The 57,671-nt window shown below is 57.9% G+C and carries 53 protein-coding genes (2 of these 53 cut by a window edge); 37 read left to right on the forward strand and 16 right to left on the reverse strand.

Going from position 1 to position 57,671, the window contains the following annotated elements; genetic code table 11:
• The 4 genes from ACQE3D_RS22780 to ACQE3D_RS22795 form a co-directional block, all read right to left on the reverse strand.
• Positions 1-483, reverse strand: partial view of a DNA-3-methyladenine glycosylase I gene (locus ACQE3D_RS22780; protein ID WP_313730345.1) — the 5' portion only. Its footprint begins 93 nt before the window's first position; the window shows 483 of its 576 coding nt (coding positions 1-483); it begins with the start codon at positions 481-483; the stop codon falls past the left edge of the window.
• Positions 483-842 (reverse strand): YajD family HNH nuclease, encoded by a 360-nt coding sequence (locus ACQE3D_RS22785; protein ID WP_064029196.1) that lies wholly within the window; start codon positions 840-842, stop codon positions 483-485. The genes ACQE3D_RS22780 and ACQE3D_RS22785 overlap by 1 nt, the downstream gene beginning before the upstream one ends.
• Before the next feature lie 15 nt (positions 843-857).
• Positions 858-1,871 (reverse strand): GTP 3',8-cyclase MoaA, encoded by a 1,014-nt coding sequence (gene moaA, locus ACQE3D_RS22790; protein WP_313730344.1) that lies wholly within the window; start codon positions 1,869-1,871, stop codon positions 858-860.
• Between the two features lie 118 nt (positions 1,872-1,989).
• Complete coding sequence (locus tag ACQE3D_RS22795) at positions 1,990-3,000, reverse strand: hydrolase (RefSeq protein ID WP_313730343.1); 1,011 nt, start codon at positions 2,998-3,000, stop codon at positions 1,990-1,992.
• A gap of 280 nt (positions 3,001-3,280) precedes the next feature.
• Between ACQE3D_RS22795 and ACQE3D_RS22800 the strand changes: the two genes are divergently transcribed.
• Entirely contained in the window at positions 3,281-4,348 is a 1,068-nt protein-coding gene (locus ACQE3D_RS22800; protein ID WP_313730342.1) for a lytic transglycosylase domain-containing protein, read from the forward strand.
• A 176-nt stretch (positions 4,349-4,524) separates the two neighbouring features.
• Here ACQE3D_RS22800 and ACQE3D_RS22805 read toward each other — a convergent pair whose 3' ends face one another.
• Together ACQE3D_RS22805 and nhaD are read right to left on the reverse strand one after the other, a co-directional pair.
• The gene (locus tag ACQE3D_RS22805) at positions 4,525-5,868 is read right to left on the reverse strand and encodes an AmpG family muropeptide MFS transporter (RefSeq protein WP_313730341.1); all 1,344 of its coding nucleotides are present in this window, start codon (positions 5,866-5,868) and stop codon (positions 4,525-4,527) included.
• Between the two features lie 42 nt (positions 5,869-5,910).
• Positions 5,911-7,218: a sodium:proton antiporter NhaD gene (gene nhaD, locus ACQE3D_RS22810; RefSeq protein ID WP_313730340.1), complete on the reverse strand. Its 1,308-nt coding sequence runs from the start codon at positions 7,216-7,218 to the stop codon at positions 5,911-5,913.
• Positions 7,219-7,431: 213 nt separating this feature from the next.
• Between nhaD and ACQE3D_RS22815 the strand changes: the two genes are divergently transcribed.
• The gene (locus tag ACQE3D_RS22815) at positions 7,432-9,084 is read left to right on the forward strand and encodes a nitrite/sulfite reductase (RefSeq protein ID WP_313730339.1); all 1,653 of its coding nucleotides are present in this window, start codon (positions 7,432-7,434) and stop codon (positions 9,082-9,084) included.
• Entirely contained in the window at positions 9,071-9,526 is a 456-nt protein-coding gene (locus tag ACQE3D_RS22820; RefSeq protein ID WP_071159049.1) for a DUF934 domain-containing protein, read from the forward strand. Before ACQE3D_RS22815 ends, ACQE3D_RS22820 begins: the two co-directional genes overlap by 14 nt.
• Positions 9,527-9,635: 109 nt before the next feature.
• On the opposite strand, the gene ACQE3D_RS22825 is transcribed toward ACQE3D_RS22820, so the two are convergent.
• Both ACQE3D_RS22825 and ACQE3D_RS22830 read right to left on the reverse strand, forming a co-directional pair.
• On the reverse strand, positions 9,636-10,991 hold the full coding sequence (locus tag ACQE3D_RS22825; RefSeq protein WP_071159051.1) for a S41 family peptidase: 1,356 nt from the start codon (positions 10,989-10,991) through the stop codon (positions 9,636-9,638).
• 39 nt (positions 10,992-11,030) lie between these two features.
• Positions 11,031-12,266, reverse strand: coding sequence for a murein hydrolase activator EnvC family protein (locus ACQE3D_RS22830; RefSeq protein WP_313730338.1), 1,236 nt, complete (start codon positions 12,264-12,266; stop codon positions 11,031-11,033).
• Positions 12,267-12,659: 393 nt separating this feature from the next.
• On the opposite strand from ACQE3D_RS22830, the gene ACQE3D_RS22835 reads away from it, so the two are divergent.
• From ACQE3D_RS22835 to lpxC, 21 genes are all read left to right on the forward strand, one after another.
• A complete protein-coding gene (locus ACQE3D_RS22835) occupies positions 12,660-12,971 on the forward strand; it encodes an ArsR/SmtB family transcription factor (protein WP_064028508.1) in 312 nt (103 codons plus the stop codon).
• Positions 12,972-13,005: 34 nt separating this feature from the next.
• Positions 13,006-13,443 carry a rhodanese-like domain-containing protein gene (locus ACQE3D_RS22840; protein WP_064028506.1) on the forward strand — a complete coding sequence of 146 codons (438 nt, stop codon included), beginning with the start codon at positions 13,006-13,008 and terminating at the stop codon, positions 13,441-13,443.
• 23 nt (positions 13,444-13,466) lie between these two features.
• Positions 13,467-13,934, forward strand: a complete 468-nt coding sequence (gene secB, locus ACQE3D_RS22845) for a protein-export chaperone SecB (RefSeq protein ID WP_313730337.1) — start codon at positions 13,467-13,469, stop codon at positions 13,932-13,934.
• 9 nt (positions 13,935-13,943) lie between these two features.
• Positions 13,944-14,942 (forward strand): NAD(P)H-dependent glycerol-3-phosphate dehydrogenase, encoded by a 999-nt coding sequence (locus ACQE3D_RS22850; protein WP_313730336.1) that lies wholly within the window; start codon positions 13,944-13,946, stop codon positions 14,940-14,942.
• Positions 14,943-15,238: 296 nt separating this feature from the next.
• Positions 15,239-15,706: a division/cell wall cluster transcriptional repressor MraZ gene (gene mraZ, locus ACQE3D_RS22855; RefSeq protein ID WP_064028500.1), complete on the forward strand. Its 468-nt coding sequence runs from the start codon at positions 15,239-15,241 to the stop codon at positions 15,704-15,706.
• A 5-nt stretch (positions 15,707-15,711) separates the two neighbouring features.
• Positions 15,712-16,641: a 16S rRNA (cytosine(1402)-N(4))-methyltransferase RsmH gene (gene rsmH, locus ACQE3D_RS22860; RefSeq protein ID WP_064028498.1), complete on the forward strand. Its 930-nt coding sequence runs from the start codon at positions 15,712-15,714 to the stop codon at positions 16,639-16,641.
• Positions 16,641-16,913, forward strand: coding sequence for a cell division protein FtsL (gene ftsL, locus ACQE3D_RS22865; protein ID WP_064028496.1), 273 nt, complete (start codon positions 16,641-16,643; stop codon positions 16,911-16,913). Before rsmH ends, ftsL begins: the two co-directional genes overlap by 1 nt.
• Positions 16,914-18,638, forward strand: coding sequence for a peptidoglycan D,D-transpeptidase FtsI family protein (locus tag ACQE3D_RS22870; protein ID WP_064028494.1), 1,725 nt, complete (start codon positions 16,914-16,916; stop codon positions 18,636-18,638). It abuts the gene before it with no gap.
• On the forward strand, positions 18,635-20,095 hold the full coding sequence (locus ACQE3D_RS22875; protein WP_168028364.1) for a UDP-N-acetylmuramoyl-L-alanyl-D-glutamate--2,6-diaminopimelate ligase: 1,461 nt from the start codon (positions 18,635-18,637) through the stop codon (positions 20,093-20,095). The genes ACQE3D_RS22870 and ACQE3D_RS22875 overlap by 4 nt, the downstream gene beginning before the upstream one ends.
• Positions 20,092-21,456, forward strand: coding sequence for a UDP-N-acetylmuramoyl-tripeptide--D-alanyl-D-alanine ligase (locus ACQE3D_RS22880; protein WP_313730335.1), 1,365 nt, complete (start codon positions 20,092-20,094; stop codon positions 21,454-21,456). The genes ACQE3D_RS22875 and ACQE3D_RS22880 overlap by 4 nt, the downstream gene beginning before the upstream one ends.
• Positions 21,456-22,538 (forward strand): phospho-N-acetylmuramoyl-pentapeptide-transferase, encoded by a 1,083-nt coding sequence (gene mraY / locus ACQE3D_RS22885; protein WP_064028490.1) that lies wholly within the window; start codon positions 21,456-21,458, stop codon positions 22,536-22,538. The genes ACQE3D_RS22880 and mraY overlap by 1 nt, the downstream gene beginning before the upstream one ends.
• 2 nt (positions 22,539-22,540) lie before the next feature.
• Positions 22,541-23,911, forward strand: a complete 1,371-nt coding sequence (gene murD / locus ACQE3D_RS22890; protein ID WP_313730334.1) for a UDP-N-acetylmuramoyl-L-alanine--D-glutamate ligase — start codon at positions 22,541-22,543, stop codon at positions 23,909-23,911.
• The gene (gene ftsW / locus ACQE3D_RS22895; RefSeq protein ID WP_064028486.1) at positions 23,905-25,071 is read left to right on the forward strand and encodes a putative lipid II flippase FtsW; all 1,167 of its coding nucleotides are present in this window, start codon (positions 23,905-23,907) and stop codon (positions 25,069-25,071) included. The genes murD and ftsW overlap by 7 nt, the downstream gene beginning before the upstream one ends.
• Positions 25,068-26,144: an undecaprenyldiphospho-muramoylpentapeptide beta-N-acetylglucosaminyltransferase gene (gene murG / locus ACQE3D_RS22900; protein ID WP_313730333.1), complete on the forward strand. Its 1,077-nt coding sequence runs from the start codon at positions 25,068-25,070 to the stop codon at positions 26,142-26,144. The genes ftsW and murG overlap by 4 nt, the downstream gene beginning before the upstream one ends.
• Positions 26,141-27,592, forward strand: coding sequence for a UDP-N-acetylmuramate--L-alanine ligase (murC, locus tag ACQE3D_RS22905; RefSeq protein ID WP_313730332.1), 1,452 nt, complete (start codon positions 26,141-26,143; stop codon positions 27,590-27,592). Before murG ends, murC begins: the two co-directional genes overlap by 4 nt.
• Complete coding sequence (murB, locus tag ACQE3D_RS22910) at positions 27,589-28,479, forward strand: UDP-N-acetylmuramate dehydrogenase (protein WP_313730331.1); 891 nt, start codon at positions 27,589-27,591, stop codon at positions 28,477-28,479. The genes murC and murB overlap by 4 nt, the downstream gene beginning before the upstream one ends.
• Positions 28,476-29,426, forward strand: coding sequence for a D-alanine--D-alanine ligase (locus ACQE3D_RS22915; protein WP_313730330.1), 951 nt, complete (start codon positions 28,476-28,478; stop codon positions 29,424-29,426). The genes murB and ACQE3D_RS22915 overlap by 4 nt, the downstream gene beginning before the upstream one ends.
• On the forward strand, positions 29,413-30,156 hold the full coding sequence (locus tag ACQE3D_RS22920; protein ID WP_064028476.1) for a cell division protein FtsQ/DivIB: 744 nt from the start codon (positions 29,413-29,415) through the stop codon (positions 30,154-30,156). The genes ACQE3D_RS22915 and ACQE3D_RS22920 overlap by 14 nt, the downstream gene beginning before the upstream one ends.
• Positions 30,157-30,177: 21 nt before the next feature.
• Complete coding sequence (gene ftsA / locus ACQE3D_RS22925) at positions 30,178-31,404, forward strand: cell division protein FtsA (RefSeq protein ID WP_064028474.1); 1,227 nt, start codon at positions 30,178-30,180, stop codon at positions 31,402-31,404.
• Between the two features lie 23 nt (positions 31,405-31,427).
• Positions 31,428-32,585, forward strand: a complete 1,158-nt coding sequence (ftsZ, locus tag ACQE3D_RS22930) for a cell division protein FtsZ (RefSeq protein WP_064028472.1) — start codon at positions 31,428-31,430, stop codon at positions 32,583-32,585.
• 105 nt (positions 32,586-32,690) lie between these two features.
• Positions 32,691-33,617 (forward strand): UDP-3-O-acyl-N-acetylglucosamine deacetylase, encoded by a 927-nt coding sequence (gene lpxC / locus ACQE3D_RS22935; protein WP_064028470.1) that lies wholly within the window; start codon positions 32,691-32,693, stop codon positions 33,615-33,617.
• A 21-nt stretch (positions 33,618-33,638) separates the two neighbouring features.
• On the opposite strand, the gene ACQE3D_RS22940 is transcribed toward lpxC, so the two are convergent.
• Positions 33,639-34,088 (reverse strand): DciA family protein, encoded by a 450-nt coding sequence (locus ACQE3D_RS22940; RefSeq protein WP_313730329.1) that lies wholly within the window; start codon positions 34,086-34,088, stop codon positions 33,639-33,641.
• A 182-nt stretch (positions 34,089-34,270) separates the two neighbouring features.
• Between ACQE3D_RS22940 and ACQE3D_RS22945 the strand changes: the two genes are divergently transcribed.
• The 4 genes from ACQE3D_RS22945 to ACQE3D_RS22960 all read left to right on the forward strand — a co-directional run bounded on the left by ACQE3D_RS22945 (position 34,271) and on the right by ACQE3D_RS22960 (position 41,692).
• Entirely contained in the window at positions 34,271-35,011 is a 741-nt protein-coding gene (locus tag ACQE3D_RS22945; protein WP_313730328.1) for a pentapeptide repeat-containing protein, read from the forward strand.
• A gap of 15 nt (positions 35,012-35,026) precedes the next feature.
• Entirely contained in the window at positions 35,027-36,418 is a 1,392-nt protein-coding gene (locus ACQE3D_RS22950) for an amino acid permease (RefSeq protein WP_071159073.1), read from the forward strand.
• Between the two features lie 167 nt (positions 36,419-36,585).
• On the forward strand, positions 36,586-37,638 hold the full coding sequence (locus ACQE3D_RS22955) for an NAD(P)-dependent alcohol dehydrogenase (protein ID WP_313730327.1): 1,053 nt from the start codon (positions 36,586-36,588) through the stop codon (positions 37,636-37,638).
• 94 nt (positions 37,639-37,732) lie between these two features.
• On the forward strand, positions 37,733-41,692 hold the full coding sequence (locus ACQE3D_RS22960) for a CHASE domain-containing protein (RefSeq protein WP_313730326.1): 3,960 nt from the start codon (positions 37,733-37,735) through the stop codon (positions 41,690-41,692).
• 35 nt (positions 41,693-41,727) lie between these two features.
• On the opposite strand, the gene ACQE3D_RS22965 is transcribed toward ACQE3D_RS22960, so the two are convergent.
• Complete coding sequence (locus ACQE3D_RS22965; protein WP_302848351.1) at positions 41,728-42,147, reverse strand: FKBP-type peptidyl-prolyl cis-trans isomerase; 420 nt, start codon at positions 42,145-42,147, stop codon at positions 41,728-41,730.
• 96 nt (positions 42,148-42,243) lie between these two features.
• Entirely contained in the window at positions 42,244-42,834 is a 591-nt protein-coding gene (locus ACQE3D_RS22970) for a hypothetical protein (protein ID WP_168028379.1), read from the reverse strand.
• A gap of 66 nt (positions 42,835-42,900) precedes the next feature.
• Here ACQE3D_RS22970 and ACQE3D_RS22975 point away from each other — a divergent pair, with 66 nt between their 5' ends.
• On the forward strand, positions 42,901-43,536 hold the full coding sequence (locus ACQE3D_RS22975) for a PilZ domain-containing protein (protein ID WP_064028454.1): 636 nt from the start codon (positions 42,901-42,903) through the stop codon (positions 43,534-43,536).
• On the opposite strand, the gene ACQE3D_RS22980 is transcribed toward ACQE3D_RS22975, so the two are convergent.
• Together ACQE3D_RS22980 and cyoE are read right to left on the reverse strand one after the other, a co-directional pair.
• Entirely contained in the window at positions 43,519-44,520 is a 1,002-nt protein-coding gene (locus ACQE3D_RS22980) for a glycosyl transferase family protein (RefSeq protein WP_313730325.1), read from the reverse strand. The genes ACQE3D_RS22975 and ACQE3D_RS22980 overlap by 18 nt on opposite strands.
• Positions 44,517-45,416 (reverse strand): heme o synthase, encoded by a 900-nt coding sequence (cyoE, locus tag ACQE3D_RS22985; protein WP_064028512.1) that lies wholly within the window; start codon positions 45,414-45,416, stop codon positions 44,517-44,519. Before cyoE ends, ACQE3D_RS22980 begins: the two co-directional genes overlap by 4 nt.
• 93 nt (positions 45,417-45,509) lie before the next feature.
• Here cyoE and ACQE3D_RS22990 point away from each other — a divergent pair, with 93 nt between their 5' ends.
• The 6 genes from ACQE3D_RS22990 to ACQE3D_RS23015 all read left to right on the forward strand — a co-directional run bounded on the left by ACQE3D_RS22990 (position 45,510) and on the right by ACQE3D_RS23015 (position 49,907).
• Positions 45,510-46,880: a M16 family metallopeptidase gene (locus ACQE3D_RS22990; RefSeq protein WP_313730324.1), complete on the forward strand. Its 1,371-nt coding sequence runs from the start codon at positions 45,510-45,512 to the stop codon at positions 46,878-46,880.
• Positions 46,870-48,222 carry a M16 family metallopeptidase gene (locus ACQE3D_RS22995; protein WP_313730323.1) on the forward strand — a complete coding sequence of 451 codons (1,353 nt, stop codon included), beginning with the start codon at positions 46,870-46,872 and terminating at the stop codon, positions 48,220-48,222. Before ACQE3D_RS22990 ends, ACQE3D_RS22995 begins: the two co-directional genes overlap by 11 nt.
• Positions 48,223-48,224: 2 nt before the next feature.
• Positions 48,225-48,776 (forward strand): 16S rRNA (guanine(966)-N(2))-methyltransferase RsmD, encoded by a 552-nt coding sequence (gene rsmD, locus ACQE3D_RS23000; protein ID WP_313730322.1) that lies wholly within the window; start codon positions 48,225-48,227, stop codon positions 48,774-48,776.
• A 57-nt stretch (positions 48,777-48,833) separates the two neighbouring features.
• Positions 48,834-49,319, forward strand: coding sequence for a pantetheine-phosphate adenylyltransferase (gene coaD, locus ACQE3D_RS23005; RefSeq protein ID WP_071159082.1), 486 nt, complete (start codon positions 48,834-48,836; stop codon positions 49,317-49,319).
• Positions 49,320-49,321: 2 nt separating this feature from the next.
• Complete coding sequence (locus tag ACQE3D_RS23010; protein ID WP_064028440.1) at positions 49,322-49,567, forward strand: YfhL family 4Fe-4S dicluster ferredoxin; 246 nt, start codon at positions 49,322-49,324, stop codon at positions 49,565-49,567.
• Between the two features lie 64 nt (positions 49,568-49,631).
• The gene (locus tag ACQE3D_RS23015) at positions 49,632-49,907 is read left to right on the forward strand and encodes a Rho-binding antiterminator (RefSeq protein ID WP_313730321.1); all 276 of its coding nucleotides are present in this window, start codon (positions 49,632-49,634) and stop codon (positions 49,905-49,907) included.
• Between the two features lie 148 nt (positions 49,908-50,055).
• On the opposite strand, the gene ACQE3D_RS23020 is transcribed toward ACQE3D_RS23015, so the two are convergent.
• Genes ACQE3D_RS23020 through speA form a run of 3 tightly spaced genes read right to left on the reverse strand, consistent with a single transcriptional unit; the run spans position 50,056 to position 54,115 of the window.
• A complete protein-coding gene (locus ACQE3D_RS23020) occupies positions 50,056-51,375 on the reverse strand; it encodes a UDP-glucose dehydrogenase family protein (protein ID WP_313730320.1) in 1,320 nt (439 codons plus the stop codon).
• A 16-nt stretch (positions 51,376-51,391) separates the two neighbouring features.
• Complete coding sequence (locus ACQE3D_RS23025) at positions 51,392-52,258, reverse strand: NAD(P)-dependent oxidoreductase (RefSeq protein WP_281021681.1); 867 nt, start codon at positions 52,256-52,258, stop codon at positions 51,392-51,394.
• A gap of 33 nt (positions 52,259-52,291) precedes the next feature.
• On the reverse strand, positions 52,292-54,115 hold the full coding sequence (speA, locus tag ACQE3D_RS23030) for a biosynthetic arginine decarboxylase (RefSeq protein WP_168028393.1): 1,824 nt from the start codon (positions 54,113-54,115) through the stop codon (positions 52,292-52,294).
• A gap of 81 nt (positions 54,116-54,196) precedes the next feature.
• On the opposite strand from speA, the gene speE reads away from it, so the two are divergent.
• Both speE and ACQE3D_RS23040 read left to right on the forward strand, forming a co-directional pair.
• Positions 54,197-55,042, forward strand: coding sequence for a polyamine aminopropyltransferase (speE, locus tag ACQE3D_RS23035; RefSeq protein ID WP_064026724.1), 846 nt, complete (start codon positions 54,197-54,199; stop codon positions 55,040-55,042).
• A 377-nt stretch (positions 55,043-55,419) separates the two neighbouring features.
• Positions 55,420-57,671, forward strand: partial view of a chemotaxis protein CheB gene (locus ACQE3D_RS23040; protein WP_313730319.1) — the 5' portion only. The gene runs 367 nt beyond the window's last position; the window shows 2,252 of its 2,619 coding nt (coding positions 1-2,252); its start codon is at positions 55,420-55,422; its stop codon lies beyond the right edge, outside the window.

The following is a 57,671-nucleotide window of genomic DNA, read 5'->3' on the forward strand; positions in this document are numbered from 1 at the left end:
GGTTTTGCCGACGAATTTAAAGCCGCGCTTTTGCAGATCCTTGCTCATTCGCGCCGATGCTTCAGTGTAGGCCGGAATCTCGGCGTGAGCGCGCCACCGATTTTGCACGGTCCGGCCATCGACAAAACCCCATATATAGCGGTCGAAACTGCCATAGGCTTGCTTAACCTCCAAGAAGGCGTTGGCGTTGGCGACGGCGGCCTGGATTTTCAGGCGGTTGCGGACGATGCCGGGATTTTGCAACAGGCTGTCGATTTTGCCCTGATCGTAGGCGGCGATTTTCAGCGGATCGAAGTCGTCGAAGGCGATACGATAAGCCGGCCGCTTGTCCAGTATCGTTCGCCAGCTCAAGCCGGCCTGGGCGCCTTCCAGAATCAAAAACTCGAACAGCCGCCGGTCGTCGTGTAGCGGCACGCCCCATTCGTGGTCGTGGTAATGCTCTTCGTTGGCGCTGGCCAGCGCCCAGACGCACTTGCCGGCCATCAGTCTTTGTTCATCAGCTTTTTCAGATCCGCGAAGGGGTTGAAGGTAGCGGTCGGCGACTTGCCGTCCGAGCTGCCCTTGCTACCGTAGCGCACTTGCTCCTCATAGCGTTGATGCTCGTTGTCGTGGCAATACAAGCACAGCAATTCCCAGTTGCTGCCGTCCGGCGGATTATGGTCGTGATCGTGGTTGACGTGGTGCACCGTCAATTCGCGCAAGTTCTTGTGGTCGAATTCGCGGGCGCAGCGGCCGCAAATCCACGGAAACAATTTCAGCGCTTGCTCGCGGTAGCCTTTTTCGCGCTCTTCCTTGTAACGCCGGGCCTCGGCGATGATGTGATAAGCTTTGTTGTCCGACATGTCGATACTCCTGGGTCAGCCGCCGGTCGCGCTCATGTGCCGCAGAATGACCGGCTGTTCATGGATGTTGAATTCGTGCTTTTCCGGCTTGATGCGCATCGCCGCGACGATAGCCTGTTGCAAGACCGCCAAATCGCCCGGATGCTCGCGGACCACCGCCTTCAAATCGACCGAATGTTCGTTGCCCAGACACAGTAATAGCCTGCCTTCGGCGGTCAGGCGCACCCGATTGCAAGCGGCGCAGAAATTGGCGCTAAGCGGTGAGATAAAACCCACCCGACTGGCACTGCCGGCCACCCGAAAATACGCCGACGGGCCGCCGGTCGAGTCGGCGATGGCTTCGAGTTTGAAGCGCGGCCGTAAGTCGGCGCGGATCGCCTCGCTCGGATAATAACTGTCGCCGCGCCGGTGTTGATCGACTTTGCCCAACGGCATTTCCTCGATAAAACTGATGTCCAGACCGCGATCGACCGCGAATTGCACCAGATCGCCGACTTCCGCGTGGTTGCGATCCTTCATGACGACCGCATTCAGCTTGATGCGCTCGAAACCCGCCGAGCGGGCGGCCTCGATGCCGGCCAGCACTTGGCCGAGTTCGCCGGTACGAGTCAAGGCTTTGAATTTGACCGGGTCCAGGGTGTCCAGGCTGATGTTGATGCGTTTGACGCCGGCGGCACGCAAGTCGCCGGCCATATCGGCCAGATGCGAGCCATTGCTGGTCAAGACCAATTCGTTGAGGCCAGGTATGGCGCCGATGTTGCGTAATAAATCCAACGCGCCGTTACGCACCAGCGGCTCGCCGCCGGTGACCCTAATCTTGTTCACGCCAAGGCCGACGAAGGCTTCGCAAATGAACTGGATTTCTTCCAGACTGAGAATTTGCTTGCGCGGCAGAAACGTCATGTCTTCAGCCATGCAATACACGCAACGAAAGTCGCAACGGTCGGTAATCGATACCCGAAGGTAATTGACGACCCGCCCGAAGCGGTCTGTCAGTTGGAAGGGTCTAATCGCTTGTACGGAGCCCATCGAAATCGTCCGGGAAAAGAGGCGAAAATTCTACCACAGACTCGCTCGGCGGCTATTTGCGGCGACCAAGCTCCTCTGAGAGTCCGGCGATAGACCGAGGTGGACGGGATGGGTTCAGTTATCCGCCGGTTTCGCGGCTACTTTCCGGTAAGTGCGCGAGCAGAAAATCGCCGATTCGTTGCTCCAGCCAAAATGTCGGCCGCCACGGCAGATGGCCGCCAACAAAGCCGACATGGCCGCCGCCGCCACAAACTTGCAACGTCACGCCGGACGCCAACTCGGCGGCGGCCGGTAGCACCGCCGGCGTCATGAACGGGTCGTCCTCGGCCTGCAGAATCAGGGTTGGAACCTCGATTCGTCCCAGAAATTGGCGAGAACTGGAGCGTCGGTAGTAATCGTGCGCGTCGCTGAAACCGTGCAGCCGCGCCACCACCCGGTCGTCGTATTCCCAAAACGAACGGATCGGCGCCAGGTCGCCCAAGTCGTCGAGCAAGCCGGCTTGCTGGATACGGCCCAGGCGGTGCAGATGGCGGCGCTTGGCGACGATGTATTGTTTTAGCTCGCGCAATAGATAATCGCGATAGATTTTGGATAGGCCGCGATCCAAGCGGTCGGCGCACAGATTCAACATCAACGGCACGGACACCGCGACGGCGCCGAACAGCTCAATCGAATCGCGTCGTTCTCCCAGCCATTTCAACAATACGTTGCCGCCCAGCGAAAACCCGACGGCCGCCAACGCGGTGTCCGGCAGGCGCCGACGCAACGTGCGGTAGAGAAAATCCACATCCTCGGTGTCGCCGGAATGATAGCAGCGCGCCAGCCGATTCATCTCGCCGCCGCAACCGCGAAAATTCAGGGCTACGCTGCCGATGCCGAGTTGATGGAGTCGCCGCTGCACGCCGACGATATAACCCGAACGGCTACTGCCGGCTAGGCCGTGCAGCAAGATCGCCAGTGTGGGTTGCCGGTCGTAGAGCCAATCCAAATCGACGAAATCGCCGTCCGGCGACTCCAATCGCTCGCGCCGCAAGTCGATCGGTGCCACGACGCGGCGCAGCAAGGCTGGATAGATAGTTTGCAAATGGCGGTTGTTCAGCCACCAAGCTGGGCGGAATTCGTTGGACATTGACTACCGCGGCATTTCAGGCGAACCGCGAAACGGTTCGGAGGCGTCCCGAGAATCGCCAACCGAGCGGCCAAGAACCCAATCGGGACCAAGCCGCTCAACCGAGGCCGTCAGTTTGGAATGTAAGAACATCATTGAAACAGTCTTGCGGCAATCGGCCGATTCGCCGCCCGGTCGGCCTGGTGTTACCATGATCTCGTCTCAAGCTGGTTGCGTTGACCGACGAGCATAGACGATTTACCGGCCACAATGCCAGAACCCGCCACCCGATTCGCTCACGATGTCCAGACCCGTTGCCGTTAAGCCCAAGAAACTCGCCGCGCCGGCCCGCAAACCGAAGCCTGCGGGGCCATCCGCTCGCAAGTCCCGACGTAAGCCGCCGCCGGCCCCGCCATCCGACTGGCGTTTGCTGGCGGCCGAGGCCGTCGGCTTGGGCTTGGCCGCCGTGTTGGCGACAATGGTGGCGCTGGGCTATTCAGCGAGTTGGTTATCCGGCTCGGGATTTTTTAGCAGCTTGCTACCGTTTGCCGGCGGCGTCGTGGCGTTGATCGTGACAGCGGCCTTGTTGTTGGTCGGCTGGTACCAATTGCGCGTGCCATTGGCGCGGCGGTTGGCGCAGCTGCCGGCCGGCCTGGCGCTGATCCTGGCGCTGGGGATGCTGTGGTTTGTGTTTCACGACGGCTATACCCCGGTATTCGGCCACTTTCGCGCGTTGGTTGGCGGCAAGTCCGAGGCTGAGCGGGTGACGTTGGCTCACCAGGTTTACGCCGCTTACCGTCGCCACGAAATCGGCGGCCTGCAAAAACTGCTGCAACGCGCCGACGCCTACCGTTCGGCGATCCGCGAAGCCGCCGACGCCATCGGCGTCGACGAGCATCTGTTGCTAGGGGTGGCCGCCACCGAATCGTCGTTTTTACCGCGCGACAGTCATGACGGCGGTAAAGGCTTGTTTCAGATTACCGCCGTCCCCCAGTTCATCACCCGTCGAGCCGCCGATTTACTCGATGTGACGGAGCCGCAAGTGAACGATCCACGCCATAACGCTTATTTGGCGGCGGCCACGTTAAAGCACTATCTGGAGGAAATGCGAGGCGATTTGTTTCTGGGTTTGCTGGCTTACAACATCGGGCCGCGCAACGGTGGTTTGCGCTTCATCATGCAGCAATACGGCGCGACCGATTTCGTGACGATGCAGCCCTATTTGCAAACCTTGCCCCGCGATTATCCGATCCGGGTTTTATCCTACGCGCTGGCTTTCAAGCTGTGGCAACGGGACGGAAAATTGTTGGCCTACGAAGAAGGCGATAATGCGGTCAAAATCCAGCAGCTTGGCATACCGGGGTTTTGACCGCGAGGGGCTAAAACACGAGCCGCGCGAAGTCGGCGGGAATGGGGCGGCGGAAACTCCGCGGATTTGAAGATCTACGATATTCGAATTTCTCGGGTTGCCAATAACCGCTCATTGGCCGACCTTGGACATGGGTGCGGCAGGTTAGCTTGTATCACCTGTCGCCATATCCGCTGTTATTTGTCCGGGCTGGCCGTCGGCAAGCGCATCAGCACGAGCACCAACACTACCCCAGGCAGGCCGATCACGGCTGAATACACGAAAAAAGCATGGTAACCGAACTGCGCGACCACTTCGCCGGAAATACTGCCGATCAATTTGGCCGGCAAGGTCATCAACGAGCTGAACAAAGCGTATTGGGTGGCGGTGTAAGCCGTATTGGTCAGACTGGACAGATAGGCGATGAAAGCCGCCGAGGCAATGCCGCCGCTAAGGTTGTCGGCACTGATTACGCCGGCCAATAAGCGGGTATCCGGCTCGACGACCGCCAATGCGGCGAACAGCAAATTGGTGGCGGCTACAATCACGGCCCCGAGCAACAGAGGTCGCATGATGCCGAACTTCATCACCAGAACCCCGCCCAGCGAAGTACCGAGGATGGTCATGAAAAAGCCAAAAATTTTGCTGACGTCGGCAATATCCTTTTTACTGAAACCCAGTTCCAGATAAAAAGGGTTTGCCATCACGCCCATCGCGATGTCGCTCATCTTGTAAACCGCGATCAGCAGCAATATCAGCAACCCTGTTCTGCCGTTTCGATGGAAAAACTCGACAAACGGACTAAGCACCGCGTCCGACAACCAACACGCCAATCGCTTGAGCGGCGAAGACAAATCGGCGACACCCAGCGCCGATTCAAGCGATGCTTCCAACAGCCGCTCTTCAGCCGCTTGCGTGTGAGACGGCTCTTTAACCAGCAGCGTCGTGATAATGCCCAACAACATCGACGCGGCCATGACTTGGTAAGCCAATCGCCAACTGGCGAATTCGGCGATATAAAAAACACCGGCTCCGGCGGCCAATAACGACAAGCGATATCCAAATACATACATGGCGGCCATCGCGCCTTGAAAGCGGACAGCGGCCGCCTCGATTCGATAGGCATCGATGGCGATATCCTGGGTCGCCGAGCAAAAAGCCACACAGACGGCCAGCAATGCGACATCCGCCAAGTGACCTACCACATCCGCGCCGCTGATCGCCCATAGGCCGGCCGCGATGCCGAGTTGCGCGCTCAGTATCCAACTACGCCGCCGCCCTAGCCAGGAATCCAAAAGTGGTAGCGGCAAACGATCGACCACCGGCGCCCACAACACTTTGACGGAATAAGCGACGCCGACCAAGCTGAAGTAGCCGATGACCGACAAATCGACGTGTTCGTCGGCCAGCCAAGCGGAAAGTGTCGTGGAAATCAACGAAAAAGGCAGGCCGGCCGAAAATCCCAAAAAGATCATCGCCGCGACCTGGGGGCGGGTATAAACAAAAAAAGCGCTGTGCCAACTACCAGAGGTGTTTGACACGCGCTTTCCTTAGGTTTACTACGACAATCCGACCGACGGCGCTTAGCCGTTGATCAGATAATGGGTCAAAATACTAGCCGCATAGCCGGCGGCGATAACCGGCGTCCATTTCAAGTGACTGAAGAAGGTGTACTTATGATTGGACTGCCCCATCAGCGCCACACCCGCGGCCGATCCGACCGAAAACAGCGAACCGCCGACGCCAGCCGTCAATGTCACCAACAACCATTGGTACAAGTCCATGTCCAGATTCATGTTCAGCACCGCGAACATCACCGGAATGTTATCGACGACGGCGGATATCACACCGACCAGGATGTTGGCGGTGGTTTGGCCCAAGCCGTCGTACATCGCGCCGGACAGCAACTCCAGATAACCGATGTAACCCAGACCGCCGACAGCGAAAACCACGCCGAAGAAAAACAGCAACGTATCCCACTCGGCTTCTTTTACCCGATCAAAGACATCGAGACGCACTTCATCAGCCGCGGAGAAACGAACCTTCACGTAATAAATGAATAGCATCAGGATGGACAAACCCGCCATCATGCCCATGAACGGCGGCAAATGCAGAAACTGTTTGAAGCTAACCGCCAAACCGATGGTAACGCCAAACAAACCGCACACCACCCAACCACCGGGCTTCAATTCAACAGCGGCCTCGTTGGTTGCTTCAGGCTGTCCGCTTGGAACCGCTTGCGCCATGAAAAACGCCGGCACCACGAAATTCACGACCGAAGGAATGAACAACTTGAAGAAGTCGAAAAATTCGGCATAACCGGCTTGCCAAACCATCAGGGTCGTAATGTCGCCGAATGGGCAAAACGCGCCGCCGGCATTCGCGGCAATCACCAAATTGACGAAACCGACAGAGACGAATTTTTCGTTATCCGCGCCGACCGCCATGACCACGGCGCCGACCAGCAAGGCAGACGTCAGGTTGTCGGCTACCGAGGACAGGAAAAAGGTGATGATGCCGGTGATCCAGAACAGCTGTTTGTAGCCGAACTGCTTTCTGATCAACCAGGATCGTAACGCTTCGAAGACGTTGCGCTCGGCCATGGTATTGATATACGTCATCGCCACCAGCAGGAACAGCATCAATTCGGCATATTCCTTGAGGTCGTGCTCGAATGCGCTGTGCAGCTCTTCGCCGGATACGCCGGCGTCGTGAGCCAAAATCGCCACGTGCGCCCAAATGACCGCCGCCGCGAATATGACCGGTTTCGATTTGCGCAAGTGAGTAAATTCCTCGGCCATCACGAAACCGTATGCAACCAGGAAAATCAGAACGGTATAGACGCCCCGCTCGGTTCCGGTCAGCCCCAGATTCTTAAATTCTTCGGCCATGGCGAGTTCCGGTAGGAACAACAAACCGGCCAAAATCAACAATGCGCGCAACAAGATAGCCCCCTTATCCTCTATATGTTCTAGTCGTTATCAAAAGCGGAAAAATCTAACCGGGCATGGTACCACCATACAATATTCTTTGTCATTTAATCCCAGCGAGTATAATATTCAATTACCTATCAAATTAGTCAGTAAAGCGATCCGCCCACCTAAATGTATCAATACAATCAAAGAGATCAAACACTTATCGAAGAGCGAGTCCGGCAGTTCCGCGGGCAGACCGAGCGATTTTTGAACGGAGAATTGGACCCCGATCAGTTCCGCGCGCTACGCCTAATGAACGGCCTTTATATCCAAACGCACGCGCCAATGTTGCGCGTCGCGGTGCCTTACGGATTACTGTCGTCTCGACAATTACGCAAACTTGCGTCGGTGGCGCGCGACTATGATCGCGGCTATTGCCATTTTACGACACGCCAAAACGTTCAATACAACTGGCCGGAACTTTCCCGAGTACCCGATTTACTCGCAGAGCTCGCGACCGTGCAAATGCATGCGATTCAAACCAGCGGCAACTGCCTGCGCAACACCACCTCGGATCATTTGGCAGGCATATGCCGGGACGAGATAGAAGATCCGCGCCCTTATTGCGAACTTATTCGGCAATGGACAACCTTGCACCCCGAGTTCGCGTATTTACCGCGTAAATTCAAGATCGCGGTCAGCGGCGCCGGTCATGATCGCGCCGCCGTTCAATTCCACGATATCGGGGTCTACCTGATAAAAAATGAGCAGGGTGAAACCGGCTTTAGAATTTTGGCGGGTGGCGGCTTGGGCAGAACGCCGATTATCGGTCAAACCGTCAAAGGCTTTCTGGAGAAAAAGCATTTGCTGTCCTACCTGGAAGCGATTGTGCGGATTTACAACTTGTTTGGTCGGCGCGACAACAAATACAAGGCCCGCATCAAGATCCTGGTCAAGGAAACCGGATTGGAAAAATTTACGGCGATGGTCGAGGAGGAATGGCTCAGAATCCGCGATTCCTTGGTGCTCGGCGACGAGCGTATCGAGGAAATCAAGACCCAATTCGCGCCGCCACCCTACCGCGACTTTACCGGGGACGACACCGGCTTTTCGACGAAACAATCCGAGGACGGCCGTTTTGCGAAGTGGGTGAAGCACAATACCGTCGAGCACAAAATCCCTGGCTATCGCGGGGTTTACGTGTCGTTGAAAGCGCCGGATTCGCCACCCGGCGACATTACCTCGGAACAACTGGACGCACTGGCCGAGCTTGCCGATCGCTACAGCTTCGGCGAAATCAGAAGCACGCACCGGCAAAATCTGGTGCTGGCCGATGTCGAGCAAGCCAGTCTGTACCAGCTCTGGCGGCAATTGGACGCGCTTAAGCTAGCCACGCCGAATATCGGCACCGTCACAGATATGATCTGCTGCCCAGGACTGGACTTTTGCTCGCTGGCCAACGCCGGATCGATCGGCGTGGCCAAGGAAATCAACGAAGCCCTGGATGATATCGATTACATCCACGACATCGGCGACCTGAAGATCAATATGTCCGGCTGCATGAACGGCTGCGCCCATCAAAGCGTCGGCCACATCGGCATTCTAGGCGTCGACAAGCATGGCGAAGAGTGGTACCAAATCACGCTCGGCGGCTCGTCGGAAAATGACGCGGCGATCGGCGAACGCCTGGGTCCGGCAATCGCCAAAGCCCAAATCACGGCCGCGATCACAACGATACTCGATGTCTACTTGCAACTGCGTCAGGAAAACGAAGCTTTTCTGCAAACCGTCTACCGCGTTGGCCTGGAACCATTCAAAGCAAAAGTTTATGCAAATCATTAAAGACCGTACATTAACCACGGACGCCTGGCGGTTTCTCGCTGACGATGCCGAGATCCCCGGCGATAGCGACGTCACCGTGACTCTTCAACGCTGGCTGAACGACAAAGCCGTCCTTTCCGGCCGGACAGGTCAAACCGGCGTGCGCATCGAGCCTGATGACAATATCGGCGACCTCGCCGGCGACCTACCCAATTTTTCGCTGATCGAGGTGGATTTCCCAACCTTCACGGACGGCCGAGGCTTTTCCCTGGTCCGGTTGTTGCGCGATAAATACGGGTACAGGAGCGAAATCAGGGCTGTCGGCCAATTTTCGGCGGATCAGGTTTTTTACCTTTCCCGCGTGGGCGTTGACACTTTCGCGCTAGCGGATGAAGCGCAAGCCCAAGTCGCCTTGGCAGCGTTTAACGATTTTAGCGTTACCTATCAACCCTCGGCTCGTTGAAGCCACCCACACTACTACTCGGGGCGGACGTTTAAACGCCGCGCCGTAAACAAACAAAAACCCGGCGACCTCTCGGCCAGCCGGGTTTTTTATGCGACTACGCAGCCGCCTACTTCTTGATGATGGCGATGCCTTTCAGCAAATTCAGCGCCTCATGCAACGGATAGTCACGCACTTCGGTTTCAGTGTCGCTACCGTCTTTTTGCAATACGTCCTTGGCGTCTTCCTTATCGTCCTCGTCCGCTTTTTTATCCGGTTTCGCATTCCCGTTGGTCAAATGGTGGGTCAAATCAGCCTCCTTGATCGACTCCAATTTGGCCTTATCCAACGCCTCCAGCTTGAAGCGGGCCAGCGTGACGTCGGGTTCGATACCTTCCGCCTGGATGGATCGACCCGAAGGCGTGAAGTAACGGGCCGTTGTCAGCTTCACCGCCGCGCCATTGCTGGTAGGCAATATGGTTTGCACGGAACCCTTGCCGAACGATTTTTCACCCATGATGATCGCGCGCTTATGGTCTTGCAGCGCTCCTGCGACAATTTCGGATGCCGAAGCCGAGCCGCCGTTAATTAGCACGACGATGGGCGCGCCGTTAATAACGTCATCCGGCGTCGCATTAAAACGCATTTCAGAATTCTTGATTCGGCCTTCGGTATAGACGATCAGACCGGATTCTATAAAGGCATCGCTGACATCGACCGCGGCGTTCAACACGCCGCCGGGGTTATTGCGCAAATCCAACACCAAGCCTTTCAGCGGGCCTTCGTTTTCTTTCTTCAATTCGTCCAGTGCGTCCAGCAGGCCTTGGCCGGTGCCCGATTGAAAACTGCTGATCCGCAAGTAGCCGTAGTTTTTCTCCAGCAAACGGTTTTTGACGCTTTTAACCTTAATGATGTCGCGGGTCAGCGTAAATTTCAACGGTGCTTCCTCTCCTTCGCGGATGACCGTTAGCACGATGTCGGTGCCCGGTTCGCCGCGCATCACTTTCACGGCATCCGCCAACGTCATTCCCTTGACCGGCTTGTCATCCAAGCGAACGATCAAATCGCCCGCCTTGATGCCGGCCTTTTGAGCCGGCGTATCGTCGATCGGCGAAACCACTTTGACAAATCCGTTCTCCATCCCGACCTCGATGCCCAGCCCACCGAATTGACCGGTCGTGCCCTCTTGCAGCTCTTTATATTCCTCGCTGGCCAGATAAGCCGAATGCGGATCGAGGCCGGACAACATGCCGCGAATCGCATCCTCCAGTAACTTTTTATCGGATACCGGTTCGACGTAATCCTGTTTAATCCGCCCGAAAATCTCGGTAAAGGTTCTCAACTCGTCGAACGGCAACGATTGCAGGTCGTCGGCCTTGGCCGCCGCCGGCGCGGGCTTTTCCGCCCAAACGCTGCTGCACAGGCTAATCGCCGAACCTAAGATAAAGCCGACCAGTAAAATTAAAAGATTTCTGTTATTTAACATTTGTATTAAAGCTCCAACGACCTGATTCCTGTAAATAGATTAACCCTTGGCTGGCTTCCGGCACCACTGTGCTGGGTCGACTGGCCGGCCTTGCTTCCTGATCCCAAAATACAACGCCGCCTGAGAACGTCCGCCACTGCGCCCAACCGAAGCCAAGACTTCGCCGGATTTGACATGATCGCCAACACTCTTGTGCAAACTTTGGTTGAACGCGTACAAGCTTAAATAGCCGTGCCCGTGATCGATGATGATCATCAATCCGTAACCGCGCAGCCAATCGGCATAAACAACCCGGCCGGCGGTAATTGCCCGAATTTCGGCGCCTTCGGGCGCACTGATTACCACGCCATCCCAGGTGGTTTCGTACCGACGTGACCCGAAATGCTCGACGACCGCGCCTTGCACCGGCCAAGGCAACCGACCTTGCAACTCCGGGAAGGGTTGGCGCCCCGCCTCCGGTTCCTTGACGGAGCGAATCTGCTCCGGAGGTTTTCCAGGCTGTTTGAGTGGGCTTGGTGCCGGAGGTTCCGGCGCTGGCGGGGCAACTCTCTCGGCATTATCATCAGTTTTTTGCAACGATGCCACCAACGCCTGTAATTTTTTCTCGTCGCCGATTAAACGATCCAATAAATGCCGCTTTTCGGCGTGTTCTTTTTCCAGGCTCGCCAATAATTGCTCGCGCTGGACTTTCAGCGTCCGCATGGACTCGGCCTCCTCCTGTTTCTTCTCGAGCGAGACTCGCAGCAGTTGGGATTCGGTGTCGTTTCGCGCTTCTAACTGCCCGAGAATCCGGCTATCCTCCGCGATCGCGTGCAGTTTCTGTAAGCGCGCCTTGCCAATATAGTCCGAATACACCCGCATCCGCCCAGACAGAGCCGGGTCACGCTGGTTCAGCACGACTTGTAAGCCTTTACTGTCTCCGCCCATCGCGTAGACCGCACGGATCAATCCCGCCAATCCTTTTTCCTGACTACGCAGATCTCTTTGAGTGTCGGCGAGTTTGGTTCGTATCTCTTGCAGCGATTGCTCATGCGCCTTGATCTCAACGCGAATCGTGCGTAACGCATTGGCAGCCTCGCCATATTGCCGTTCCAGTTTTTGCAGTTGATCTAGCAATCGACTTTTTTCCGCTTCCAGCTCGCGTACGTCGCCGCCGACGTGTTGAATCTTGTCATGAATCTCGGCCAAATCTCGGCTATCGGTATTCTCGGCACGAACCGGAATTGCCAGGCCCAATCCTGCCAGAAGAATCGACAAACGCAGGCAAACACGCATGGTTCAGGCCATAACCCGAAAAAGATAGGACGCTCGCATCAAAACAGGCGCGCTCGGCATATGTTCCCGAATATTAGGCGCCATCCTTGCCCCTTGCCGTCCAACCGGAAGCCAAAATCCCCGCGGTTTTACACTTCACCATTCATGGACCATTTATCTGTAAGGAAAAATCGCGCCGCCATTTACCGGATTTGCACGAAGACTATATTTTGGCAGCCATGAGCCAAGGTATTGAATTCGAAGGCTCACTCTGTTAGATTTGCACGCCTTTGACTGCTGCGGTTTCTGGCGATAGGCCAAAGGCTTGTGCTTCGGCATTATACAGCACAGAGATGGTGTCATCGCTTGAAAGCACCTGACTCGCCGCCCAATTCTTAGCTCATTTCGGGATCAATGGAAGAAATAGACCACAGCAATTCCTACGACGACCAGGACATCAGTCGCGCCGCCTGCTGCTTGAAAGCGATGTCTCACCCGTTACGCCTCAAAATTCTTTGCGTGTTGGGCAGCAACTCAATTAGCGTCCAGGATATTGTGGAGCAGGTCGGCACCAGCCAGAGCAACATTTCCCAGCATTTGGCCATTTTGCGGGATAAAGGCATCCTTGATTACAAAAAGGAAGCAAACCGCGTTTACTATTTTATCGACGACGAACGCGTAATACACCTGATCCAAATGATGCGCAGCGTGTTTTGCAGCACTTGAATTTTAGTTTCCGAAACCTCAATAGAATTTAACGATGGACCAATATATCGAATTTGCCACCAACCACTATTTGCTTGCCTTTTCGCTGGTCTGCGTCATTTTTTTGCTGATCCAGGATTTGATTTCCAACTCGTTCAATAAATTCGAAAGCATCTCCCCGCTGATTGCGGTGACCAAGATGGACAATACCAACAGCGTGGTGGTGGATGTCCGGGAGTTGAACGAATTCGGCAAAAGCCACATCGAGAACGCCATTAACATCCCATTAGGCAAACTGGAGGAGAAGCTGGCCTCGCTGGAAAAACACAAACAACACCCGGTAATCGTCACCTGCCAAACCGGCGCGCGTTCGGCGGCGGCATGCAAGACGCTGACCAAGGCGGGTTTCGAACAAGTATTTAACATGACCGGCGGAATGCAATCCTGGGAAGACTATAAACTGCCGGTCAAAATCAGCAAAACTCAATCCTAACCCACAACACCGAAGGGAAACTCATGGCCGAAATCAACGCCCAGACCGACAAGCAGTTCGTCATTCAAAAGATTTATACCAAGGACATTTCTTTTGAAACCCCCAACGCGCCGAAAATCTTTACCCAAAAATGGGAACCCACGCTGGACTTGAACCTGGGCACCCATGTCAACGCGATAGACACCTCGGTTTACGAAGTGTCGCTGACCTTGACGGTTACCGTCAAAGTGGGCGAGGCCACCGCATTTTTAGTTGAAGTCAATCAGTCGGGCATTTTCATGATCGCCGGATTCACCGATCAGGAAATGGGGCCGATGCTAGGCAGCTTCTGTCCCAACATTTTGTTCCCTTACGCTCGAGAAGTCATTTCCGACTTGGTCAGCAAGGGCGGCTTCCCACAATTGATTCTGGCTCCAGTCAATTTCGACGCGCTGTATATGCAGCAATTACAACAAGCTCAGCAAGCTCCTGAAGATAAAACCTTAAACTAAGCTGTTTTAATGCCGCCCGCGATCAGCATATTCGGTGCCGGTTCATGGGGAACGGCTCTGGCGATTCAAGCCGCCAGAAACGGCAGCGCCACCATGCTGTGGGCTCACAATCCACGGCATGTGGCCGACCTAAATACCGATCGGCAAAACCGGCGCTATCTGCCGGACAAACCGTTTCCGGCCAACCTGGCCGTCACCAGTAATCTGAAACAGGCGGTTGAATTCAGCGACATTTTGCTGATATCGGTTCCCAGTCACGCGTTCCGGGACACTTTGACCGCAATCAAGCCGATGCTAGACGAGTCGCCGAAAATTGCCTGGGCGACTAAAGGCTTTGACGGCGCGGAAGGTGCGTTACTCAGCGATGTTGCCGCCGACGTTCTGGGGCATGGCGCGGCGACGGCGGTACTATCGGGCCCAACCTTCGCTCGGGAAGTCGCCGACGACCTACCCACCGCACTCACCGTTGCATCGATTTCCGAACCTTTCGCGGCGGAACTGGCCAGAATTCTCCACAATCAACGCTTTAGAGTTTATACCAGTACCGACATCGTCGGCGTGCAAGTCGGCGGCGCGTGTAAAAATGTCCTGGCGATAGCGGCCGGCATTGCCGACGGCTTGGGGTTTGGAGCGAACACGCGCTCCGCGTTAATTACCCGCGGCCTTAGCGAAATTATCCGCCTTGGCATTCGCTTGGGCGGCCAGCCGGATACCTTCATGGGTTTGGCCGGTCTGGGCGATTTAATTCTAACTTGCACCGACGACCAGTCGCGCAATCGCCGCTTCGGATTAGCCTTGGGACAGGGTAAGAGCCAAAGTCAGGCGCTGGCCGACATTAATCAGGCCGTGGAAGGTATCTCCGCCGCGCGCCTGACCCAAACTCTCGCACAAAAACATCTCGTCGAAATGCCCATCACCGAGCAGGTTTACAACGTATTATTCAATCAGCTCGCTCCGCTACAAGCCGTTCAAAATCTGCTGGGTCGTAATCCGAAGTCGGAATATTGACCTGTCGCACCGACCTCCCGGTCATCAATACGCAATTCATTTTAAAAACAGGGGCATTACGCCCCACGGATTGTGCGTTGCCTAACAAATTCCCGTTAAGGTTTTGATAAAAATCGAGTTTCACTCGTTTCCCTGGATTTCGGGGTTTTTCCCAGCCAATCCTGTCTAAGTCATTGTAGAAAAAGAAAGAATTTAATCTAAATGCCTCTTGACTAACCCACCGTTGAAAACTATAGTGGTACAAAAGTGCTATAAAGTGGTTTAAAAGGGAATTTTTTGGAAATTTGAGGCGTATCTTGTTTCGAGGCATTAGTTCAATCAGTTTGGATGCGAAAGGGCGCGTTGCGATTCCTACCCGGTACCGGGAGGAGTTACAAGAGTGCTGTGACCGCCAAATGGTTGTGACTGTCGCCGTCGACGACAAATGCATAGGCGAGCCGGGCTGCCTGTGGCTGTACCCGCTTCCCGAGTGGGAAAAACTCGAACAAACCATCAGCAAGCTGCCGACACTTAACAAGATGGCCGGCAAATTGCGCCGATTTGTGATTGGCAACGCTTCCGAATGTGAAATGGATACTCAGGGCCGCTTGTTGCTGCCGGAAAAGCTCAGAGAGTTTGCCGGCATGGAGAAACATATTGTTTTGGTCGGTCAACTGAACAAGTTCGAGATCTGGAACGACGAAGCCTGGAAGGCCAAGGAACAGGAGTGGATGGACGGCAACGACACCGAGGGCCTTGAAGAACTCGGCTCCTTGTCGTTCTGACCGGGATGTCCGGCCACCAGACTGTTTTATACGAAGAAGCCCTGCGGGAACTCCGGATAAAACCTAACGGCGTCTACCTGGACTGCACCTTCGGCAGAGGCGGCCACAGCCGCGGTATCTTGACCCGGCTTGGCGAATCCGGCCGGCTATTGGCCACGGACCGCGATTACGATGCGATTGTTAGCGCGACCGCCGACGAACTGAAAGCGGATCCGCGCTTCAGCCTTCATCACGCTTGCTTCTCGGAGCTGGCTACCGTGGCGGAGCAATCGGGCTGTCACGGCAAATTGGACGGCATCTTGATGGATTTGGGCGTTTCTTCGCCGCAACTGGATAAGGCCGAACGCGGTTTCAGTTTTCTCCGCGACGGCCCGTTGGACATGCGCATGGACTCGCAACGCGGCCCGACGGCCGCCGAATATCTGGCCAAGGTAGAAGAATCGGAACTGGCAAGAATTTTTTTCGAATACGGCGAAGAACGCTATTCGCGCAGAATAGCCAAGGCCATTGTCACCCAGCGGCAATCGCACCCGCTGACGACGACAGCGCAATTGGCCAAACTAATCGAAGACAACGTGCCGTTCCGAGACAAACACAAACACCCGGCCACACGCTGTTTCCAGGCCATCAGGATAGAAATCAATCAGGAATTGGAACAGTTACGCACCGCCCTGCGGCTGGCGTTGGAAGCGTTGGCGCCTGAGGGGCGATTAGTCGTGATTTCGTTTCATTCGCTGGAAGACCGCATTGTGAAGAACTTTATCCGCGACGAGGCCGGCGCGAAGCACGACCCAGGCAAATTACCGGTCCGGGAGCGCGATATTGAGCAAGGCCGACTGCGCAAAATCGGCAAGGCGATCCGCGCCCAGTACGACGAATTGCAAGCCAACGCCCGCGCGCGTAGTGCGGTAATGCGCGTGGCGGAGAAACGCTGATGGCTATCGCTCGAAATATTTTCCTGACGGCGTTAGTGGCGATGTTGCTGATCTCGGCGATTGCAGTGATCTACAGCAAGTACGAATCGCGACTGTTGTTCATGGAAATTCAGAAAAAGGAAAAGGAACTTGACGATTACGAAGTGGAATGGGGTCGCTTGCAACTGGAATTGACCACCTTGACCGAGGAAAACCGAGTGGAGATCGCGGCCCGGCAAAGGCTGATGTTGACGTTGCCAGCGCAGGACAAAATCATCTACATAAAACCGTAAATGCGTATTACCACGGGGGCGGTCGGGTTGCCGCAAAGTTCAGATTTTGTGATTCGACGCCGCATGTTGTTGACGTTGATGCTGGTGGCGATGTCGGCCTTGATCGGTCGTGCCGTGTATTTGCAGGTGCTGGACAAGGAGTTCCTGCAAGACAAGGGCGACATGCAGCACATCGACATCGTACCGGTGCCGGCCTATCGCGGCCAAATTCAGGATCGAAACGGCGAACCGCTGGCGATCAGCACGCCGGTGCAATCGATCTGGGTCAATCCGCGACAATTGAAAGACGCCGAACAGGACAAGCTGACGCCGATGGCGAAAATCCTCGGCTATCCGGAAAAGGAATTACGGGCGCAGTTAAAAAAAGAGAAAGACGCCAACAAACGCTTTTTGTATCTCCGCCGGCAGATCAATCCGGATGTGGCTGAAAAAGTCAAGGAACTCGATATTACCGGCGTGTATTTCGAGCGCGAGTTCAAGCGCTATTATCCGGCCGGCGCGGTTTCGGGGCATTTGTTGGGATTCACCAACATTGACGATGTCGGCCAGGAAGGTATGGAGCACGGTTACGAACATATCTTGCGCGGCCAGCCCGGCAAAAAACGGGTGATTAAGGACGGCAAGGGCCAAATTATCAAGGATGTTGAAAATATCGAAGAAGCGGTACCCGGCCGGGATTTGGTCCTGACCATAGACGAGCGCATCCAGTATCTGGCATATCGGGAATTGCAGAACGCCATGCTTCAAAACAAGGCGCATTCGGCCTCGCTGGTCGTGTTGGACGCCAAAAACGGCGACGTGCTGGCCACGGTCAGCCAACCGGCGTTCAACCCGAACAACCGTAAGGAACTGAGCAGCAACCGTTATCGCAACCGGGCGATGGTAGACAGTTTCGAGCCCGGCTCGACGGTCAAGCCTTTCGTCGTCGCGGCGGCTTTGGACGGCGGCTATATCAGCCCGAACGTGATGATAGAAACCCACGGTGCCTATCACCTGGGCCGCAACGTCGTCAAGGACGTGCATAACTACGGCACATTGGATTTGACGCATGTATTGCAAAAATCCAGCAATATCGCGGTCACCCAGATCGCGATGACGATGCCGCCGGAATATTTTTGGGGAATTTACAGCAAACTCGGCTTCGGCACCTCGGCCGGCGTCGGTTTTCCGGGCGAAGCCAGCGGCACGCTATTGGATTATCAGAATTGGCATGAATTCGACCAGGCGACGCTGTCATTCGGTTACGGCGTTTCGACCTCGGTATTGCAATTGGCCCGCGCCTATACCGCGCTGGCCGACGACGGCGTGCTGCATTCGGTCACCTTGTTGAAGCGCGACGAGGACCCGGACGCCCAACGCGTATTCAAACCGGAAACCGCCCGCCGAGTTCGGGACATGCTGGAACACGTGATCAGCAAGGAAGGCACCGCCTACCAGGCTCGCGTCGAAGGTTACCGCGTTGCCGGCAAGACCGGCACCGTCAAAAAAGCGATGGCCGGCGGCTATACCGAAGACAAATACCTGTCGGTGTTCGTCGGCATGGCGCCGGCCAGCAACCCGCGCTTCATCATCGCGATCGTCGTCGACGAGCCGACCAGCGGCCAATATTACGGCGGTTTGGTCGCCGCCCCGGCGTTTTCGCGGGTGATGGCCGGCGCATTGCGGGTTTACGGGGTCGAACCGGACGGCGTCGACACCATGCATTTACTGTTGAGCAAACGATGAAATTGACCGAGCTACTTTCAGGCTACGCCACCGCCACCGACGATATCGACATCGCCGGTCTGGCCTTGGACAGCCGGCAAGTTCGCCCCGGCGACGCCTTCATCGCGCTGAACGGCTCGAACCAACACGGACTGACTCATGCCGGCCAAGCGCTGATTAACGGTGCTATTGCTATCATTTACGACCCGGCCGGCCGGCCGGAACAAGCGGCCGTTACGCCCGGAATAACCGCCGTCGCGGTCGCCGGATTGAGCGAGAGCCTGGGCGACATCGCCGCACGGTTTTACCAAAAGCCGTCCGACCGCTTGACGGTCATCGGCGTGACCGGCACCAACGGCAAGACCACTTGCAGCCAATTGATCGCCCAAGCGCTCGAAGCTTGCGGTGTGATCGGCACGTTGGGCTGGGGCGAGGTCGATAATTTGCAGCCGACCGCGAACACCACGCCGGACGCATTGGCGGTGCAACAAATGTTGGCCGAACTGCTGCGGCGAAACAAACGCGCGGTGGCAATGGAAGTCTCATCGCACGGACTGGAACAAGGCCGAGTCAACGGCGTGACATTCGCCGGCGCGGTGTTTACCAATTTAAGCCGCGACCACTTGGATTACCACGGCACGATGGCCGACTACCTGCAAGCCAAGTTGAAGTTGTTCGGATGGCCGACGCTGCAATTCGCGGTAGTCAACCTCGACGACGCCTGCAGCGCCGAAGTTTTGGCGAGCATCGCGCCGAGCGCTACGCACTGGACTTACAGCAAATCCGGCAAAACCCTGGCGGACGCACATGGCGTGGTCGCGGAAAACATCGAGTACCACGCCGACGGCATCGCATTCGACGCGGTGTACCAAAAGCAACGCCTACGCGCCGTGACCGGCATCGCCGGCGATTTTAACTTGGAAAACCTGTTGGCGGTGTTGTGCGTATTGCTGGCGACCGGCCATGAGTTTGCAAGCGCGGTCGCCAAACTGGCCGATTTACGCGCGATTGCCGGCCGCATGGAACGCTTCGGCGGCCAGGATAAGCCGACGGTATTCGTCGATTACGCGCACAGCCCCGACGCCTTGGAAAAAGTCTTGCGCGCGGTCAAGGGCGCTCGCCGACTGAAAGTCGTGTTCGGCTGCGGCGGCGATCGCGACAAGGGTAAACGGCCGCAAATGGGGCGTATCGCCGAAACCTGGGCGGATCAGGTCATCGTTACCGACGACAACCCGCGCCACGAAGCGTCGGCCGACATTATCAAAGACATTTTAAGCGGCTGCGAAAGCCAAAAAATTACCGTAATCAACGACAGGGCCACCGCCATCGTCACCACCATTCAACAAGCCCAAGCCGACGACTGCATCGTCGTGGCCGGTAAAGGCCACGAAGACTACCAGGACATCGCCGGCGTCAAATGGCCGTTCAGCGACCAGGCCGTGGTTCGCCAAGCGCTGGCCGAATGGAGGGCGCCGTGAACCTAAACCTAATCGACATCGCGGCGGCCGTGGCCGGCAGCTTGACCGGATCGGATCGAACGATCAGCGGCATCGGCATCGACACCCGTACCTTACAGCCCGGCGATTTATATATCGCGATCAAGGGTCGCCAGTTCGACGGTCACGATTTCACCGCCAATGCGGAAGCGGCCGGCGCGGCGGCATTGTTGGTCGAGCGCCCGGTCGAATCGAGCCTGCCGCAAATCGTCGTCGCCGACAGCCATTTGGCGTTGGCCGAGTTGGCCGGCCACTGGCGCCGGCAATTACCGGTGCGGGTAGCCGGCGTCACCGGCAGCAACGGTAAAACCACGGTCAAGGAAATGCTCGCGGCCATCTTCGCCACCCAAGGCGAAACACTGGCCACCCAGGGCAATTTGAACAACGACATCGGCGTGCCGCTGACCTTGTTGAAATTACGTGAATCCCACCGGTACGCCGTCATCGAAATGGGCGCCAACCACCCCGGCGAAATTGCCTACACCAGCCGGCGTGCCCAGGCCGACGTCAGCGTCATCACCAACGTCGGCCCCGCCCATATCGAAGGTTTCGGCGATACCGACGGCGTGGCCAGAACCAAGGGTGAAATCGTCGAGAATCTAGGCGCGGCGGGCATCGCGGTTTTAAATCGCGATGACGCCTACTACGACTACTGGCTGAGCTTGGCCGGCCAGCGCAAGACCGTGTCGTTCGGCTTGACGCCAGCCGCCGATATTCGCGCCGAACGGATCGAAACCGCGTTGGACCCGGCAGGCTTCGACACCCATTTCGACCTGATCGCCGGCGCCGAGCGCCTGACCATCCACCTAAAGCTGGCCGGCGCCCATAACGTCAAAAACGCGCTGGCCGCTTCCGCCGTGGCCCTGCAATTCGGCATTCCGCTTGCCGACATTCGGCGCGGCCTGGAACAACTGCGGCCCGTGACCGGCCGCATGCAGGCCTTGCAAGGAAAGCTGGGCAATATCGTCATCGACGACACTTACAACGCCAATCCAGCCTCGTTGAAAGCCGCACTAGACGCGGTACCTGTCCGGCAGCGGCCGCTATGGCTGGCGCTGGGCGCTTTCGGCGAACTGGGGCCGGAAAGCCCGCGACTCCACCGCGAGATGGGCGAATTAATCAAAGCCGCGGGCGTGACGCGCCTGTTCGCGACCGGCGAACTGACTCGCCATACCGTCGCCGCGTTCGGCGCCGGCGGCGATTATTTCGACACACAACAACAATTAATCGACGCGCTGACGACCGCGCTGGCCGGTTCCGAAACCGTATTGGTGAAAGGTTCTCGGGCCCAGAAGATGGAAAACGTCGCGGCGGCGCTCACCCACCCCTTTAGAGCAGCCTAATGTTACTTTTACTCGCAGACTACCTCAGCAGTTTGGACAGCGGTTTCCGGGTCTTACACTATCTGACCTTCCGCGCGATTTTGGGCGTGTTGACCGCGTTGGCAATGTCGTTTTTGATCGGTCCGGCGATGATCGAGAGACTAACTCGCCGTAAAATCGGCCAAAGCGTGCGCGACGACGGCCCGCAAAGCCATTTATCTAAATCCGGCACGCCGACGATGGGCGGCACGATGATCTTGTTTTCGGTGGCGATCAGCACCTTGCTGTGCGCCGACCTAAACAACCGTTATGTCTGGGTAGTATTGGTGGTGACCTTGGCGCACGGCGTGATCGGCTTCATCGACGATTATAAAAAAGTGCTGCTCGGCAACAGCGACGGCTTGTCCGCCAGGGCCAAGTATTTCTGGCAATCGGTGGTCGCGCTGGCGGCCGGCATTTATTTGTACAACACCGCGCAAGTCCCCGCCGAAACCCAATTCATCGTACCGTTTTTCAAACACGTCACGCTGGACATGGGGTGGAGTTACGTGGTGCTGACTTATTTCGTCATCGTCGGCTCCAGCAATGCCGTCAATTTAACCGACGGCCTGGACGGCCTGGCCATCATGCCGACCGTGATGATCGCCGCCGCGCTGGCGATCTTCGCCTATTTGTCCGGCCACGCCAATTTCGCTCAATATCTGCAAATCCCGCACATTCCCCGCTCCGGCGAATTGGTGGTATTTTGCGCGGCGCTGATCGGCTCGGGCCTGGGATTTTTGTGGTTTAACGCCTATCCGGCCATGGTCTTCATGGGCGACGTCGGCGCGCTGGCCCTAGGTGCAGCGCTGGGCATCGTGGCGGTCTTGGTGCGTCAGGAAATCGTGCTGGTCATCATGGGCGGCATCTTCGTCGTCGAAACCGTGTCGGTCATCATCCAGGTTGCCTCCTATAAAACCCGCAAGAAACGGGTATTCCTGATGGCACCCATTCATCACCATTACGAACTGAAAGGCTGGCCGGAACCCCGCATCATCGTCCGCTTTTGGATCGTATCGGTCATCCTGGTGCTGATCGGCCTGGCCACCCTGAAACTGAGATAAGCATGGACATCGACGCGTTACTGGCCAAACTTGAACACCACTTCGCGCTGACCGCGGCGAACAGCAAGCTGTTGATCGTCGGACTGGGCGCGACGGGCCTGTCGGTTGCCCAATTCCTGCAAAAAACCCCGTTGAAATTCGCGGTCGTCGACAGCCGGAAAAATCCGCCGCTGATCGACGTCTTGCGCGAACAAATGCCTGACGTGCCGGTGTTCACCGGCGGTTTCGATCAATCGGCCCTGGCCGTCGCCACGCATTTGATCATCAGTCCCGGCGTATCGCTGGCCGAAACAGCGATTCGCCAAGCCATGCAGGCCGGAGTCAACGTCATCAGCGACATCGACTTGTTTGCTTGCGCGACCGACAAGCCGGTCGTCGCGATTACCGGCTCGAACGGTAAAAGCACCGTCACCACGATGCTGGGCGACATGGGCAACGCGGCCGAGATTAAAACCGCGATTGGCGGCAATCTGGGCACGCCGGCGCTGGATTTATTGCAGCAAGACGCCGATTTGTACGTACTGGAACTGTCCAGCTTTCAGTTGGAGCGAACCACCGCGCTGAACGCCACGGCCGCGACGGTGTTGAACGTGACGCCGGATCATCTGGATCGCCACGCCGGCATGGCCGACTACGCCGCCGAAAAACAACGGGTATTCAGGGGCGACGGCGCGATGGTGTTGAATCTCGACGATCCGCTGGTGATGGCGATGCGCGAAGCCGACCGCCCCTGCCTGACCTTCTCGATCCGCGACACCGCCGACTTCTATCTGCGTCGCGGCGAAACCGATTATTTGATGCAGGGCGAGCAAGCCCTGATGGCCGCCAATCGCTTGCGCCTGGAGGGCAGCCACAACCTCGCCAACGCGTTGGCGGCGCTGGCGCTGGGCCAAGCGGTCGGTTTGAGCATGACCGCGATGTGCGACGCATTACGCAAGTTCAAGGGACTGCCGCACCGAATGCAGAAAATCGCCGAAAAAGCCGGCGCGCACTGGGTCAACGATTCCAAGGCCACCAACGTCGGCGCCTGTATCGCCGCGTTGCAAGGCTACGAACGCAAAGTGATTCTAATTGCCGGCGGCGACGCCAAGGGCGCCGACATGAGCGAACTGGCACCGGCCGTTGCCGAAAAAGCCAAGGCGGTCGTCGCGATGGGCAAGGATGCCGATCTGATCGCCGCCGCGTTGCAAGAGCGCGTGCCGGTTCATTTCGCCGGCAATATGAAGGAGGCGGTCCGAATCGCCGCCGGTCTGGCCGGCGAAGGCGACACGGTCTTGCTGTCGCCGGCTTGCGCCAGTCTGGATCAATACCGCAGCTACGTGGATCGCGGCAACAAATTCGCCGAAGCGGTGATGGAACTGCCGTCATGCTGAAACCGACCCCGAAACCCCGCGCGCAAAATCGGCTCCACGTCGATCCGGTGTTAATGCTGGCTTGCTTCAGCCTGCTCGGCGTGGGCTTCATCATGGTCGTGTCCGCCTCGCTACATTTGGGCGTCAAGATGGCGGAAGACATCTCGCATTTTCCGTTTAAGCAATTGGTGCACATCGCGCTGGGCCTGGGTTTTGCCGCCGCTGTATTGAATGTGCCGATGAAAAGTTGGGAAAAAATGGGCCAGCCGCTGTTCATCGCCGGGCTGGTGCTACTGCTGGTGGTACTGGTGCCGGGCGTCGGCGTCCGCGTCAACGGTAGTATTCGCTGGCTATCGATACTCGGCCTGCGGATTCAGGTTTCCGAAGTGGTCAAATTCATTTCGGTCATTTACATGGCCGGCTATATCACTCGGCACGGCGATCATGTCCGACGCTCGATTTTCGGCCTGCTTCGACCGTTGATGCTGTTCTCGGTAGCCTGCATGTTGCTGCTGCTGGAACCGGATTTCGGTTCGGCCGTGGTCATTTTGATCATCGCCATGGGCATGATGTTTCTGGGCGGCGCGCGTTTGTCGCCTTTCGTCGTACTGGTGGCTTCGGTTTCGATGGCCGCCGCGATGCTGGCCTACACCTCGCCGTATCGCTGGAAGCGGGTGATCAGCTTTCTGGACCCGTGGGAACACGCCAGGGACAGTGGCTATCAGCTGACCCAGGCGCTGATTTCGTTCGGCCGCGGCGAGTTTGCCGGGGTTGGCCTCGGGAACGGTCTGCAAAAACTGTTTTATCTGCCCGAAGCCCACACCGACTTCTTGTTTTCGGTATTGGGCGAGGAACTCGGCTTGTTGGGCGTCATTCTGGTGGTTGGCCTGTTCACGGCGTTGTTGATCCGTGCCTTCGCGATCGGCGAGCAAGCCCAACTCGCCGGCCTGCAGTTCTCCGGCCTGGTGGCTTACGGTCTGGGCATTTGGTTCGGCTTTCAAGCCTTCGTCAACATGGGCGTCAACATGGGCATCCTGCCGACCAAGGGCTTGACCTTACCGCTGATGAGTTACGGCGGCGGTAGCATGATCGTCATGTGCGGAGCGGTGGCGGTGTTGTTTCGGATTCATTACGAGGTGACCGAACACAACAAGAACAACGTGAAAGGGCGGCCGGCATGAGCGGGCGCATTTTAATCATGGCCGGCGGCACCGGCGGCCACGTCTTCCCGGCACTGGCCGTCGCCCAAGAGTTGCGCGAACGCGGCTGGCGGGTCAGTTGGCTGGGCACCGAAAAAGGCCTGGAAGCCAAGGTGGTGCCTACTCACGGTTTCGAAATCGATTGGCTGGCCGTGGCCGGCCTACGCGGCAAGGGCTTGCTCGCTAAGCTGGCCGGCGCCTTGCGTTTACTAAAAGCTTGCGGGCAAGCGCGAACCATCTTGCGGCAACGCCATCCCGACCTGGTTTTAGGTATGGGCGGGTTCGTCGCCGGTCCGGGCGGTTTGATGGCGAAATGGTTGGGCATCCCGCTGATAATCCACGAACAAAATCGGGTGCCCGGCACGACCAACCGCTGGCTAGCCCGTTTGGCGGCCCGCGCGGTATTGGAAGCATTTCCGAATAGCTTCGAAAGTGACGTCGGCGCCATCTGTACCGGCAATCCGCTCAGACAGGCTTTCGCCGAAATCGCCGATAAATCCGAATGGACACCGAGCGCCGGCAGAAATGTCCGGATTCTGGTGTTGGGCGGCAGTCAGGGCGCGAAGGTCTTGAACGAGACGCTGCCGGACGCTCTGGCCGGCCTGGACAAACTGGACGTCAAACACCAAACCGGCGGCGCCATGCAAGCCGAGGTTGCGGCGCGTTACCGCGAGTTGGCAATGAACGCCGAAGCGCTAACCTTTATCGACGACATGGCCGGCGCCTACCAATGGGCGGATCTGATCGTTTGCCGGGCCGGCGCGATGACGGTCAGCGAAGTAGCCGCATGCGGGCTGCCGGCGATTTTCGTGCCGTTGCCGCACGCGATCGACGACCATCAGAACGCCAACGCCCGCTATTTAACCGAGACCGGCGCCGCGCTGCTGCTGCCGCAATCCGAATTGAACGCGCAAAATCTGCGCAAGGCTATCCAACAAGCGATGACCGCATTACCTGAAATGAGCCGCGCCGCCAAGGCCCTCGCCCGCCCCGACGCCACCCGAACCGTCGCCGACTTGTGCGCCGAGTTGCTTAGCCTAGAGGCCGCGTCATGAACCGCCCCAGCATTCCCGCCGCCAATCAGGCGCTCGGCGATATCGACAAAATCCATTTCGTCGGCATCGGCGGCACCGGCATGAGCGGTATCGCCGAAGTGTTGAGCAACCTGGGCTACAGCGTGTCCGGCTCCGACATCAAGGCGTCGCCGGTGACCGATCGCCTGGCAAGCCTGGGCGTCAAAGTCTATTTCGGCCATCGGGCCGAAAACGTCGCCGATGTCGATGTCGTGGTCACGTCGACCGCCGTCGACCGTAAAAACCCGGAAATCGTCACCGCTTACGAAAATCGGGTTCCGGTGATTCCCCGCGCGGAAATGCTGGCCGAACTGATGCGCTTCCGCTTCGGCATCGCCGTCGCCGGCACCCACGGCAAGACCACGACCACCAGTTTGACGACGATGATGCTGGCCGAGGGCGGCCTGGATCCAACTTTCGTGATCGGCGGGCGCTTGAACAGCGCCGGCGCCAACGCCAAGCTCGGTTTGGGAAAATATCTGGTCGCCGAAGCCGACGAAAGCGACGCCTCGTTTTTGTTCCTGCAACCGATGATGGCGATCGTCACCAACATCGACCAGGACCACATGGAAACCTACGGCGGCAGCTACGGCAAACTGAAGGAAACCTTCCTGAAGTTCTTGCACCAACTGCCGTTCTACGGGTTGGCCGTGATGTGCATCGACGACCCCGGCGTTTGCGACGTGCTGCCTAACGTGTCCAAACCGGTGAAAACTTACGGCGTCAGCAGCTACGCCGACGTACGCGCGGTTGACATCCAACAGGACGGTCTGCGCACCCACTTCACGGTACTGCGCTGGGGCAATTTGCCTCCGCTAAAAGTCACGCTGAATTTGCCCGGCTGGCACAACATGCTGAACGCGCTGGCGGCGACCACGATCGCCACCGCGCTGGGCGTGGCCGACGAGGCCATCGTCAAAAGTCTGGCCGAATTCAAGGGCGTAGGTCGGCGGTTTCAAATCAACGGCGACATCGAATTTGCCGGCGGCAAGCTGACGCTGGTCGACGACTACGGTCATCACCCGCGCGAATTGGCCGCGACCTTGGAAGCCCTGCGCCAAGCCTGGCCGACACGCCGCAAAGTGGTGGTATTTCAACCGCACCGCTATACCCGCACCCGCGATCTGTTCGAGGATTTTGTCGAAGTCTTGTCCGGCGTCGACGTGCTGATCTTGCTGGATGTCTATTCCGCCGGGGAAGCGCCGATCACGGGCGCCGACGGCAAGGCTCTGAGCCGTTCGATCCGAACCCGCGGTCAGGTCGATCCGGTGTTCGTGCAAAACCGCGAGGACTTGCCGACGATATTGGCCGGTATCGTTGCCAAGGATGATGTGATTTTGACGATGGGCGCCGGCAACGTCGGCCAGATCGCCGCCGATCTGCCGCAAAAACTGGCCGAGGCGCTGGCCTCCCAGAGGCTGGCGACATGATGGCTACCGCGACCTGGAAAGGCACTTTGCTGACCGACGAGCCGCTGGCCAAGTACACCAGTTGGCGGGTCGGCGGCCCTGCCGAACGCCTGTATGTACCAGAAAACAAAGCCGACCTGATCGCGTTCATCGCCGAGTTGCCGGTCGAAGAACCCTTGTATTGGTTGGGGCTGGGCAGCAATCTTTTGGTGCGCGACGGCGGTGTCAAAGGCACGGTTATCCACACCCGGAATCGATTGAAAGACCTGTATTTGCTCGATTCCGAACGCGTCTACGTCGAAGCCGGCGTGCCCTGTGCCCATGTCGCCCGGTTTTGCAGCGATCTGGGGCTGGTCGGCGCCGAGTTTTTGGCCGGGATTCCCGGCACGATGGGCGGTGCGTTGCGGATGAACGCCGGTGCCTTCGGCGGCGAAACCTGGCGTATCGTCGATAAAGTGGAAACGATCAACCGCGCCGGCGCCGTCGCGTTGCGCAATCACGGCGAATTCGAAGTGGCCTACCGCTCGGTGCAAGGCCTGAGAGACGAATGGTTTTTATCGGCCCAATTGCTGTTGCGTAAGGGCGATAGCGAAGCCAGTCAGCAACACATCAAGAGTTTGCTGGAAAAACGCAACGCCAGCCAGCCGACCAACAAGCCCACCTGCGGCTCGGTGTTCAAAAACCCGCCCGGCGATTACGCGGCGCGGCTGATCGAAGCCTGCGGCCTGAAAGGCTACGCGGTCGGCGGCGCGGTGGTCTCGGAGAAGCACGCCAATTTTATCGAAAACAGCGGCAAGGCCAGTTCGGCGGACATCGAAACGCTGATCGAACTGATCCAAAACCGGGTACAGGCGCAATTCGGCGTTGCGCTGGAAACCGAAGTTTGCCGGATAGGTGAGAAACAATGAAACCCTTGCAAATCAAAAACCCGAGCGAATTCGGCAAGGTCGCGGTGCTGCTGGGCGGCACCGCCGCCGAGCGGGAAGTGTCGCTGAACAGCGGTAATGCGGTTTACCAGGCGTTGAAAGCCGGCGGCGTCGACGCCGTGGCGATCGATGTCACCGCCAGCCCGATCGACGCGTTGGCGGGTCAGCGCTTCGACCGAGTTTTTAACGTGATCCACGGCCGCGGCGGCGAGGACGGCGTGTTGCAAGCGTTGCTGGAAGCATTGGGATTGCCGTATACCGGTTCCGGCGTGCTGGCCTCGGCGTTGGCGATGGACAAACTGCGCACCAAATTGTGCTGGCAAGGCGCCGGTCTACCCACGCCGCGCTGGTTTTTGCTGACCGGCGACCAGGACCTCGACACCTGCATCAATGCGCTGGGTTTTCCTGTCATCGTCAAGCCGGCCCAAGAAGGCTCCAGCATCGGCATGAGCAAGGCCCACAATCGTGAAGAACTGGCTGCCGCGCTGAAACTGGCCAGCCAATACCGTTGCGATGTGTACGCCGAACAATGGATACAAGGCCAGGAATACACGATAGGCATGCTCAACGGCGAGGCGCTGCCGGCGATCCGGCTGGAAACGCCGCACACTTTTTACGATTTCGACGCCAAATACCGTGCTAACACCACTCAATATCACTGCCCTTGCGGCTTGGACAATGAACGGGAAAAAGAACTGCAAGCCCTGGCATTGAAAGCCTGTCAGACCGTCGGCGTCAGCGGCTGGGGCCGGGTCGATGCCTTCATCGACGACAGCGGCCGGCTGCAATTGATCGAAGTCAATACCGTGCCGGGCATGACCGACCACAGCTTGGTACCGATGGCGGCCAAGGCGGTGGGCATCGATTTCCAAGAACTGGTCTGGCGAATTTTGGAAACCAGTATGGTGGCGAGCGGTGATCAGGCTTAGGACTTTATTGCTCGCGGCCTTGCTGTGCGGCGGCGGTTGGTGGGGCTGGCAAAAAGTCAGTACCGGCATGCTGCGCAACCAGCCGATCCGCTACGTGAAGATCGAGGGCGCCTTTCAATATACCGATAAGGAGCGCCTGAAACAGGTGTTGGCGCCGCAAATGAAGCTGGGTTATTACCATGCCGATATGCAGGCGGTTCATCAGGCCATTAAGGATTTGCCGCTGGTGGACAAGGTGGACGTCAAGCGGGTCTGGCCGGACGCGGTGCATATCAAAATCGTCGAGCACAAGCCGGTGGTTCGCTGGGGAAGCAATGCTTTGCTGAACAAGCAGGGCGATGTGCTGACCCCGGACAATATCGAACCGTTTCGGCATCTGCCTTTGATTACCGGTCCGTCCGGTCAAGAGAAGAAACTGCTGGAAATCATGAAGGGCGTTTATATCGTCTTGAAGGATAAATCGTTGCAGCTGGCGGAGTTTCACGTCAACGAGCGGCGCGCCTGGCGGCTCAAGTTGGCCAGCGGCTTGGAAATGCAGTTGGGCCGCAAGGCGCCGCTGGAAAACATGCAACGCTTTTTAAAAACGATGGATTTGTTGGGCGCCGAGCAAGTGGCCATGATGGCCAGCGTCGATACCCGCTATCCGAACGGATACGCGGTGACCTGGAAACCGGAAGTGGCTGCCATCGATTGGAAAGCCATTGTGGAAAAGAATAAGAACTTGATTTAAACGCTTACAGAGCAAACGAAAATGGCCAAAAAGACAGATCGAAATATTTTAGTGGGGCTGGACATCGGCACGTCCAAGGTCGCGGCCATCGTCGGCGAGTACCGGGGCGGCGATGAAATCGAAATCATCGGCATCGGCACGGCACCGTCCAAGGGCCTTAAAAAAGGCATCGTCGTCAATCTGGAATCGACCGTGCACTCGATCCAGCGCGCGGTCGAGGAAGCCGAGCTGATGGCCGGCTGCCAAATCAAATCGGTGTTCGCCGGGATTGCTGGCAGCCATATCAAAAGCCTGAATTCGCACGGCATCGTCGCGATCAAGGAAAAGGAAGTCACCCAGCACGACATCGACCGGGTGATCGATTCGGCGCGGGCGGTGGCGATTCCGGCCGATCAGAAAATCCTGCACATCCTGCCGCAGGAATTCGTGATCGATCAGCAGGAAGGCATCAAGGAGCCGATCGGCATGTCCGGCATCCGTTTGGAAGCCAAGGTACATATGGTGACCAGCAGCGTCAGCGCCGAACAAAACATCGTCAAATGCATCCGCAAATGCGGTTTGGACGTCGACGACATCGTGCTGGAACAACTGGCCTCGTGCTCGGCGGTGTTGACCGACGACGAAAAGGATTTGGGCGTGTGTTTGATCGACATCGGCGGCGGCACCACCGACCTGGCGATTTTTTCGGAAGGCGCGATCAAGCACACCGCGGTGATCCCGATCGCCGGCGACCAGGTCACCAACGACATTGCGGTCGCACTACGTACGCCGACCAAGAACGCCGAGGACATCAAGCGCCAATTCGCCTGCGCGCTGACCCAACTGGCCGATCCGCAGCAAACGATAGACGTGCCCAGCATCGGCGACCGCGAGCCGCGCAAGATCTCGGCGCAAAATCTGGCCGAGATCGTCGAGCCGCGCTACGAGGAATTGATGCTGCTGGTGCAGGCCGAACTGCGCCGCAGCGGTTACGAGGATTTGATCGCCGCCGGCATGGTCATCACCGGCGGCAGTTCGCAAGTGAAGGGTTTGACGGAGTTGGCGGAGGAGATATTCCACATGCCGGTCCGCATGGGTGTTCCGCTGCACGTGTCGGGATTGACCGATGTGGCGGAAAACCCGATTTATTCGACCGCGGTAGGCTTGCTGCTATACGGCAAGGACCATCATGGCCGGGCGTTGGGGTTGAACGAAGAAGGTCTGGATTTGTTTTCGAAAATCAAAAGCTGGTTTCAAGGTAATTTTTAATTGTTTGTCTGGAGGGCGTAAAAATGAAATATGAATTATTGGACAGTAGCGGCACGGCGGTTATCAAAGTCATCGGCGTCGGCGGCGGCGGCGGCAACGCCGTCAATCACATGGTGGAAACCGGCATCGACGGCGTGCAATTCATTTGCGCGAATACCGATGCCCAAGCCCTGAGACAAATGAGCGTGGATACCATCGTGCAACTCGGCGTGGAACTGACCAAGGGTCTGGGCGCCGGCACCCGGCCGGAAGTCGGCCGCGCCGCCGCCGAGGAAACCCGCGAGCGTATTCGCGAAGTCATGGACGGCGCCGACATGGTGTTCTTGACCGCCGGCATGGGCGGCGGCACCGGCACCGGCGCGATCTCGGTCTTCGCCGAAGTCGCCAAGGAACTGGGCGTGTTGACCGTGGCGGTGGTCTCCAAACCCTTCGACTTCGAAGGCACCAAAAAGAAAGCGGTTGCCGAGTCCGGCTTGCGCGACCTGGAAAAACTGGTCGATTCGTTGATCATTATCCCTAACCAAAAACTGCTGCCGACACTGGGCAATAACCGTTCGCTGGTCGATTCGTTCCGGGTCGCCAACGACGTGCTGCTGGACGCGGTACAAGGCATCACCGAGCTGATCACCCATCCGGGTCTGATGAACGTGGACTTCGCCGACGTCCGCACCGTAATGTCCAACATGGGTAGCGCGATCATGGGTACCGGGGTCGCCAGCGGCGAAAACCGTGCCCGTCTGGCCGCCGAAAAAGCCATCGCCTGCCCGCTCTTGGAAGACATCAACCTGCAAGGCGCGCGCGGCATTCTGGTGAACGTCACGTCCAACGGCGATCTGGGCTTGAACGAGTTCGACGAAATCGGCAGCATCATGCATGCCTTCGCGTCCGACGATGCCGACATCAAAATCGGCATGGCGGTCAATCCGGCCATGGGTACCGAAGTTAAGGTCACCGTGGTAGCGACCGGCATGGGCGAAAAAGTCAAGGCGGCCGCGCCGATCAGTCTGGTCAAGAAAGTGGCTGCCGGCGAAGTCGATTACGGTCAATTGGAAAAACCGACCGTGATCCGCCAACAAAAACAGGAATCCGCCCGCGAATCGCGATTCGGCGCTCAACCGCGCAACGATGTCGATCTGGATTACTTGGACGTGCCGGCCTTTTTGAGACGCCAGGCCGACTAAGCAACGCCGGCTTTGCCATGAGGCGACCGGACCGGGGCCAGGGGAGAGCTATCGCATAAACTGTGGTAGACTCCCCGCTTTGTTTTACCTTTTTATCGGCACTTCATGATTAAACAGCGTACCTTAAAAAACACCATCCGGGCCACCGGCGTGGGTTTGCATACCGGCGACAAGGTCTATCTGACTCTGCACCCTTCCGATCCGGACACCGGCATCCGCTTCCGCCGGGTCGATCTGGACCAACCGGTGACAATTTCCGCCCGCCCGGAGAATGTCGGCGAAACCAAATTGTCGACGACGCTGGTACGCGACGGCGTTAAAGTATCCACGGTCGAACACCTGCTGTCCGCCCTGGCCGGTCTGGGCATCGATAACGCGATCATCGACGTCAGCGCCGCCGAAGTACCGATCATGGACGGCAGCGCCGGTCCCTTCGTGTTTTTATTGCAATCCGCCGGCGTGGTCGAACAAGACGTGCCCAAGCAATACATTCGCATCAAGCGGGCGATTCGGGTCGAGGAAGGCGATAAATGGGCGGCCTTCGAACCCTTCGAAGGCTTCAAGGTGACATTCACGATCGATTTCGAGCACCCGGCGTTTTCCGAACACTTGAAAACGGCGGTGATGGATTTTTCTTCGACCACCTTCGTCAAGGAAGTCAGCCGCGCCCGTACCTTCGGCTTCATGAAGGACATCGAATTTCTGCGCGAAAACAATCTGGCGCTGGGCGGCAGTCTGGATAACGCCATCGTCGTCGACGACGATAAAGTGTTGAACGAAGACGGTCTGCGCTATGCCGACGAATTCGTCAAACACAAAATCCTCGATGCGATCGGCGACCTGTATTTGCTCGGTCACAGCCTAATTGGCGAATACCAAGGCTTCAAGTCCGGTCATGCGTTAAATAATAAATTGTTGTTGAGCTTGCTCAACGACCGGGATGCTTGGGAAATGGTGACTTTCGACAGTGTCGAGGAAGCGCCGATTTCGTTCATGCACTCCGCTCAGCCATCCGCCCGCGCGGCCGGCTAAATCTCCGCCAATCGGCGGCGGTCAGCGCTCGCGCAACCGCCGCCGCAAGGTCGCTCCCAGGCGGTTTAACGCCGCCGCCAGCTCGTCCCCTTCCGCTCCGCTTTCCGCGGCAATCCGTTCCGCCGTTTCCGGCGTCGGCAAGTTAGCTCGCCGCACGCGCTCAACCGCCTCGGCTTGCAGTATCCTGAGTTGCACGTCGTTGACCGATTGCCGACCGGCTTGCAGACCCAGCGCCAGTATCGCGTCCCGAAAAAACCGAATTTGCGATGCCCAGGCCGCGCTATCCACGTACAGCAACAAGCGGTTACCGGACAGCACGGTATGAAGGACATGCCCCGCCAAGGCTTCCGGCAACGCCGTCCTGACTTTAGCCAACAAAGCCTGCTGCTCGCCGAGCCGGGCAAGGCACATCGCCAACGGGCCGATGTCGTATTCGTGAATCGATTTAAACGCGGGTGCGGGTTTCTTCATGCCGGCGGATACATCTTGGAATCATTGGCGGAGATAATAACCGGCCCGGCGCGATCCGCCAAACCGGCGGACAGAATCGAGCTGTCCCAAGCTCGGCGTTATGATACGCTGTCAGCATGAGGGTTGGCCGCCGGTGATGGCCGACCGCCGAACCGAAACCACACGTTCAGGAGATTCGAATCATGAAGTCCGCCGTCCGTTTTTTGCTGGCCGTCTGTGTGGCGCTGGCAACGACCCAGCCGGCCGCCGCCGCCGACCTGACCCGGGCCGAAGTTCAACAGCTGTTGGCCAAGGCCGACCGGCAACACCCCGCCGACTTACGCCGCAAGGATTTGAAGGACGTCGATTTGTCCCATCTGGATTTTCGCCATGCCGACCTGTGGGGCGCCGATCTGCGCCGCGCCGATTTCAATCACAGCAATCTGGCCGGTTTGACGCTGGATTTGACCGTGATGACCGGTATTAACCTAAACGGCGCCAACCTGAGCCGTACCAGCATCTTCGGCGTCAGCCTGATGCATGCCGATCTGCGCGGCGCCGACCTGAGCGGTAGCCGGGTCGTCGCGATCATGGACGGCGCGAACTTGAGCGGCGCCAACATCAGCGGCGCCGATTGGGCCGCCGACATGAAAAATCAATCCATGGGCCTGATGCGCGCCAGCCTTAAAGGTGCCAACCTAAGCGGCGCCAATCTCAGCCAGGCCAAACTCGGCCGAGCCATGCTCAAGCACGCCAAACTGATGCAAGCCAATCTGCGCGGCGCCGATCTCTATTCGGCCGACATGGACGGCGCCGACCTGAGCGGCGCCGACCTGACCGATGCCAATTTTTCGGCGACCAAACTGCACGATGCCATTTTTACCGGCGCTGTCACCGATGGTGCCCGCTTCGACGGCGCCCAACATAAACCCGATTTCCAATAACCGACGAGCTCCGATATGCCAATTCCCGCGCAACTCACCCGGCGTAAATCCGTCGACGCCCTGACCTGCGTCGAGCATGGACTGAAGCAGACCCTGACAGCAAAGGACTTGACGCTGCTCGGCATCGGCGCGGTGATCGGTGCCGGGATTTTCGTGTTGACCGGCATCGCCGCCGCCAAATACGCCGGCCCAGCCATCGTGGTATCGTTCATCCTGGCCGGCATCGCCTGCGGGCTGGCGGCGATGTGCTACAGCGAACTGGCGGCGATGATTCCGGTGTCCGGCAGCGCCTACAGCTACGCCTACGCGACGATGGGCGAATTGATGGCTTGGATCATCGGCTGGGATTTGGTATTGGAATATGCGTTGGCCAGCAGCACGGTGGCGATAGGCTGGGCCGGTTATCTGACCAGTTTTCTGGATGCGCTGGGGTTGCATCTACCCACTTATCTGACCACGGCCTACTTGGCTAATCCCGAGGCCGGTTTCATTAACTTGCCAGCAGTCTCCGTGATCTTGCTACTGACCGGGCTGCTGGTGACCGGTATCCGCCAATCGGCGATCTTCAACTTCGTGATGGTGTTGATTAAGCTTTCGGTGATCGTGGTATTCATCATTGCCGGTTCCGGACATATTCAAACTCAGAACTGGGCCGACTTCACGCCGTTCGGTTTCGGCGGCGTACTGACCGGCGCCGGCGTGATTTTCTTCGCCTACATCGGCTTCGACGCGGTATCCACCGCCGCCCAGGAAGCCATCAACCCGCAGCGCGACGTGCCGATCGGCATCATCGGCTCGTTGGCGGTCTGCACCTTGCTTTATATTTTGGTGGCTGGGGTGTTGACCGGCATCATTCCGTACACCGAGCTGAACGTGCCGGCGCCGATTGCACTGGCGGTAGATCATGTCGGCATGAGTTGGTTGTCGCCGATTATTAAAATCGCCGCCATCGCCGGGCTGACTTCGGTGATGCTGGTGTTGTTGATGGGGCAAAGCCGAATTTTCTTCTCGATGGCCAAGGATCAACTGCTACCCCCACTGTTCGCCCAAGTACACCCTAAATTTCAAACCCCGTATTTATCGACGATTCTGGTCGGCATCGCGGTCTCCTTGCTGGCCGGCTTCATGCCGATCGAGAAACTCGGCGAATTGGTCAGTATCGGCACGCTGTTCGCGTTCGTGCTGGTGTGCGGCGGAGTCTGGATTTTGCGGAACAGTCATCCGGAAATGGAACGTCATTTTAAATGCCCGGCGGTACCGTACGTGCCGATTGCCGGTATTTTGGTGTGCTTGAGTTTGATGGCAGGCCTGCCGGTCGACACTTGGATCAGGTTGGTGGTGTGGTTGCTGATCGGGTTTTTGATTTATTTCGGTTACGGCATAAAACACAGCCAATTACGCCGCTAGGCTGGGGCGCCGGCCGTGCAATCCCGGAGGAATGTGGGCAAACGCTACGTCCACCGCCAGGAATTCCGACTATATTGTTAGTGCCGAAAGCGCTTCGGTATCGGCCGTCCGCCGCAGTCGATCGGCCGATACCGCAATGCGGGCATCCGTCAGCCCAGGAGTCGTTTATGTTGCAAAGTTTCGGCTACGCCGCCTTCGATCCCCAGTCGCCGTTGCGGCCGTTCGCCTTTCAACGCCGGGAACCGGGCCCTAGCGATGTGTTGATCGACATCGCCTACTGCGGCGTCTGCCACAGCGACTTGCACCAAGTGCGCAACGAGTGGCAAGGTACGACCTTCCCTATCGTACCCGGCCATGAGATCGTCGGCCATGTCGTCGACGTCGGAACCGAGGCCGGGGATTTTAAGCCCGGCGACCGGGTAGGCGTCGGCTGCATGGTGGACTCGTGCGGCACCTGTCCGGATTGCCTGGACCATCAAGAACAGTTTTGCAACGCGACCGTGTTTACCTATAACAGTCCGGACCCGCATACCGGCGCGATGACTTATGGCGGCTACTCGAATCGGATCGTGGTCGACCGGCGTTTTGTGTTGCGGGTGTCGGATACACTGGCGCTAGCCGGCGTTGCGCCACTGCTGTGCGCCGGCATCACCACCTATTCGCCGCTGCGGCATTGGCGGGTCGGAGCCGGCCACAAGGTCGGCATCGTCGGTTTGGGCGGGTTGGGGCATATGGGCGTTAAATTCGCGCACGCCTTCGGCGCCGAGACCGTGTTATTCACCACCACGCCGGAAAAGGCCGCCGACGCGCAACGTTTAGGCGCCCATCAGGTGGTTGTTTCCAAGGACCCGGAAGCGATGCGCCGACATCTCGGCAGCTTCGATTTCATTCTGGATACCGTCGCCGCCGCCCACGACCTGGATGCGTATCTGAGTCTTTTAAAGCGTGACGGTACCTTGTGTCTGGTCGGCGTGCCGGAGCGCCCGCATCCGTCGCCCAACGTCGGCAACCTGATTTTCAAACGCCGTTCGCTGGTCGGTTCCTTGATCGGCGGCATCCGCGAAACCCAGGAAATGCTGGATTTTTGCGCCGAACACCGTATCGTCGCCGATATCGAATTGATCGCAATGCCTGATATCGACGCGGCTTATCGGCGCATGCTGAACAACGACGTAAAATATCGCTTCGTGATCGACATGGCGACGCTGCCCGTCCAATAAGCGCGGAGACGGCCATAGCCAATCGTTGCTCCGCGGAACTTTTCGGGCCGAAAATACCGGCCACTTTTATGCCGTTTCCACTCGCGAATTGCCAATGCCGACATCGCCTCGCGCGCTAGCCGCGACCTTGTTTCGCCGTTTCGTATTGACCGCCGCGATCGCGGCCTCGGGTTGGCTTGGTCTGGTTCTGGCGGTACCGCCCGGCTACGCCAGTCCGATCTGGCCGCCGGCGGGTATCGGACTGGCGGCGCTGTTGATTTGGGGAAATCGCGATTGGCCGGCGATTTGGGTGGCGGCTCTGCTCATCAATCTCGGTCACGCCAGCGAGACCCTGGGCCATTTTTCGCCGCAGGTCGGTTACGCCGCGATATCGGTTGCCTGCGGCACCACCTTGCAAACGCTGTTGGCGGCCCAGTTATCGCGACGCTGGCTCTGCCCCGGTGTTCCGGCCTTGAACCGGGGCGGGCAAATTCTCCGCTACACCTTGTTGGCCGGACCGTTGTCTTGCTGGCTGGCACCCAGCGTGGGCGTGACCAGTCTGTGGTATTTCGGTCTGCTGACCGAACAGGCCGCGCCGGCGAGTTGGTGGAATTGGTTTGTCGGCGATTGCTTCGGCGCGGTGATTTTGTCGCCGCTGATGTTTTGCCTGTTTGCCCGGCCCCAACCGTTTTGGCGCGGCCGCTTGGTAACGATAGGACTACCGACCCTGAGTCTGTTAGCTGGGCTGGTCGTGGTTTTCTTTCAGGTGCAGCGGGTCGAGGAACAGCGGCTGCGCCAGCAATTCGAGGCGAGCGCCGCGGCAATCGGCAAAGCGCTGGCCGAACACCTCAATCAGGCCGTCACGGCTTCGTTGTCGCTACACAGTCTATTTCGGGCCTCGAGTTCGGTGGAAGCCGACGAATTCGCGATATTCGCCGATGGCGTACTGGCGCGGAATCCGGATATTCTGGCCCTAGCTTGGGCGCCGCGAGTTGGCGCGGCCAACCGCGCGGCGTTCGAAGCCAAGCTACGGCTTCGAGCGCCGGCCGCCGCCGGCATTCAGGATTTGCAAGCCGACGGCGCGTTGACGCCTGCCGGCACGCGCGATGAATATTACCCGATGTTGTACGTCGAGCCGGCAGCCCCAAATGCCGACCTGAAGGGGATGGATCTCGGCTCCGAACCGAAACGCCGGCAAACTTTGGCCCGAGCCCGGGCCAGCGGCGATCTGAGCGCCGCGACCAACGTGGGTCTGGCGCAATTCGGCGGTCAGGAAAACGGCATGCTATTGGTGATGCCTCTGTTCGAACCCGGCGAAAACGGCGAGCTGGCCGGCTATACCTACACCGTGGTGCGTACCGGCGCGCTGGTCGCGGCCGCGTTGCGGGGCCTGCAAACGCACGGTTTGAATGTGGTGCTTAATGACCCGGACGGCGACGAGGGGGCCTCGGATCTGTTTGGCGTCGCGCACCGCACGATCTCCATGCTGACCGATATTCGACAAAGCCTGACGCTCGGCGATCGCCGTCTGGAAATCGTCGTACAAGCCGACGCCGACTTTATTTCGGAACAATCGTCCTGGCTACCCTGGACCGTCTTGATGGGCGGGGTGTTGTTCGCCGGGTTGTTGAACATCTATCTACTCTCCTCGACCGGACGCGCCGAATTCGTCGAAGCCTTGGTCGAAGCCCGTACCGCCGAATTGGACATCGCCAACGCCAATCTGAAAAAAGCCTTCGCGGATCTGGCCGAACAAGAAGGTAAATTACGCGGACTTTACGAACTGTCGCCGCTGGGTATCGCGCTGCTTGACCCCGCTGGCAACTTGCGGGAGTTCAACGAAGCGTTTCGGGATATCACCGGATACACCAGCGAGGAACTTAACCGCACCGCGCTACCCATGCTGCTTCCCGCCGACCTGACGATAGGCCCCGCCGATAGCAAGCGCTTCAGCCCCTACGAAATCGGGTTTTTACGGCCGGACGGGCGCGAACGGCTATTGCGTTTGAACGGGATGCGGCTGGCGAGCCGCGACGATGCGCCCGCCCTCTGGACCATCGTCGAAGACATCACCGAGGCGCACGCCGGCGCGGAAGTCCTGAGGCAGAGCGAATTGAAGTACCGAGAGTTGTTCAACGTTTCGCACGAAGCAGTGATGGTCGTAACGCCCGCCGGATTCGTGGATTGCAATCCGGCCACGCTGGCTCTGTTTGGATACGATAACGCCGCGACCTTTTGCGGTCTGCATCCGGCCCAAGTCTCGCCGCCATTCCAGCCGGACGGTCGTCACTCCTACCCGGCCGCCAACCAGATCATGGCACAAGCCTTGACCCACGGTTTTCAAGAATTCGAATGGGAACACCTACGCGCCGACGGTACTGCGTTTCCGGCGCAAGTCACCTTGTCCGCGATCTCACTGGACGGTCAGACCGCGTTACAGGCCGTGGTCCGTGACCTTAGCGAGCGAAAGCGCGTGGAGCGCGCATTAATTGCCGCCAAGGAATCCGCCGAAGCAATGGCGCAGTCAAAATCGGCGTTTTTGGCCAATATGTCGCACGAAATCCGCACCCCGATGAATGCCATTCTCGGAATGTCGCTGCTGGCCCTGAACAAACCGGTCAGCGACGAGATTCGCGATTATCTGGAAAAAATCCACGCTTCCGCCGACAGTCTGCTCGGCATACTCAACGACATTTTGGATTTTTCCAAAATCGAAGCCGGCAAATTGGCGATACAGCCGGCACCGTTCAGCCTGCCGACCTTGGTTGAAACCTTGAGAACGCTGTTTGCCGGCAGCGCGGCCGGTAAACAATTGGGTTTCCAGGTGGACTTGGAAGCCGATCTGCCGACGATGGTGATAGGCGACGCACTGCGCGTGCAGCAAGTACTGGCCAATTTGCTCGGCAACGCCGTCAAATTCAGCTACCACGGCGACATCGCGCTACGCTTGCGCCGCGCCGGAACCGCAGGGGAATTGATTCGTTTCGAAGTCGAGGACCACGGAATCGGCATCGCCGAGCAGGATCTGGACAAATTGTTTACACCGTTTTCGCAAATCGACAATTCGATCACCCGCGATTTCGGCGGCACCGGCCTCGGACTGGCGATCAGTCGACAATTGTTAATGTTGATGGGCAGCGATTTTGACGTCCGCAGCAGGCTGGGTAGCGGCACGGTGTTCGGGTTCGAGCTGAATCTGCCTATCGCCGAGACCCTGCCGCCCCCAGCTGTCCCGGAAGCCGGCGCTCGGCATCAAACCGGTCTGGCCGCCGAAATGCGGGCGCGCGGCGCGGCGTTGCGCGGGGCGCGCATCCTGGTGGCGGAAGACAATCCGGTCAATCAACGCGTGGTGTCCGAGTTCCTGCAGCTGGCCGGGATCGCGGTGGATCTGGCCGGCAACGGCCAGCAGGCTGTCGACCTAGTGCGTCAACATCGCTACGATGCTGTTTTGATGGACATCCACATGCCCTTGGTCAGCGGCTTGGAAGCGACGGCCCGCATTCGAGCCGAATCAAACCAAGCAGACGTTCCGATCATTGCGCTGACCGCCGGCGTGACTAGGGTCGAACAGGAGCGGTGTGCCGCCGCCGGCATGAACGCCTTCATCGCCAAACCGGTCAAGCCGCTCGAGTTGATCGAACGGCTTTGCGAAGCGTTGGGGCGCACCCCAGCGCTGGAAACCGGGATGGCGTCGATCCCGGTGCCGCAAGCGCCGGAGTTGCTGGAATTGACCGCCGCCGGTTTCGATTTCGGCCCGGTATTGACCTTATTAGGCGGCGACGAATCCAGCGTGTTGGAGATGCTGCGCGCCTTTAAAACTCACGCCGAAACCGATATGGCGCGGATCGAGCGGACTGTGGAACGAGGTGATTTGGCTGAAGCTCATCGCTTGTTGCATGCGCTGAAAGGCTCTGCCGGCAATCTAGGCGCCACGGCACTTTACCAAGCGGCGGTCACCTTGGACCAGGGCTTGAGCCGTGGGCTATTGCGGGAATTCGACTATCGGCGGTATCGGCTGGCCGGGCGGGAAACGCTGACGGCTCTCGCGAGGTTGGATGCGGGACGGGACGGATAGGCGGCGCGGCTGGCGCACCGCCCAAGCCTTGCGGATTAACGGGCCTTGATCAGTTCGACATCGAAAATCAGCGCCGAATTGGGGCCGATGTCGCGACCGGCGCCGCGCTCGCCGTACGCCAGTTTAGCCGGGATGAACAAACGGTATTTGGCGCCTTCCTTCATCAATTGCAGACCTTCTGTCCAACCGGGAATCACCCGATTCAACGGGAACGAGGCCGGTGCGCCGCGTTTGTAGGAACTGTCGAATTCCTTGCCGTCTATTGTCGTGCCTTGGTAATGGACGGTGACGTTGTCGGTTGGGCCGGGTTGCGCGCCGCTGCCTTCGGTAACGACTTGATATTGCAAGCCGCTGGCCGTGGTGACAATGCCGGGCTTTTTAGCGTTTTCGGCCAAAAAGGCTTCGCCGGCGGCGAGATTTTCGGCGGGGGTAGTGGCGTTGGCCATCGAGAACATGACGAATCCTATAATAAATGCGGTTAAAGTAGCGACGACGCGCTGTTTTACGGTTTTCACGATAACTCCCTGCGGTTTGGTGAACGGTTTAGTTTATCAGTTTTCGGCGTTCAGCTCCTGTCGGCAACCGCTTAATTGCGCGTCGTAATTGAGCGCGCGACGGTGAACTTTTTGCGCGGTATTCAATAGCCAAGGTTTCTGCAAATAGCTGCTACGCCGGTATCCGCCCTGGCCTTCGTGATAAGCCAGATAAAGATGGTGGGTGTCGGACGCGGATATGCCCAGCATGTCGCGAGTGGTGGCGCAGTACCAGGCCACGAAATCGCAACTGTCGGCAAAGTCTTCGCGATCGGCCCAGCCTTTCCCGGTTTTTCTCCGATAATCGGCCCAGGTTTCGTCCTTGGCTTGCGGGTAACCGTAGGCGCTGCTGGACCGGAACCAGGGAATAAATCCTAAAATCGTCGGCCTAGGCGGTTCAGCGTCCGCGACGAAGCGGCTTTCCTGATGAATGATGGCCATTTGCACCGCGATGGGCACGCCCCAACGCCGCGCCGAATCGAGCGAGGCCTGGTACCAGTCCTCCTTTTCCCGAAAAATTTCACACAGATTTTCGGTGTTTTTCGGCGGCAGACTGGCGCAGGCCGAGAAAAGCGTTAGACTAACGAAACCGATTAGTTTATTTTTCATGCCCTAATACCCCTAAGTCACTCAGGACTCCCGACCGGAAGCCCCCGCTATCAAAAAGGACAGGCCATGCCCATCGTTGAAAACCGCGCCTACCGAAAAAACCTGACCAGCCAGGGCTTGCTCTATCTCGGGTATCAGGAACATCCGATCAAAATCGTCAATCTCTCGCTGACCGGGCTATTGGCGGAATTGGTGGATACGCCGCCGGGAAACGGCATCAAGGACATATTCAGCGCCCTGCAAGTTTCGCCTATCGTCGATATTTATTTACCGGAAATGCGCGTCGTGGGCGAAGCGGAAGTGGTTAGAGCCGAAGCGACCGAGCAGGGCTTTCAGATTGCGATCGAGTTTCGCCATTTATCCTACGATGCCGACCAGCTGCTGTATTCCCGGCGTGCCTACCGCAAGTCGATGACCGAGCCGGGGCATATTGTGCTGGACGGCGTCGATTATGCGTTTAGCACCGAAAACGTTTCGGTCGACGGTTTGATGATCAGGATGTTCGGATTGGTAAAAGTGCAACCGAACAGCATCGCCGACTTCGATTTCAAACATCTGGAACTGCAGGGCCAGGCCAAGGTGATCTGGGTGGAACACGACGAGTTTTCGACGCTGATCGGTCTGCAATACCAACATCTGGCGCGCGGCGATTTCAAGGGTATCCCGAATTTTTCCGTCGCCGGTTTACAAGCCGCGGGCTAGATCGCGCTTGCGCCAGTAGTCCTTGGCAAGCTGTTCGGCCTCCGCTTGACTGCCAGCGCGGCCGAGCAGCTTTAGCGTCACTGCCGCGGTGCCGGTGATCGAGGCCACCGCGAATTCGTCGTCAATCTCGCCGCGCCAGACTCGGGCCAATAATTGCGGGTCCAGTTCTTCGGCTTTCATATGCCGACGCTCGAACAACGCCGGCCAGACCTCGTCGCTCAGCTCGTCGCCATGCACGCTTTGCACCAAACATTCGACATCCGGGTTACGCTCGGTCTCGCCGCCTTCGCCTTTTAATACCGCCATGTGCGCTTGGTTTAACAACAACGCCGCTTTTTGATGGACCTGGCGATAGCTCGGATGAAATATGCCCTGGATACTGTGACTGGCGTCGAACGGGTTCAGCAATCTGACCAAGGTATGCACCGGCGAGCGCAAGCCCATGACCGGCCGTAGATTGATCATGTCGAACAACTTGGGGCAGATGTGTTCCAACGACAAATAGCTGAAATTACCCCGTTGCAGTTGGTCGGCGGCCTCGGCTATCGACGCCGCCGGCGGTAAGCCCAACGCGTTCAAGACGTTTTCGGTATACAGCCGGCCCTGGGTGTGACCGCCGGCACCGTGCATGAACACCTTGATGCCGTTATCGGCCAGCAGCAAGGTCGACAGCAAAAACCACGGTAAGTGTCGGCGCTTGCCGGCGTAGGACGACCAGTCCAGGTCCACGCTGACTTCGTGCCGAAATTGGAAGGTCTCCCTAGCGGCCGCGACGAAACCGGCCAGTTCCTCGCAGGTTTCTTCCTTGACCCGCATCAGCATCAAAAACGCGCCGAGCTGGATGGGCTCGACCTGACCGTCGGCCAAAATCATTTTCATCGCCCGATAGGCTTCGTCCTGAGTTAACGGCCGGGCGCCTTTCTTGCCCTTGCCGAGAATTTTGATGAATTCGGCGAACGGGTGTTCTTCGGTAGTCAGCGTCATGACAGGGAAAGCGGGAAGTAGTGGTCGATTAACAACGCGGCGAAGATCAGCATCAAGTAAACGATCGAGTAGCCGAAGGTGCGCATCGCGGTCTTATTGTCCTTCTTGCGCATCATCTGCACCGCGTAATACAAAAAGCCCAGGCCCAACAATACCGCCGACGCCAGGTAAATCAAGCCGGTCATGCCGGTCAGATAGGGCAGCAGCGTGGTGATCAGCAGCAATATCGTGTATAGCAAGATTTGCAGGCGGGTGAATTCGACGCCGTGGGTAACCGGCAGCATCGGAATGGAAACCTTGGCGTATTCTTCGCGCTTGGCGATCGCCAACGCCCAGAAGTGCGGCGGGGTCCAGACGAAAATAATCAAGAACAGCAACAGCGCGTGCGGATGTACGTTACCGGTCATCGCCGCCCAGCCCAACACCGGCGGAGCCGCGCCGGCCGCGCCGCCGATCACGATGTTCTGCGGCGTGGCTTTTTTCAGATAGATGGTATAAACAAAGGCATAACCGATTAAGGACAGAAACGTCAGGACCGCCGTCAATACGTTAACCAGTCCCGCCAACAAGCCCATTGCGAACAAACCGATCGCCGCCGCGAACAGCAGTACCTGACGGGAATTCAGCTCGCCGGTCGGCAGCGGCCGGTTGCGGGTACGGGCCATTTCGGCATCGGCCTCTTGGTCGATGAAGTGATTGATCGCCGCCGCCGACGAAGCCGCCAAGCCAATGCCAATCGTGGCATAAACGAACAAGGCCAGCGGCGGCATGCCGGGTACGGCCAGCAACATGCCGACGATCGCGGTAAACACGATCAATGCCACGACTCTGGGCTTGCAGAGTTCCAAATAGTTCTTCCAGGATAACGCGGGTTTGTCCGTCATTCGGCTGCGGATGGATTTCGGTTTCGGCAAACATATAGAATAACAGTGAACCTCTGATTATTAAAACAATCACAGGCGCTCACCATTCCAAGCAACGAGGGAACTATGAAACACAGGCTCGCAGCGTTAGCGCTGCTTTGCCCTGCCATCCTGGCGAGGGCCGAGGACAGCAAGGTACACGAACACGTATTCGGCAATGGCTTGAAACTACTGGTAAAGGAAGACCACCGCTCGCCGGTGGTGGTTTCGCAGGTGTGGTACAAGGTCGGAGCCAGTTACGAACCCGGCGGCATTACCGGCATCTCGCACATGTTGGAACACATGATGTTCAAGGGTACCGAACAATATCCGGCCGGCGAATTCTCCCGAATAATCGCCGCCAACGGCGGCAGCGAGAACGCCTTCACCGGCCAGGATTACACGGCGTATTTTCAGACCTTGGAAAAATCCCGGCTGGAAATCAGTTTTAAGCTGGAAAGCGACCGGATGCGCAACCTGAATCTGAAAGCCGACGAGTTGAAAAAGGAATTGGAAGTCGTCACCGAAGAACGCCGGATGCGCACCGACGACCAGCCGCGCGCCAAAGTCCACGAACAATTCATGGCGACCGCGTTTACCAACAGCCCCTACCAAAATCCGGTGATCGGTTGGCCGTCCGACATCGCCAATTACCAGATCGAAGACCTGCAAGCCTGGTATCAACAATGGTACGCGCCGAATAATGCCACTTTGGTGGTAGTCGGCGATGTCGATGCCAAGCAAGTCGAGCAACTGGCCGAACAATACTTCGCACCGCTAAAACCCAGCACGATCAAGCCGGTCAAGCCGCAAGCCGAATCCGAACAGCGCGGCGTGCGCCGGATCACCGTCAAGGCGCCGGCCAAATTGCCTTACGTGATGCTGGGCTACAAAGTGCCGGTCTTGAACACCGCCAAACCCGAATGGGAAGCTTACGCGCTGGAAGTGCTGTCCGGCATACTCGACGGCGGCGACAGCGCCCGCTTGCCGGCCCGTTTGATCAGGGGCAAGCAGGTCGCGGTATCGGCCGGAGCCGGTTACGACCTGACCTCGCGCTTGTCGGACTTGTTCCTGCTGGAAGGTACCCCGGCCGAAGGTAAAACCGTATACGACCTGGAGTACGCCTTGCTCGACGAGGTTTATCAACTGAAGAACGAGCTGATCGACAAAGAGGAATTACAACGCATCAAGGCTCAGGTACTGGCCAGTTCGGTCTACCAAAAAGACTCCAATTTCTATCAGGCCATGCAGCTCGGCACGCTGGAAACCGCCGGCATCGGCTGGCAAAAGTCCGACGACTACGTTGCCAAGGTCAATCAGGTCACCGCCGAACAGGTGCGCGAAGTCGCGCGTAAATATTTGATCGAAGACACGTTGACCGTCGCCTACCTCGATCCGCAGCCGATCACCGAATCGGCCAAACCGAAAAAACTGTCAGGAGCCCGTCATGCGTTTTAATTTATTCGGTCTGATTCTGCTGCTGCTCGGCCAGTCGGTTTGGGCCGCCGCCAAAATCGAACATTGGCAAACCGCGCAAGGCAGCCGGGTTTACTTCGTACACACCGGCGGCCTGCCGATGGTCGACGTCCGCGTGGTCTTCGACGCCGGCAGCGCCCGCGACGGCGCGCAATTCGGCATCGCCTCGCTGACATCGGCCTTGCTCGACAGCGGTGCGGGGAGCTTGAGCGCGGACGACATTGCCCAGCGCTTCGAATCGGTCGGCGCCCAATATGGCGCCGGCGTCAGCGAAGACATGGCCTGGCTGTCGGTGCGCACGCTGACCGACCCGGCCTTGTTCGACAAAGCCCTGGCGAATTTCGAAACCGTGCTCAGCCAACCGGCATTCAACGAAGCCGATTTTCAACGCGAAAAAGCCAGAACCCTGGCCGGTTTGAAACACCGGGAAGAATCGCCCGGCGAAATTGCCGGCATCGCGTTCAACAAGGCGGTCTTCGGCGACCACCCCTACGCGCATCCGGAAGCCGGTTTGATCGAAACGGTCGCCCCATTGACCGTGGCCGATTTGAAAGCCTTTTACCAGCGCTATTACGTCGCCACCAACGCGATGGTCGTGATCGTCGGCGATTTGAATCGGCAACAAGCCGAGCAAACCGCGAATGCGGTGCTGGCAAAGTTGCCGAAAGGCGAAAAGCCCGCCGAAATTCCGCCGGTGACGATGCCCAGCCAGACCAGCGAACAACACATCGAGTTTCCATCGACCCAAACCCACGTGTTGGTCGGCCTGCCAGGTACTTATCGCAAAGACCCGGATTACTTCGCGCTTTACGTTGGGAATCACATCCTGGGCGGCGGCAGCATGGTGTCGCGTTTGTTCGAAGAAGTCCGGGAAAAACGCGGCCTGGCCTACGGCGCCTACAGCGTGTTCGCGCCAATGTATCGGCAGGGACCGTTCATGATGAGCTTGCAAACCCGCAACGATCAGACCGGGGAGGCCTTGCAGGTGCTGCGGCAAACCTTCGCCGAGTTTTTGGCGAAAGGCCCTAGCGATGCCGAACTGACCGCCGCCAAGCAGAACATTACCGGCGGCTTCGCGCTACGCCTGGATACCAACGCCAAGCTCAGCGATTACGTGGCGATGATAGGCTTTTACCAACAACCCTTGGATTATCTGGATACTTTCCAGAGTAAGGTCGAAGCGGTGAGCGTCGAGCAGATCAAGGATGCCTTCGCGCGCCGGGTGAAACCGGAGTTGCTGCAAACCGTTACGGTCGGCGGCGCGGCCGCCAAACCCACGCCCGCGAAGCAAGCCAAAGCAACCGAGGCCGAGGCCGGCGAATAAGCATGGCGAACCGGATACGCATCATCGGCGGCCAGTGGCGCGGCCGGCAAATCCTGTTCGAGGACGCGCCGGGCTTGCGGCCGACGCCGTCCCGGATTCGGGAAACCTTGTTCAATTGGTTGCAGCTTGATGTCGCCGGCAGCCGCTGCCTGGATTTATATGCCGGTAGCGGCGCGCTGGGTTTCGAAGCGGCCTCGCGAGGCGCCAAGGAAGTCTGGCAAGTGGAAAACCATCCGAACGCCTGCCGCTGGATCAGAGACAACGCCGGCACGCTCGCGGCCAGCTCGATCAACTTGGTCGAGCGGGACGTGTCGACCTTTTTGCAAGGCCCCGCGCGGGCCTTCGATCTGGCGTTTCTCGATCCGCCATTCGGCCGTGACTTGGCCGGCCCAACTTGCGAGTTGCTGGAAACCGCCGGCTGGTTGAGCGTTTATGCAAAAATCTACGTCGAAACAGAAAGCAATCGACCGCTGCCGGTCTGGCCAGACGGTTGGCGGTTATTGAAGGCCAAGACGGCCGGCGAAGTCGCCTACAGCCTGTTGCAACGCTGCTAAGGCTTTCGCGATCCGGATGGGTTAAAATGCGCGCCTTTTTCCTATGGCCCCAAATCCATGAACATTACCGCGATTTACCCGGGTACCTTCGATCCGGTTACCAACGGCCATCTGGATCTGATCGCCAGAGCCTCCCGACTGTATCGGCAAGTCATCGTCGCGGTGGCGGTCAGCAAGGGGAAGAATCCACTATTCTCGTTGGACGAGCGGGTGGCCTTGATTCGCGAGGTCGCCAGCGAATTCCCGAACGTCACCGTGATCGGCTTCGACACCTTGTTGGTCGATTGCGCCCGTAAGCACAAAGCCAGCGTCATCATTCGCGGCTTGCGGGCCGTTTCGGACTTCGAATACGAATTTCAATTGGCGGGAATGAACCGCCGGCTGAATCCGGATATCGAAACCGTATTCCTGACCCCGGCCGAACAATACGAGTTCATCTCGTCGAGCATGATCCGCGAGATCGCCCAATTGCACGGCGACGTGTCCAGTTTCGTGCCCGAGCCGGTCAAACAACGTTTAATCGCAAAATTTAAATCGGAGTAACCATGGCACTGCTTATTAGCGATGAATGCATCAACTGCGACGTCTGCGAACCGGAATGCCCGAACGGCGCCATTTCGCAAGGCGAGGAAATCTACATCATCAACCCCAGCTTGTGTACTGAATGCGTCGGCCACCACGACAAGCCGCAATGCATGGAAGTCTGTCCGGTGGACTGCATTTCCAAGGACCCCGGCGTCGTCGAGGATCAGGACAGTCTTTACCGCAAGTATTTGAAGCTGACCCGTTAATTTCGGCCGACTCGACGTCCGCTCGCGACCACTAAGTGGACGATGCGACGTCGATACCCGCCGAATGTTGGGATTATCGAAACATGTGATTCGCACCGCCGAGCCTAAGCCGATCGCCAGCCGGTTGCACGACTATTTGGAAATCGCCCATCTTTACGGTTATTGCGTGAAAGCGGCGCCGAGAAACGGCCGAGTACTAGAGGGCAATGGCGTCGATACCGTCACAATCGCCGACAAGCGCGAGGTTTTATTGTTGGACACCGACGGCATCGAAGCCTTGACTTTGGCGAAGCTGGAAATGCCGACACCGGGTGCGACGTTTACCGACCAAGCGTTTTAGAATAACTTAATTGGCGGCCTGAGCCGCGGCCCTCGGTGTGTCTGTAAACGCCGAGGGAAAAATCTATACGATCTTAATCTTGAACGATTGCGCGGCTTAGCGTGGCGCCGGGGCGGCGCGATTACCCCGCCCCAGCGATACCGACCATTTAACGCCCGATCGCGTAATAGCCCAAACCGAACTGTTTGACCAACCGGGGTTCGTACATATTCCGGCCGTCGAAGATCACTTTGTCCTTCAATTGCTTGCTCAGATCGTCGAAATCCGGGCTGCGGAACTGTTTCCACTCGGTAACGATGATCAGCGCGTCGGCGTCGTTTAAGGTATCGGTCTGTTTAGGACAATAAACCAGTCCTGCTTTGTCGCCGTAGATACGGTGGGCTTCTTCCATCGCTTCCGGGTCGTAAGCTCGTACCGTGGCGCCAGCCGCGATCAGGGCTTCCAGCAGGACTCGGCTGGGCGCTTCGCGCATGTCGTCGGTGTTGGGCTTGAAGGCCAGTCCCCACAACGCGAAGGTTTTGCCCTTGACGCCGTCGGGATAGTACGCGGAGATTTTTTCGAACAAGCGGTGCTTTTGCCGGTCGTTGACATTTTCAACGGCGCTCAACAATTCGGCATGATAGCCGTAGTCGCGAGCGGTGCGTTCCAGCGCCTTGACGTCTTTGGGAAAGCAAGAGCCGCCGTAGCCGCAGCCGGGATAAATGAAGCTGTAACCGATCCGGCTGTCCGAGCCGATCCCGTGACGAACGTGCTCGATGTCGGCGCCCAGACGCTCGGCCAGGTTGGCTAGTTCGTTCATGAAACTGATTTTGGTGGCCAGCATCGCGTTGGCGGCGTATTTGGTCAGTTCGGCGGAGCGAATGTCCATATTGATGACCCGCTCGCGGCTACGGTTGAACGGCGCGTACAAGGCTTTCAGCAACTCGGCGGTGCGCGGATTGTCGGTGCCGATGATGATGCGGTCCGGCTTCATGAAGTCGTCCAGCGCCGAACCCTCTTTCAGGAATTCCGGATTGGATACCACGTCGAATTCCAAGGTTTCGCCGCGTTGCGCCAGGACATCGACCACGACTTGCTTGACTTTGTCGGCGGTACCGACCGGCACCGTGGACTTATCGACCACGATTTTGTAATCGGTCATGTGCTCGGCAACGCTTTTGGCCACCGCCAACACGTATTTCAAGTCGGCGGAGCCGTCTTCGTCCGGCGGCGTGCCGACCGCGATGAATTGAAATAAACCGAAATCCACGGCTTCCTTGACGTCGGTGGTGAAGCTCAAGCGGCCGGCAGCCATGTTGTCCTTAACCATTTCTTCCAGACCCGGCTCGTAAATCGGGATAATGCCTTGTTTCAAACGTTCGATTTTGCTGGCATCGACATCCATGCACATCACTTGGTTACCGACCTCGGCCAAGCAAGCACCCGTTACCAAACCTACATAACCGCTGCCAAACACTGTAATTTTCATTGTTACACCTTGTAAACTAATTGGAATTTCGCTGTTGTTTCAATCGGTACAGCGCCGAAATATCTTCGTCGCCATAACCCTTAGCCATTAACTTGGCGTAGTCCGCCAAGGTCATTACCGTCAACGGACTGGCCATGCCGGCATGCTGCGCCATCTGCTGGGCGATCTTCAAATCCTTGTGATGCAGGGCGAGTTTGAAGCCCGGCGGGAACAAGCCTTGCGTCATCGTTTTGCCCCGGTGATCCAAAAACCAGTTGCCGGCGGCGCCGCCGGCGATGACGTCGATCACTTTATCCATCGGCAAATCCTGAGCGTCGGCAAACGCCAGCGCTTCGGTCACGGCCTGATTGATGCCCGCCACCATGATTTGATTGACCGCCTTACAGGCTTGGCCGGCACCGACTCCGCCTAGGTGTTCGATGCGCTTGGTCATGGCCGCCAATAGCGGGCGAACCTGCTCCAGCACCTGGGCATCGCCTCCCACCATCATCGCCAAGCTGGCGTTACGGGCGCCTTCGACGCCGCCGGACACCGGGGCGTCGAGGAAGTCTGCGTGCCGGGCCGCTAGCCTTTGCGCGGCCTGACGCGCGGTATCACCGGACACCGTGGACATGTCGACCACCACACTCCCGGCCCGCACGGTTTTACAAATCGCGTCGACCACCGCCAATACATCTTTGTCGGCCGATACGCAGACAAACAGCACTTCGACCCGCGCCGCCATTTGCTCGATGCTCTCGCAGGCTTCGATGCCGAGTTCGGCGGCCAGCGCCGAGGCTTTGTCGCCGCTACGATTATAAACCGCCGCCAAGTGGCCGGCCCTGGCGAGGTTAATCGCCATGCCCCGCCCCATGGCGCCCAAACCGATAAAACCCGCTTTCATTCGTACTCCGTTGGCTTGCGTCGGCTAACGCCGTTATTTATCCAGATAAGTATAGGCGTTTAGTCCGACCAGCAATTCTTGCTCGAAAGCGTGCTTTTGCTCGGCGCTTAACGGGGCCTGGTCCAGTTTGCGCCGGTAGGCCGCTTTCAATGCGGTGGTATCGATATGCACGTAATCGAGCAATTCGCTGACATCCTCGCCTTCCATGAATTCGCCGAAGCGGTAACCGTCGCCGTCCAGTTCGACGTTAATCGAATGGGTGTCGCCAAACAGATTATGCATGTCGCCCAGAATTTCCTGGTAGGCGCCAACCATGAAAAAGCCGATCAAATAATCGTCGCCGGCGGCGATGGCATGCAGCGGCAGCGTGTTAGCGATGTTTTGGCAATCGACGTATTGATCGATACGGCCGTCCGAGTCGCAGGTCAAATCCTGCAACACCGCGCGCCGGGAAGGCGGCTCGCTCAAACGATGAATCGGCATGATAGGGAAAATCTGGTCGATACCCCATATGTCCGGCATCGATTGAAACAGTGAGAAATTGCAAAACACCTTGTCGGCCAGCTTCTCGTCGAGTTCCTGCAAAATTTCGCGGTGATGGTGGTTATCCAAATTCAACTGCGCCTGGATTTGTTGGCACAAACCAACATAGCGCTTTTCGGCGTCGGCCAGTTCGGCCAGACCGATGTCGCCCTGCACGAAACGGGCGCGGGCTTCGGCCATGTCGAACTGAGCGTTGTGGTAAGCCTCGCTGACGTTGCCGAAGCGCCCGACCGCGGGCGCCGCGCCGTGCAAGGTTTCGACCTCGGTGACGTTGGTAATCAGCACCGCATGGTGAGCGGTGATGGCGCGGCCGGACTCCGTGATGATGTCGGGTTGCGGCAGACCGTAGGCGCGGCTGGTTTCGGCAAAGGCGCGGACGATATTGTCGGCGTATTCGCGCATGCTGTAATTGATCGAACATTCCCTACGCGAGCCGCTGCCGTCGTAATCGACACCCAAACCGCCGCCGGCATCGACAGTGGTGATGTTGGCGCCCAAGTCGCGCAATTGTCGGTAAAACTGGCCGGCTTCCTTCAATGCCAGTTTGATGTCGTGGATGTTGGCGATTTGCGAACCCATGTGAAAATGCATCAAACGCAGGCAATCGAGCATGCCGACCTGCTCCAGACGGGCCACCAATTGCAGGACCTCGTTGGCGTGCAAACCGAATTTGGATTTTTCGCCGCCGCTGTTCTGCCATTTGCCGGCGCTGATCGTGGATAGCCGCACCCGCAGGCCGATCAGGGGCTGAACTTGCAACTTGGCGGCTTCTTCCAGAATCAGTTCCAGTTCGGACGGTTTTTCGATGACGATGAACACCGCCAAGCCCATCAATTGGCCCATTAGCGCCATCCGGATATAAAACCGATCCTTGTAGCCGTTGCAGACGATGGTGCCGTTGGGCTTGGCCAAACCCAAAATCGCCAACAACTCCGGCTTGCTGCCGGCTTCCAGGCCGATATGCTCGGCCGACACGATGCTTTCGACGACATTGCCCTGTTGATTGACCTTGATCGGATACACCGGCGTATAGCGGCCGGCATAGTCGTGATGGGCACGGGCCTGATCGAAAGCTTGTTGCAGCCGGCGGATGCGGTCCGGCAGAATATCGGTGAATCTGATCAGCACCGGTAGACTCAAGCCTTTATCCAGCAAGGCTCCGGCTACCTCGAACAAGTCGATTTCCACCTGACTAGCGCCGCTCGGTTTGACGCTGACATGCCCCCGGTCGTTAATCGAAAAATAGCCGTCGCCCCATTGTTGGATCGCGTATAGCTGTTTGGCCTGTTCAATCGACCATGCGGATGTCGGCACCTAAGCTCCCCGTGCTGTCATAAAGTGGTGGCAATTCTAAAGTATAATGCCGCGAATTTTATGACTTTTTGAGGACAACACATGCTCGACGCCACCTGGTTCAGCGAAGCGCAAGAGCCATCCGGCTCCGCCTTTTCATTGAAAATCAAACGCAAGCTGCACGAGGAGCAATCCGAGTTTCAGTTTCTGGAAATCTACGAGACCGAACAATTCGGTAATCTGATGGTCATCGACGGCTGCACGATGGTCTCGACCCGCGACAATTTTTTCTACCACGAGATGATGAGTCACCCGGTGCTCTACACCCATCCCAACCCGAAAAGAGTCTGGATCATAGGCGGAGGCGATTGCGGAACTTTGCGCGAGGTGTTGAAGCACCCGAATGTCGAGCAAGCAGTGCAAATCGACATCGACGAACGCGTTACCCGCTTGGCGGAGATTTATTTCCCGGAACTTTGCGAATCCAACCAAGACCCCCGCGCCGATTTGAAATTCATCGACGGCATTAAATGGGTCAAGGACGCCGAGCCCGGCAGCGTGGACATCATTATCGTCGATAGTACCGACCCGGTCGGTCCGGCCGAAGGCTTGTTCTGCGCCGATTTTTACAGGGATTGTTTCAGGGCCTTGAGCGAGAACGGTATTGTCGTTCAACAAAGCGAATCGGCCTTGTTGCATATGAAAATCCTGAAAGAAATGCGTGCGGAAATGCAGGCCGGCGGTTTCGGCAGTCTGCAAACCATTTTCTTTCCGCAATGTATTTATCCGTCCGGTTGGTGGAGCGCGACGATGGCCGGCAAGGGCGATCTAGCCAAGTTCCGTGAAGCGGACGCCGCCGCCAAGCCGTTCGAGACCGTATACTACAACAGCGACATCCACCAAGCCAGCCTGGCCTGCCCCGAGTTTTTCAAGAAAGCCTTGGCCTAACACCGGCCGGCATCCGCCATTCCGCGCCGGTCCCCAATGGGGCCGGCCGCTGAAATCTCCGCGAATCAACGCCCAGCACCATGACTGGATGCGAAGCTAGACCTCCCTCCCTTGCCAACCAACAAGCCGCGTCGTTTGAAACCTGCTCGTCTACCGCCAGCGGAAATTGCTTGAGTCGCGTGTCGGCCGTCGGCCGATATGTGCGTTAACGTACCGATCCACCGTAATGACCGTGTTAAGTTCTGCCATTGTTTCGGGCGGGTGACTAAAAGAGTTTGCGAGCTTTACAAACAGCTATCGCCGGACTCGCGCAAAGGGATCACGGCAATGTAGTATCTGACCCTTCTGCATTCATCTATTTCCAAGCGAGCTAAAACATGGCCGACACTCCCGGAACCAATTCAGGTGCCGATGCGTTGACGCGAGCCGTCAGCCATGGCCCGGCGCCCAAAACCCCGCCAAGTGCCGATAGCGGCGGCACGCCGCCTATCGTTGCGGTCGGTGCGTCGGCGGGGGGGCTGGAAGCCTTGGAACAATTTTTCGCTGAGGTTCCGGCCGCCTGCGGCGTGGCCTTTGTCGTCGTCCAACATCTCGATCCCCATCATCAAGGCATGCTCCCGGCATTGTTGCAGCGCGCCTCGCAGTTGACCGTCATTCAGGCCGGCGACCATATGCCCGTCAAGCCCGATTGGGTATACGTGATTCCGCCCAACAAGGATTTGTCGATCCAGCGCGGGAAACTGCGTTTGCTCGAACCTCGGGTGCTAAGGGGCTTGCGATTGCCGATCGACGCGTTTTTCAAGGCGCTGGCGGACGATCAGCACGAGCGGGCGATCGGCGTGATTTTGTCGGGCATGGGGTCGGACGGTACGCTAGGCTTACGCGCGATCAAGGAGAATGCCGGCTTGGCAGTCGCGCAGTCGCCGGAATCCGCTCAATTCGACTCGATGCCGCGTAGCGCCATCGACGCCGGTTTGGCGGATATCGTGGCGCCGCCGCGAGTACTGTGGGAAAAGATCCTGGCTTATCTAAAGCACAGTCCGCGCGGTTTGCACGCAACGCCTGAAACGGCGCCGGCCTCAAAGAGCCGCAGCTCGCTGGAACAAATCCTGATTCTGCTGCGCGATCGTACCGGTAACGATTTTTCTCTGTATAAAAAAAATACTATGTATCGCCGTATCGAACGGCGCATGGGTTTGCGCCAAATCGACGCGATCGCCGGATATGCGGACTATCTGCGCGAGAATCCTCAAGAGTTGGATTTATTGTTCAAGGAATTGCTGATCGGCGTCACCAGCTTTTTCCGCGATCCGGAGGTTTGGGCGTCGCTAAAGACCGAGGTCATTCCGGCGCTGTTGGCCGAATATCCGGCCGGCAAGGCCTTGCGGGCCTGGGTGCCGGCTTGCTCGACCGGCGAGGAAGCGTATTCGCTGGCGATGATCTTCAAGGAAGTGTTAGCGGAAAGCCAGAGCCCGCGTCCGTTCAAGCTGCAAATCTTTGCCACCGATCTGGATCAGGATGCCATCGACAAGGCGCGGCAAGGCTTCTTTCCCGCGACTATCGCCGGCGAGGTGTCCGAGGATAGGCTTAGCCGCTTCTTTAATGTGGACGGCGGCGGCTACCGCATCAAAAAGGACATTCGCGAGATGGTGATTTTCGCGCCGCACAACGTGATCATGGATCCGCCGTTTACCAAGCTGGATCTGCTTTGCTGCCGAAATCTACTGATTTACCTGAGTCAGGAATTGCAGCAAAAACTGATTTTGCTGTTCCACTATACGCTCGCCAGCCACGGGATATTGACGCTCGGCAACGCCGAAACGATCGGGAATGCCAGTCATTTGTTCAGCGCGACCGACCATAAATTAAGACTTTATCGGCGCATCGATACGCCTTTTCCGTTGAACGTCGATTTCCCGACCAAATATTTCCCCGTCGCATCCATGATCGAAGATACCGAAAAACACCCGCCTATCGCCAATTTGCAAACCTTGGCGGATCAATTGCTGTTGCAACACTTCGCTCCGGCGGCGGTCTTGGTTAACGCCGACGGCGACATTCTTTACATCAGCGGACGCACCGGAAAATATCTGGAGCCGGCCGCCGGCAAGGCCAATTGGAATATCCACGCGATGGCCCGCGACGGTTTGCGGCACGAACTGATCGGCGCGCTCAAAAAAGCCAGAACCCAAACCGACGTAGTGCAGGTCGCCGGCCTAACGGTCGCTAACGACGGCGGCGGCCAAACCGTGAATTTGTCGGTGCAGGCCATCCACAAACCCGATGCGTTAAAGGGCATGTTGATGGTGGTGTTTACCGACGTTGCCGCTGCGCCGGCCGGTAAAGTGTCGCGCAAATCGCCGAACGCGGCGCAGACCTTGCTTCAGGCGGAGCTACAGCACACCCAGGAAGATTTACAAACCCTGCGCGAGGAAATGCAGACCTCGCAGGAAGAACTGAAATCCGCCAACGAAGAACTGCAATCGACCAACGAAGAATTGCAGTCCACCAACGAGGAATTGACCACCTCCAAGGAAGAGATGCAGTCGTTAAACGAGGAGCTGCAAACGGTCAATGCCGAGTTGCAAATCAAGGTCGACGATTTGTCGCGCGCCAGCAATGACATGAA

Origin of the sequence: Methylomonas sp. MS20, from assembly GCF_050275925.1 — a bacterium.
Taxonomy (GTDB): Bacteria; Pseudomonadota; Gammaproteobacteria; order Methylococcales; family Methylomonadaceae; genus Methylomonas; species Methylomonas koyamae_A.

Coding starts and splice junctions, on each gene's coding strand:
- ACQE3D_RS23020 (WP_313730320.1), bottom strand. CDS start 51,375: ATGAAAATTACAGTGTTTGGCAGCGGTTATGTAGGTTTGGTAACGGGT.
- mraY (WP_064028490.1), top strand. CDS start 21,456: ATGTTACTTTTACTCGCAGACTACCTCAGCAGTTTGGACAGCGGTTTC.
- ACQE3D_RS22995 (WP_313730323.1), top strand. CDS start 46,870: ATGCGTTTTAATTTATTCGGTCTGATTCTGCTGCTGCTCGGCCAGTCG.
- ACQE3D_RS23025 (WP_281021681.1), bottom strand. CDS start 52,258: ATGAAAGCGGGTTTTATCGGTTTGGGCGCCATGGGGCGGGGCATGGCG.
- ACQE3D_RS22815 (WP_313730339.1), top strand. CDS start 7,432: ATGTATCAATACAATCAAAGAGATCAAACACTTATCGAAGAGCGAGTC.
- ACQE3D_RS22970 (WP_168028379.1), bottom strand. CDS start 42,834: ATGAAAAATAAACTAATCGGTTTCGTTAGTCTAACGCTTTTCTCGGCC.
- ACQE3D_RS22800 (WP_313730342.1), top strand. CDS start 3,281: ATGTCCAGACCCGTTGCCGTTAAGCCCAAGAAACTCGCCGCGCCGGCC.
- ACQE3D_RS23015 (WP_313730321.1), top strand. CDS start 49,632: ATGTTGGGATTATCGAAACATGTGATTCGCACCGCCGAGCCTAAGCCG.
- speE (WP_064026724.1), top strand. CDS start 54,197: ATGCTCGACGCCACCTGGTTCAGCGAAGCGCAAGAGCCATCCGGCTCC.
- moaA (WP_313730344.1), bottom strand. CDS start 1,871: ATGGGCTCCGTACAAGCGATTAGACCCTTCCAACTGACAGACCGCTTC.
- murC (WP_313730332.1), top strand. CDS start 26,141: ATGAACCGCCCCAGCATTCCCGCCGCCAATCAGGCGCTCGGCGATATC.
- ACQE3D_RS22965 (WP_302848351.1), bottom strand. CDS start 42,147: ATGTTCTCGATGGCCAACGCCACTACCCCCGCCGAAAATCTCGCCGCC.
- ftsA (WP_064028474.1), top strand. CDS start 30,178: ATGGCCAAAAAGACAGATCGAAATATTTTAGTGGGGCTGGACATCGGC.
- ACQE3D_RS22945 (WP_313730328.1), top strand. CDS start 34,271: ATGAAGTCCGCCGTCCGTTTTTTGCTGGCCGTCTGTGTGGCGCTGGCA.
- ACQE3D_RS22980 (WP_313730325.1), bottom strand. CDS start 44,520: ATGACGCTGACTACCGAAGAACACCCGTTCGCCGAATTCATCAAAATT.
- coaD (WP_071159082.1), top strand. CDS start 48,834: ATGAACATTACCGCGATTTACCCGGGTACCTTCGATCCGGTTACCAAC.
- nhaD (WP_313730340.1), bottom strand. CDS start 7,218: ATGGCCGAAGAATTTAAGAATCTGGGGCTGACCGGAACCGAGCGGGGC.
- ACQE3D_RS22785 (WP_064029196.1), bottom strand. CDS start 842: ATGTCGGACAACAAAGCTTATCACATCATCGCCGAGGCCCGGCGTTAC.
- ACQE3D_RS22955 (WP_313730327.1), top strand. CDS start 36,586: ATGTTGCAAAGTTTCGGCTACGCCGCCTTCGATCCCCAGTCGCCGTTG.
- ACQE3D_RS22825 (WP_071159051.1), bottom strand. CDS start 10,991: ATGTTAAATAACAGAAATCTTTTAATTTTACTGGTCGGCTTTATCTTA.
- murD (WP_313730334.1), top strand. CDS start 22,541: ATGGACATCGACGCGTTACTGGCCAAACTTGAACACCACTTCGCGCTG.
- murB (WP_313730331.1), top strand. CDS start 27,589: ATGATGGCTACCGCGACCTGGAAAGGCACTTTGCTGACCGACGAGCCG.
- ACQE3D_RS22820 (WP_071159049.1), top strand. CDS start 9,071: ATGCAAATCATTAAAGACCGTACATTAACCACGGACGCCTGGCGGTTT.
- ACQE3D_RS22940 (WP_313730329.1), bottom strand. CDS start 34,088: ATGAAGAAACCCGCACCCGCGTTTAAATCGATTCACGAATACGACATC.
- ACQE3D_RS23010 (WP_064028440.1), top strand. CDS start 49,322: ATGGCACTGCTTATTAGCGATGAATGCATCAACTGCGACGTCTGCGAA.
- ACQE3D_RS22870 (WP_064028494.1), top strand. CDS start 16,914: ATGCGTATTACCACGGGGGCGGTCGGGTTGCCGCAAAGTTCAGATTTT.
- ACQE3D_RS22875 (WP_168028364.1), top strand. CDS start 18,635: ATGAAATTGACCGAGCTACTTTCAGGCTACGCCACCGCCACCGACGAT.
- rsmH (WP_064028498.1), top strand. CDS start 15,712: ATGTCCGGCCACCAGACTGTTTTATACGAAGAAGCCCTGCGGGAACTC.
- ACQE3D_RS22915 (WP_313730330.1), top strand. CDS start 28,476: ATGAAACCCTTGCAAATCAAAAACCCGAGCGAATTCGGCAAGGTCGCG.
- ACQE3D_RS22975 (WP_064028454.1), top strand. CDS start 42,901: ATGCCCATCGTTGAAAACCGCGCCTACCGAAAAAACCTGACCAGCCAG.
- ACQE3D_RS22795 (WP_313730343.1), bottom strand. CDS start 3,000: ATGTCCAACGAATTCCGCCCAGCTTGGTGGCTGAACAACCGCCATTTG.
- ftsZ (WP_064028472.1), top strand. CDS start 31,428: ATGAAATATGAATTATTGGACAGTAGCGGCACGGCGGTTATCAAAGTC.
- ftsL (WP_064028496.1), top strand. CDS start 16,641: ATGGCTATCGCTCGAAATATTTTCCTGACGGCGTTAGTGGCGATGTTG.
- ftsW (WP_064028486.1), top strand. CDS start 23,905: ATGCTGAAACCGACCCCGAAACCCCGCGCGCAAAATCGGCTCCACGTC.
- ACQE3D_RS22840 (WP_064028506.1), top strand. CDS start 13,006: ATGGACCAATATATCGAATTTGCCACCAACCACTATTTGCTTGCCTTT.
- ACQE3D_RS22950 (WP_071159073.1), top strand. CDS start 35,027: ATGCCAATTCCCGCGCAACTCACCCGGCGTAAATCCGTCGACGCCCTG.
- lpxC (WP_064028470.1), top strand. CDS start 32,691: ATGATTAAACAGCGTACCTTAAAAAACACCATCCGGGCCACCGGCGTG.
- ACQE3D_RS22830 (WP_313730338.1), bottom strand. CDS start 12,266: ATGCGTGTTTGCCTGCGTTTGTCGATTCTTCTGGCAGGATTGGGCCTG.
- murG (WP_313730333.1), top strand. CDS start 25,068: ATGAGCGGGCGCATTTTAATCATGGCCGGCGGCACCGGCGGCCACGTC.
- ACQE3D_RS22835 (WP_064028508.1), top strand. CDS start 12,660: ATGGAAGAAATAGACCACAGCAATTCCTACGACGACCAGGACATCAGT.
- secB (WP_313730337.1), top strand. CDS start 13,467: ATGGCCGAAATCAACGCCCAGACCGACAAGCAGTTCGTCATTCAAAAG.
- ACQE3D_RS22850 (WP_313730336.1), top strand. CDS start 13,944: ATGCCGCCCGCGATCAGCATATTCGGTGCCGGTTCATGGGGAACGGCT.
- ACQE3D_RS22990 (WP_313730324.1), top strand. CDS start 45,510: ATGAAACACAGGCTCGCAGCGTTAGCGCTGCTTTGCCCTGCCATCCTG.
- ACQE3D_RS22960 (WP_313730326.1), top strand. CDS start 37,733: ATGCCGACATCGCCTCGCGCGCTAGCCGCGACCTTGTTTCGCCGTTTC.
- rsmD (WP_313730322.1), top strand. CDS start 48,225: ATGGCGAACCGGATACGCATCATCGGCGGCCAGTGGCGCGGCCGGCAA.